Source organism: Sphingomonas sp. ACRSK (assembly GCF_022346685.1).
GTDB classification, from domain to species: Bacteria; Pseudomonadota; Alphaproteobacteria; order Sphingomonadales; family Sphingomonadaceae; genus Sphingomonas; species Sphingomonas molluscorum.
Map to the genome: position 1 here is coordinate 1 of NZ_JAKRNR010000010.1, position 57,671 is coordinate 57,671.

47 protein-coding genes and 1 tRNA gene (1 of these 48 running past the window's edge) are annotated in these 57,671 nt (G+C 68.0%); 25 read left to right on the top strand and 23 right to left on the bottom strand.

The window, feature by feature from the left end:
* On the top strand, positions 1–358 hold a 358-nt coding region (locus MHZ35_RS07185), incomplete at its 5' end, for an OmpA family protein (protein ID WP_239434992.1).
* Positions 359–635: 277 nt separating this feature from the next.
* On the opposite strand, the gene ygfZ is transcribed toward MHZ35_RS07185, so the two are convergent.
* The gene (gene ygfZ, locus MHZ35_RS07190; protein ID WP_239434993.1) at positions 636–1,385 is read right to left on the bottom strand and encodes a CAF17-like 4Fe-4S cluster assembly/insertion protein YgfZ; all 750 of its coding nucleotides are present in this window, start codon (positions 1,383–1,385) and stop codon (positions 636–638) included.
* 43 nt (positions 1,386–1,428) lie between these two features.
* Between ygfZ and MHZ35_RS07195 the strand changes: the two genes are divergently transcribed.
* On the top strand, positions 1,429–2,754 hold the full coding sequence (locus MHZ35_RS07195; RefSeq protein WP_239434994.1) for a dihydroorotase: 1,326 nt from the start codon (positions 1,429–1,431) through the stop codon (positions 2,752–2,754).
* A gap of 66 nt (positions 2,755–2,820) precedes the next feature.
* Here MHZ35_RS07195 and MHZ35_RS07200 read toward each other — a convergent pair whose 3' ends face one another.
* Entirely contained in the window at positions 2,821–3,561 is a 741-nt protein-coding gene (locus tag MHZ35_RS07200) for a DUF1134 domain-containing protein (protein WP_239434995.1), read from the bottom strand.
* Between the two features lie 165 nt (positions 3,562–3,726).
* On the opposite strand from MHZ35_RS07200, the gene MHZ35_RS07205 reads away from it, so the two are divergent.
* A tRNA-Ser gene (locus MHZ35_RS07205) sits at positions 3,727–3,819 on the top strand.
* A 252-nt stretch (positions 3,820–4,071) separates the two neighbouring features.
* Here the strand turns inward: MHZ35_RS07205 and MHZ35_RS07210 are convergent.
* The gene (locus MHZ35_RS07210) at positions 4,072–4,848 is read right to left on the bottom strand and encodes an SDR family NAD(P)-dependent oxidoreductase (RefSeq protein WP_239434996.1); all 777 of its coding nucleotides are present in this window, start codon (positions 4,846–4,848) and stop codon (positions 4,072–4,074) included.
* A gap of 91 nt (positions 4,849–4,939) precedes the next feature.
* On the opposite strand from MHZ35_RS07210, the gene MHZ35_RS07215 reads away from it, so the two are divergent.
* Complete coding sequence (locus tag MHZ35_RS07215; protein ID WP_239434997.1) at positions 4,940–5,836, top strand: LysR family transcriptional regulator; 897 nt, start codon at positions 4,940–4,942, stop codon at positions 5,834–5,836.
* A gap of 49 nt (positions 5,837–5,885) precedes the next feature.
* On the opposite strand, the gene MHZ35_RS07220 is transcribed toward MHZ35_RS07215, so the two are convergent.
* A complete protein-coding gene (locus tag MHZ35_RS07220; protein WP_239434998.1) occupies positions 5,886–6,800 on the bottom strand; it encodes a hydrogen peroxide-inducible genes activator in 915 nt (304 codons plus the stop codon).
* 150 nt (positions 6,801–6,950) lie between these two features.
* Between MHZ35_RS07220 and MHZ35_RS07225 the strand changes: the two genes are divergently transcribed.
* From MHZ35_RS07225 to MHZ35_RS07235, 3 genes are read left to right on the top strand one after another with little or no spacing between them, the layout of a single operon-like run.
* On the top strand, positions 6,951–8,648 hold the full coding sequence (locus tag MHZ35_RS07225; protein ID WP_239434999.1) for an ABC transporter ATP-binding protein: 1,698 nt from the start codon (positions 6,951–6,953) through the stop codon (positions 8,646–8,648).
* Positions 8,632–9,714, top strand: a complete 1,083-nt coding sequence (locus MHZ35_RS07230) for an efflux RND transporter periplasmic adaptor subunit (RefSeq protein ID WP_239435000.1) — start codon at positions 8,632–8,634, stop codon at positions 9,712–9,714. Before MHZ35_RS07225 ends, MHZ35_RS07230 begins: the two co-directional genes overlap by 17 nt.
* Positions 9,711–11,159: a TolC family protein gene (locus MHZ35_RS07235; RefSeq protein WP_239435001.1), complete on the top strand. Its 1,449-nt coding sequence runs from the start codon at positions 9,711–9,713 to the stop codon at positions 11,157–11,159. The genes MHZ35_RS07230 and MHZ35_RS07235 overlap by 4 nt, the downstream gene beginning before the upstream one ends.
* 96 nt (positions 11,160–11,255) lie before the next feature.
* On the opposite strand, the gene MHZ35_RS07240 is transcribed toward MHZ35_RS07235, so the two are convergent.
* The 5 genes from MHZ35_RS07240 to MHZ35_RS07260 all read right to left on the bottom strand — a co-directional run bounded on the left by MHZ35_RS07240 (position 11,256) and on the right by MHZ35_RS07260 (position 16,164).
* Complete coding sequence (locus tag MHZ35_RS07240) at positions 11,256–12,161, bottom strand: Csu type fimbrial protein (RefSeq protein WP_239435002.1); 906 nt, start codon at positions 12,159–12,161, stop codon at positions 11,256–11,258.
* Between the two features lie 47 nt (positions 12,162–12,208).
* Positions 12,209–14,488, bottom strand: coding sequence for a fimbria/pilus outer membrane usher protein (locus tag MHZ35_RS07245; protein WP_239435003.1), 2,280 nt, complete (start codon positions 14,486–14,488; stop codon positions 12,209–12,211).
* 124 nt (positions 14,489–14,612) lie between these two features.
* Complete coding sequence (locus tag MHZ35_RS07250) at positions 14,613–15,341, bottom strand: fimbrial biogenesis chaperone (RefSeq protein ID WP_239435004.1); 729 nt, start codon at positions 15,339–15,341, stop codon at positions 14,613–14,615.
* Positions 15,338–15,796, bottom strand: coding sequence for a Csu type fimbrial protein (locus MHZ35_RS07255; protein ID WP_239435005.1), 459 nt, complete (start codon positions 15,794–15,796; stop codon positions 15,338–15,340). Before MHZ35_RS07255 ends, MHZ35_RS07250 begins: the two co-directional genes overlap by 4 nt.
* A gap of 71 nt (positions 15,797–15,867) precedes the next feature.
* Complete coding sequence (locus MHZ35_RS07260; protein ID WP_239435006.1) at positions 15,868–16,164, bottom strand: hypothetical protein; 297 nt, start codon at positions 16,162–16,164, stop codon at positions 15,868–15,870.
* A gap of 279 nt (positions 16,165–16,443) precedes the next feature.
* On the opposite strand from MHZ35_RS07260, the gene MHZ35_RS07265 reads away from it, so the two are divergent.
* A complete protein-coding gene (locus MHZ35_RS07265; RefSeq protein WP_239435007.1) occupies positions 16,444–19,203 on the top strand; it encodes a PAS domain-containing hybrid sensor histidine kinase/response regulator in 2,760 nt (919 codons plus the stop codon).
* Positions 19,204–19,228: 25 nt separating this feature from the next.
* Here the strand turns inward: MHZ35_RS07265 and MHZ35_RS07270 are convergent, their stop codons facing one another.
* Positions 19,229–21,346 (bottom strand): TonB-dependent siderophore receptor, encoded by a 2,118-nt coding sequence (locus MHZ35_RS07270; RefSeq protein ID WP_239435008.1) that lies wholly within the window; start codon positions 21,344–21,346, stop codon positions 19,229–19,231.
* A 136-nt stretch (positions 21,347–21,482) separates the two neighbouring features.
* Between MHZ35_RS07270 and MHZ35_RS07275 the strand changes: the two genes are divergently transcribed.
* Genes MHZ35_RS07275 through MHZ35_RS07290 form a run of 4 tightly spaced genes read left to right on the top strand, consistent with a single transcriptional unit; the run spans position 21,483 to position 26,777 of the window.
* The gene (locus MHZ35_RS07275) at positions 21,483–22,205 is read left to right on the top strand and encodes an ABC transporter ATP-binding protein (RefSeq protein ID WP_239435079.1); all 723 of its coding nucleotides are present in this window, start codon (positions 21,483–21,485) and stop codon (positions 22,203–22,205) included.
* Entirely contained in the window at positions 22,202–23,623 is a 1,422-nt protein-coding gene (locus MHZ35_RS07280; protein WP_239435009.1) for an ABC transporter permease, read from the top strand. The genes MHZ35_RS07275 and MHZ35_RS07280 overlap by 4 nt, the downstream gene beginning before the upstream one ends.
* Positions 23,620–24,984: an ABC transporter permease gene (locus MHZ35_RS07285; RefSeq protein WP_239435010.1), complete on the top strand. Its 1,365-nt coding sequence runs from the start codon at positions 23,620–23,622 to the stop codon at positions 24,982–24,984. Before MHZ35_RS07280 ends, MHZ35_RS07285 begins: the two co-directional genes overlap by 4 nt.
* An 11-nt stretch (positions 24,985–24,995) precedes the next feature.
* A complete protein-coding gene (locus tag MHZ35_RS07290; protein WP_239435011.1) occupies positions 24,996–26,777 on the top strand; it encodes a M14 family metallopeptidase in 1,782 nt (593 codons plus the stop codon).
* Positions 26,778–26,845: 68 nt separating this feature from the next.
* Here MHZ35_RS07290 and MHZ35_RS07295 read toward each other — a convergent pair whose 3' ends face one another.
* Positions 26,846–27,802 (bottom strand): Tim44 domain-containing protein, encoded by a 957-nt coding sequence (locus MHZ35_RS07295; RefSeq protein ID WP_239435012.1) that lies wholly within the window; start codon positions 27,800–27,802, stop codon positions 26,846–26,848.
* A 398-nt stretch (positions 27,803–28,200) separates the two neighbouring features.
* Here MHZ35_RS07295 and MHZ35_RS07300 point away from each other — a divergent pair, with 398 nt between their 5' ends.
* Positions 28,201–29,523 carry a cystathionine gamma-synthase family protein gene (locus MHZ35_RS07300; protein ID WP_239435013.1) on the top strand — a complete coding sequence of 441 codons (1,323 nt, stop codon included), beginning with the start codon at positions 28,201–28,203 and terminating at the stop codon, positions 29,521–29,523.
* Between the two features lie 135 nt (positions 29,524–29,658).
* Here MHZ35_RS07300 and MHZ35_RS07305 read toward each other — a convergent pair whose 3' ends face one another.
* On the bottom strand, positions 29,659–29,865 hold the full coding sequence (locus tag MHZ35_RS07305) for a hypothetical protein (RefSeq protein WP_132882403.1): 207 nt from the start codon (positions 29,863–29,865) through the stop codon (positions 29,659–29,661).
* A 298-nt stretch (positions 29,866–30,163) separates the two neighbouring features.
* On the opposite strand from MHZ35_RS07305, the gene MHZ35_RS07310 reads away from it, so the two are divergent.
* Positions 30,164–32,581, top strand: a complete 2,418-nt coding sequence (locus MHZ35_RS07310) for a PAS domain S-box protein (RefSeq protein WP_239435014.1) — start codon at positions 30,164–30,166, stop codon at positions 32,579–32,581.
* A 95-nt stretch (positions 32,582–32,676) separates the two neighbouring features.
* Here MHZ35_RS07310 and MHZ35_RS07315 read toward each other — a convergent pair whose 3' ends face one another.
* The 5 genes from MHZ35_RS07315 to MHZ35_RS07335 form a co-directional block, all read right to left on the bottom strand.
* Positions 32,677–33,045: a reverse transcriptase-like protein gene (locus MHZ35_RS07315; protein WP_239435015.1), complete on the bottom strand. Its 369-nt coding sequence runs from the start codon at positions 33,043–33,045 to the stop codon at positions 32,677–32,679.
* On the bottom strand, positions 33,042–33,581 hold the full coding sequence (locus MHZ35_RS07320) for a pseudouridine synthase (RefSeq protein ID WP_239435016.1): 540 nt from the start codon (positions 33,579–33,581) through the stop codon (positions 33,042–33,044). The genes MHZ35_RS07315 and MHZ35_RS07320 overlap by 4 nt, the downstream gene beginning before the upstream one ends.
* The gene (locus MHZ35_RS07325; RefSeq protein ID WP_239435017.1) at positions 33,578–35,194 is read right to left on the bottom strand and encodes an NAD(P)/FAD-dependent oxidoreductase; all 1,617 of its coding nucleotides are present in this window, start codon (positions 35,192–35,194) and stop codon (positions 33,578–33,580) included. The genes MHZ35_RS07320 and MHZ35_RS07325 overlap by 4 nt, the downstream gene beginning before the upstream one ends.
* 32 nt (positions 35,195–35,226) lie before the next feature.
* Positions 35,227–35,727 carry a MarR family winged helix-turn-helix transcriptional regulator gene (locus tag MHZ35_RS07330; RefSeq protein WP_239435018.1) on the bottom strand — a complete coding sequence of 167 codons (501 nt, stop codon included), beginning with the start codon at positions 35,725–35,727 and terminating at the stop codon, positions 35,227–35,229.
* 141 nt (positions 35,728–35,868) lie between these two features.
* A complete protein-coding gene (locus tag MHZ35_RS07335; RefSeq protein WP_239435019.1) occupies positions 35,869–36,699 on the bottom strand; it encodes an alpha/beta fold hydrolase in 831 nt (276 codons plus the stop codon).
* Between the two features lie 14 nt (positions 36,700–36,713).
* On the opposite strand from MHZ35_RS07335, the gene MHZ35_RS07340 reads away from it, so the two are divergent.
* Complete coding sequence (locus MHZ35_RS07340; protein ID WP_239435020.1) at positions 36,714–37,832, top strand: GlxA family transcriptional regulator; 1,119 nt, start codon at positions 36,714–36,716, stop codon at positions 37,830–37,832.
* Positions 37,833–37,843: 11 nt separating this feature from the next.
* Positions 37,844–38,101, top strand: a complete 258-nt coding sequence (locus MHZ35_RS07345) for a hypothetical protein (protein ID WP_239435021.1) — start codon at positions 37,844–37,846, stop codon at positions 38,099–38,101.
* Between the two features lie 6 nt (positions 38,102–38,107).
* Here MHZ35_RS07345 and MHZ35_RS07350 read toward each other — a convergent pair whose 3' ends face one another.
* From MHZ35_RS07350 to MHZ35_RS07360, 3 genes are all read right to left on the bottom strand, one after another.
* Positions 38,108–39,916, bottom strand: coding sequence for a DUF885 domain-containing protein (locus MHZ35_RS07350; protein ID WP_446741023.1), 1,809 nt, complete (start codon positions 39,914–39,916; stop codon positions 38,108–38,110).
* Positions 39,917–39,997: 81 nt separating this feature from the next.
* The gene (locus tag MHZ35_RS07355; RefSeq protein ID WP_239435023.1) at positions 39,998–40,726 is read right to left on the bottom strand and encodes an energy transducer TonB; all 729 of its coding nucleotides are present in this window, start codon (positions 40,724–40,726) and stop codon (positions 39,998–40,000) included.
* Positions 40,727–40,768: 42 nt separating this feature from the next.
* Positions 40,769–41,041: a hypothetical protein gene (locus MHZ35_RS07360; protein WP_239435024.1), complete on the bottom strand. Its 273-nt coding sequence runs from the start codon at positions 41,039–41,041 to the stop codon at positions 40,769–40,771.
* A gap of 115 nt (positions 41,042–41,156) precedes the next feature.
* Between MHZ35_RS07360 and MHZ35_RS07365 the strand changes: the two genes are divergently transcribed.
* Both MHZ35_RS07365 and topA read left to right on the top strand, forming a co-directional pair.
* On the top strand, positions 41,157–41,795 hold the full coding sequence (locus MHZ35_RS07365) for a hypothetical protein (RefSeq protein ID WP_239435025.1): 639 nt from the start codon (positions 41,157–41,159) through the stop codon (positions 41,793–41,795).
* 86 nt (positions 41,796–41,881) lie between these two features.
* Positions 41,882–44,467 carry a type I DNA topoisomerase gene (gene topA / locus MHZ35_RS07370; protein ID WP_239435026.1) on the top strand — a complete coding sequence of 862 codons (2,586 nt, stop codon included), beginning with the start codon at positions 41,882–41,884 and terminating at the stop codon, positions 44,465–44,467.
* A gap of 366 nt (positions 44,468–44,833) precedes the next feature.
* Here the strand turns inward: topA and MHZ35_RS07375 are convergent, their stop codons facing one another.
* Positions 44,834–45,811, bottom strand: coding sequence for a Gfo/Idh/MocA family protein (locus tag MHZ35_RS07375; RefSeq protein WP_446741024.1), 978 nt, complete (start codon positions 45,809–45,811; stop codon positions 44,834–44,836).
* A 224-nt stretch (positions 45,812–46,035) separates the two neighbouring features.
* Between MHZ35_RS07375 and MHZ35_RS07380 the strand changes: the two genes are divergently transcribed.
* The 6 genes from MHZ35_RS07380 to MHZ35_RS07405 all read left to right on the top strand — a co-directional run bounded on the left by MHZ35_RS07380 (position 46,036) and on the right by MHZ35_RS07405 (position 54,277).
* Positions 46,036–47,562, top strand: a complete 1,527-nt coding sequence (locus tag MHZ35_RS07380; RefSeq protein WP_132882415.1) for an acyl-CoA carboxylase subunit beta — start codon at positions 46,036–46,038, stop codon at positions 47,560–47,562.
* Positions 47,543–48,367 (top strand): hypothetical protein, encoded by an 825-nt coding sequence (locus MHZ35_RS07385; RefSeq protein ID WP_239435027.1) that lies wholly within the window; start codon positions 47,543–47,545, stop codon positions 48,365–48,367. The genes MHZ35_RS07380 and MHZ35_RS07385 overlap by 20 nt, the downstream gene beginning before the upstream one ends.
* Positions 48,361–48,777 (top strand): methylmalonyl-CoA epimerase, encoded by a 417-nt coding sequence (mce, locus tag MHZ35_RS07390; protein WP_239435028.1) that lies wholly within the window; start codon positions 48,361–48,363, stop codon positions 48,775–48,777. Before MHZ35_RS07385 ends, mce begins: the two co-directional genes overlap by 7 nt.
* 55 nt (positions 48,778–48,832) lie before the next feature.
* The gene (gene scpA / locus MHZ35_RS07395) at positions 48,833–50,986 is read left to right on the top strand and encodes a methylmalonyl-CoA mutase (protein WP_239435081.1); all 2,154 of its coding nucleotides are present in this window, start codon (positions 48,833–48,835) and stop codon (positions 50,984–50,986) included.
* On the top strand, positions 50,983–52,011 hold the full coding sequence (gene bioB, locus MHZ35_RS07400; RefSeq protein ID WP_239435029.1) for a biotin synthase BioB: 1,029 nt from the start codon (positions 50,983–50,985) through the stop codon (positions 52,009–52,011). The genes scpA and bioB overlap by 4 nt, the downstream gene beginning before the upstream one ends.
* A gap of 268 nt (positions 52,012–52,279) precedes the next feature.
* Positions 52,280–54,277, top strand: coding sequence for an acetyl-CoA carboxylase biotin carboxylase subunit (locus tag MHZ35_RS07405; RefSeq protein ID WP_239435030.1), 1,998 nt, complete (start codon positions 52,280–52,282; stop codon positions 54,275–54,277).
* 1 nt (position 54,278) lies between these two features.
* Here the strand turns inward: MHZ35_RS07405 and MHZ35_RS07410 are convergent, their stop codons facing one another.
* Both MHZ35_RS07410 and MHZ35_RS07415 read right to left on the bottom strand, forming a co-directional pair.
* The gene (locus MHZ35_RS07410) at positions 54,279–54,674 is read right to left on the bottom strand and encodes an acyl-CoA thioesterase (RefSeq protein WP_239435031.1); all 396 of its coding nucleotides are present in this window, start codon (positions 54,672–54,674) and stop codon (positions 54,279–54,281) included.
* A 77-nt stretch (positions 54,675–54,751) separates the two neighbouring features.
* Positions 54,752–57,010 carry a beta-glucosidase family protein gene (locus tag MHZ35_RS07415; RefSeq protein ID WP_239435032.1) on the bottom strand — a complete coding sequence of 753 codons (2,259 nt, stop codon included), beginning with the start codon at positions 57,008–57,010 and terminating at the stop codon, positions 54,752–54,754.
* Between the two features lie 219 nt (positions 57,011–57,229).
* On the opposite strand from MHZ35_RS07415, the gene MHZ35_RS07420 reads away from it, so the two are divergent.
* A protein-coding gene (locus MHZ35_RS07420; RefSeq protein WP_446741025.1) for a TonB-dependent receptor crosses the window boundary here: on the top strand, positions 57,230–57,671 show its beginning. It continues 2,597 nt past the right edge of the window; only the first 442 of its 3,039 coding nucleotides appear in the window; it begins with the start codon at positions 57,230–57,232; the stop codon falls past the right edge of the window.

Below are 57,671 nucleotides of genomic sequence, written 5' to 3' on the forward strand. Positions count from 1 at the left end.
GACGGTGTGCACCCCGGGGCCGTACATCGTGTTCTTCGAGTGGGACAAGTCGGACATCACGCCGGAAGCGGCTGGCATCCTCGACAACGCCATCTCGAACTACCAGTCGTGCGGCAACGCGCAGGTCATGCTGGCCGGTCACGCCGACCGTTCGGGCGCAGCCTCGTACAACGTCGGCCTCTCGCAGCGCCGTGCGGACTCGGTCCGTGCGTACCTCGAGGGTCGCGGTATCCCGGGTGGCGTGATCTCCTCGGAAGCGTTCGGCGAGAGCCGCCCGCGCGTCGAGACCGCCGACGGCGTGCGCGAACTCCAGAACCGTCGCGTGGAAATCACCTACGGTCCGGGTTCGGGCATGTAAGTTCGACCCTCTGGTCGAATGGAAATTGGGGAGGTCGGGCAACCGGCCTCCCTTTTTCTTTGCGCAAACGCGAACGGCAGCGTCCAGGCAAACACGCGTGGGGCATGTCGCGACGTCCACGTCGCTGCGTCCAGGCACGGCTCAGCCCGACGCGGACACCTGAGCGCTGACGATCAGGCGCTGGCGCGCAGTCGCCGCCGTGCCACGACGCATCGCTTTTGAACTTGCCGTGGCGCTGAGCGCCAGCCAGCGCCCAGGATCGCCCGGCGGTCGCGTGCTACAGTGCGGCGCTCGCTTTGTCGTCGGCAGCAAGGGCGTTGGCGAGCCAAGCGGGCACGATCGCGTCGCCCAAGGCGTCAACGCGTCGATGCTCCACCATCAACGCCAGTTCCGGATAGATCGCCCGCGTGCGATCGCCCGCCTCGCCGATGGGGGCAACCACCAGGCGACGGTTGACCTTGGACCGGTGGTGCATCCGCGCCGTGTTCTCCTGCCCGACGTAGCAGCCTTTGGTGAAGCTGACGCCCCCGAGCTCTCGTGCGTTGCACTCGAGCCACAGCGTCTTGTCTTGCCCCAGTTCGGCGACGCCCTCCGTCACGCCCAGTGCGAGCCGGTGCGCAAGCCAGCCTCCGGCCGGCGCGGCTGCTGGCGCCAGCCAGCGGCGACCAAGCTCCGCAAGGCGCGGGTCCGCAACTCCCTGCTCCCCATCCGGGCTCCAATGAACGCCATCGGCGACCGGCTCGATCGTGACCGGGCGGCGCAACCGGTACAGCATCAGCCGCCGGGCCAGCGCCTCTGCCTGCGCCGCCTCGCAGTCGATCAGCACGGCATCGCCATCATCCCACAGGATGAAGTCGAAGAGCGCCTTGCCCTGCGGCGTCAGCAGCCCGGACCAGCGTGGCGTTTGAGGAGTTACGGTGCCGACGTCCTGCGTCACCAGCCCCTGGAGGAAGGGACGCGCTTCCGCCCCGCCGACGCGGAGCAACGCACGGTCGGCAAGCCAAGTGCCAGGTCTGGTTTCCGTCATACCGGCAAGGTAGGGAGGCGGTGCAGCAGACGAAAGGGCGACCGTGGCAAGCTTTGACCTCAAACTGGCAGGCGGCACCGTTCACCTGCCCGGCGGACCTGCCGCGCAGGACCTTTGGGTCCGCGAGGGCCGTGTGGCGCAGATCGGCGGGCAGGGTGATGCGGGGGCAGTGATCGACTGTACCGGCCTCGACGTCCTGCCGGGCGTGATCGACACCCAGGTGCATTTCCGCGAGCCCGGCCTCGTCCACAAGGAGGATCTGGAAAGCGGCAGCCGCGCGGCCGTGCTGGGCGGCGTGACCGCGGTGTTCGAGATGCCGAACACCAACCCCAACACCGACAGTGCCGAGGCGATCGCGGACAAGCTCGCGCGTGCCAAGGACCGCATGTGGTGCGACCACGCGTTCTACGTCGGGGCGACGGCAGCGAATGCCGAGCAGCTGGCGGAGCTGGAACGGCTCCCTGGCACGGCGGGGGTGAAGATCTTCATGGGATCTTCGACGGGCAACCTGCTGGTCGACGATGATTCGAACCTGCTCCGCGTCCTGCGCTCCGGCCACCGCCGCGTCGCAATCCATGCCGAGGACGAGGATCGCATGAACGCGCGCGCCGGCGAGCGGGTGGCAGGCGATCCGCGGTCTCATCCGGTGTGGCGGGACGACGAAAGCGCGATGATCGCGACGCGTCGCATCCTGCGGCTGGCGCGGGAGGCGGGCCGGCGGATCCATGTGCTGCACGTCACCACCCCTGCAGAGCTCGAGCTGCTGGGGCAGAACAAGGACGTCGCCTCTTGCGAGGTCACGCCGCAGCACCTGACGCTGGCGGGTGAGGAGGCCTATCCGCGGCTGGGCACCCATGCGCAGATGAACCCGCCGATCCGATCCGGCGCACACCGCGACGGCCTTTGGTATTGGCTGAACCAGGGCGTGCCCGACGTGATCGGTTCCGATCATGCGCCGCATACGCTGGAGGAAAAGGCCAAGCCCTATCCCGCGAGCCCCAGCGGCATGCCGGGCGTGCAGACCTTGCTGCCGCTGATGCTGGACCATGTGGCGGCCGGCAGGCTCGCGCTGCAACGCCTGATCGACATGACGAGCGCAGGTCCGCAGCGCCTCTTCGGCCTGGTCCGCAAGGGGCGCATCGCGGTCGGCTACGACGCCGACTTCACGATCGTGGACCTGAAGAAGCGCTGGACGGTGGAGGAGCCCTGGCTGGCGTCACGTGCGGGCTGGTCCCCGTTCACCGGCATGACGCTGACGGGCAAGCCCATCGGCACGATCATCCGGGGCCAGCAGGTGATGTGGGAGGGGCAACTCGCCTCACAGGCAATCGGCGCGCCGCTGCACTTCGAGGCGGTGGACTTCGGCTGAGCGAGCCGAGGCTGAACGGAGCGGCCGCGGGCGTGTCCCGCGGCCTTCAAGCCTCGACGGCTCCGATCAGAAGGGCATCCACTTCGATTTTTCGGTGAACTTCATATAGCCGATGTTGGCGCCGAGCCGCCAACCCACGCCGAGGCGCACCGGGATCAGCACCACGTCCCCGCGGCGCAGGTAGCTCGCCGAGAACCCGCCGACGAAATAGGCGCGTCCTTCCGCCTGCGGGAAGCGATTGTAGAGTTCCTGCGAATCATAGAGGTTGTAGACCAGCACGAACACCTTGGTCGCGTCGCCGCCCACGTCGAACCCGACCGACGGGCCCGTCCAATAGACCGGCCGCTGGCCCTCCACCCGGTGGCTCATCACGCCGGAGCCGTAGCGCAGGCCGACGACGAACGCGCCGGCCGCCTCGCGGCCCGCAATATAGGCGTTGGGCTCACCCTGATCCTTGAGGATGTTCTCGAGCAGGCCGGCCAGGCCCTCGGCGCCCTTGCCGAACACCCCCTCGGCGGCGTCGATCAGGTCGTCGCGCTTGTAGGTGTCCGCCGATGCCATGGTGGCGCCGGGGGCCGCCGGGGCGTGGGCGGCCGTGGACGCGGAGGGCGCCTGCTGGGCGGAATAGTCCGCCTGCGGCGCGACTGCGGGGTCCGGCTCGGCAGCCGGCGCGGCTTGTTGGGCCCGGGGTGCCGAATCGAGATCGCTATCGATTGCCTCATTGGGATCGACAGTGCGCATCTGCGCGGCCGCGGGCGTGGCCATCGCCACCGCAACGCTTCCCAGCATCAGCCAAAACCTACGCATGCCACTCCCCCGGAGAATTCAGTTCTATCCTCTATCCGCGCCTGCCGCTTACGCTGCAATGAATGACGCGACGACCCGAGTCCTACACGCGCTCGAAAAGCGATGCGACCCCAGTTGATCCCTGCTCGCATGCTGGCTATAGCCGCGCCCTCAAGGCCGGTTCCCGGAGACGTGGGTGAGTGGCTGAAACCAGCGGTTTGCTAAACCGCCGTACCGGGATTACTGGTACCGAGGGTTCGAATCCCTCCGTCTCCGCCAGAACTGATCGATCCTGAGGTATCCGCGAACCGGGTTTTGCCCACTTCGGCACCCACTTCGATATTGGCGTTCTGGCAAACGCCGTCACCGAGATTTCCCGCAGGCGCCGATCTCGGCAGCCGATTGGCTGGCGGTCGTTCGATCTGCCCCGGCAGTTCCCGGGAGGTTGAGGTGGAGGGCTGCGGCCAGCGTTTTCCAGGATGATCACGAAACCGGACGGCCTGACCGACCCCCGTTGTAGGGGATCATCGGCTAACGCAGACCTGGTATCGCGAACCCCCCATCGCTCAGGATCGTCTGGCCGGTGACGAAACCGGCTTCCGCGGTGCAGAGCCAGACGGCGACCGCCGCCACGTCCTCTGGTTCGCCGAGGCGCTTGAGGGCAGCCTGGTCTGCAAGCGCGCGATATGTTTCAGCGCTCAGGCCCGCCGACATGGGTGTGCGGATCACGCCCGGTGCGACGTTGTTTACCCGAATACCCTGCGGGCCCACCTCAAGCGCAAGCGCGCGTGCGAGTGCGTCCAGGCCGGCCTTGCTGGGGGCATAGGCTGACATGCCCGGCGTCGCCGCCTCGGCGACGAAGGACGATGTGTTCACGATGCTGCCCCGACGTCCGGACGCAATCATGGCCCTGATCTCTGTACGAGCCAACAGCCATACGCCGCGCAGGTTGGTGGCGATGACAGTGTCGAAATCCTCGACGGTCATCTCGACGATGGGTTTGTACGCGCCCAACGTGCCGGCGTTGTTGAAGGCCGCATCGAGCGGCCCCAGCCTGTTCTCCACGTCTGCAATCAGCCGCTCGACGGCCTGCTCATCCGAAACGTCGGTCGGCAGTGCCACCGCCCGACCCCCTGCATGCTCGATCGCCTCCGCCACTTCGACCAACGGAGCTTCGCGCCGCCCTGCCAAGGCGACCGCCGCGCCTTCCCGCGCGAACAGAATCGCGGCTGTCCTTCCGATGCCGCTGCCAGCGCCCGTCACCAGGGCAACCTTACCTGCCAGCCTGCCGATGTTGGGGTTCGTCATGCCGATCTCCTTTGTCCGCGCACAAGATCGTTGATGTCGTGACCGAAACAATTGACTCTTTCAGCAACACACTCCTGAACAGGGAACAGCAATGCGCGGGGTGGAATATGCAGAGTTGGCGGCGTTTCTCGCCGTCGCGCGCGAGCGCAGCTTCCGTCGCGCGGCCGATGCGCTGGCGGTGTCCCCTTCCGCAATCAGCCATACGGTAAGGGCGTTGGAAGCAAGGCTCGGCGCCAGGCTCGTCAACCGAACGACCCGCAGCGTCTCCCTGACGGAAGCCGGGCAGCGCCTGCACGATCGAGTGGCGCCCGCTTTCGCCGATATCAAGGGCGCCGTGCAGGAGATCGCCACCGGCGCTGCTGCACCGTCCGGACTGGTGCGCCTGACCGTACCGCGCGTCGCCGCGCAGATGGTTCTGGCTCCCATCCTGGGCTCTTTTCTGGCCAGCTTCCCCAAGATCCGCCTGGAGGTGACCGTCGACGACGCTCTGGTGGACAGCGTTGCGGATGGGTTCGACGCCGGCATCCGCCTGGCCGATCAGGTACGGCGGGACATGGATGCGGTTCCGGTGAGCGGATCGCTGCGCGGCGTCGTCGTGGGTTCGCCCGCGTATCTTGCGGCCCACGGCATACCCGGCTCGCCCGACGATCTTCACCGCTTTCGCTGGCTCAACTACCGCCAGCCGTTCAGCGGCCGACTGCTGCCGTGGGAGTTCGTTCGGGGCAGCGAAACGGTGGCACTGTCCCTCGACGGCCCTCTTGCCTCCAACGACCCGGACCTGTTGATCGCGGCGACGCTGGACGGCGCTGGCCTAGCCTATCTGACCGAAGCGACGGTCGCCGATCATCTCGCCACCGGACGGCTGCTGCGGGTGCTCGACGATTGGTGCCCGACGTTTCCGGGGTGGCAGCTGTACTTTCCCAAGGGTCGACACATCGCGCCCGCGTTGAAGGCGCTGATCGGCTTCCTGTCGCAACCATCGCGCTAAGAGGACGGGGGGGATACGGCAGGCCAAGCGCAGCTGTTTTCCAAGGCTCCTACGCCGATTGCGGCGTGGACCACATCCCTGCGGCACGCTGCACATGATCGGCGATGAGCCGGAAGGCCTGGTCCATGACCGACGACCTTCGCCACGCCAGCGCAATTGAGCGGTGGGCGTTCCAGCCGGCCACGTCCAGAACGGCGAGTCCCGCGGATCCGCCGACGTCGGACGACAGGTACAGCCCCGGCAGGACCGACAGTCCTAGGCCGCTCGCGACCATCTGGTGAAGGCTGTCGAGGCTGGTGCCTTCATAGTCACGGCTGAGCGCCAATCCGAATTCCTCCGCGATGCCGGCGACCTGACGGTGAAGATGGTGGCGCGTGTCGAGGGACAGCAGGGTCTGCCCAGACAGCACCGCCCGATCGACAGTGCCGGCCGCCGCAATGTCGGCGTCGACGGCGGACACGAGATGCAGGGGTTCGCGGAACAACGGCTCCACCACCAGATCCTCCCCCATGATCGGCAACGGCCCCAGCAAGGCGTCGAGATCCCCGCGGGAGAGTTCGAGCGCCTGCCGGTCGGGAATGCCTTCGCGCACGTACAGGCGCAGGCCCGGTGCCGCGCGGTGCAGGTCCGCGATGATCGGCGAGAGGAGGTACGGGCCTAGCGTCGGCGTGGTGCCCAGGCGAAGCGTGCCGGTTATGCCGCCCGCGGCCCCCGCCGCCAGCGTCTCGATATCGCGCACTTCGCCCAGCACCTGCCGCGCCCGGGCAACGATGCTTCGGCCGATCGGGGTGAGGATGGCGCCACCCGCCGCGCGATCGAACAGCGAGACGTTCAGGCGCGCTTCCAGCGCCTTGATCTGCTGGCTGAGGCTCGGCTGGCTGACCCGCACCGATCGGGCGGCCTGAACGAAGGACCCGGTATCGGCGATCGCCACCAGGTACTGAAGCTGACGAAGGGTGGGCATGGCGGTTTCCGCGATTGGCTGCCGACCGATGCCAGCATTTCCAGAATTTTGATAGGCAGGTCCTATGGGCTGCATAGACGGCTCCGCCTTGCCTCCCTGGGGGCTTTCCCGGAATGGGGCCGGCCCAGGCAGCAGCGGTGCGAGGCGTAAGTGGCGGCGGGCAAACGGATTGGCTTCAGGCAGGCGATCGCCTGGATCTCGGAGATTGTCGGACCCGACACCGCCTATGTGCGGCTGGGCATCGTGTACACGATCGCGATCAGCCTGCTGTCGCTGGCGACGCCGATCTCGGTCCAGTTGCTCATCAACAGTGTCGCCAACATCGCCATGCCCGCGCCCTTGTGGTCGCTGTCCGGCGTGCTGCTGCTGCTGCTGCTGATGGTCGCGACGCTGAGCGCGGCGCGCGTGTACCTGATGGCGGCGTTCGAACGACGCGTGTTCGCCCGGGTGGTGGCGGAGGTTACCGTGCGTGCCGTGCACGCGCAGAACCCGTTCTTCGGCGACGCTGGCCGCGGTGACCTGTTCAATCGCTACTTCGACCTCACCGTTGTTCAAAAGGCGGTGCCCGGCCTCGTGATCGGCGCGTTCACCATCCTGCTGCAGGCGGTCGTCGGGCTGGTGGTGACGAGCTTCTACCACCCCTTTTTTCTCGCCTTCAACGTCGTGTTGGTGATCGCAGTGCTGCTGGTCTGGCTGATCTGGCAGCGCGGGGCGATCACCGGGTCGGTCGCGCTGAGCCATGCCAAGCACGACACGGCGCGCTGGCTGGAAAGCGTGGGCAGCTCCAACGGATTCTACAAGTCAAGCCGGCACCTCGGCTTCGCCATGGACCGGTCCGAGGCGATGACCGCCGCCTATGTCGGCGCGCACCGCCGCCTGTTCCGGTACACGTTCGCGCAGACGCTGAGCTTCCTGCTGATCTACGCATTCGCCAGCGCCGCGTTGCTGGCGCTGGGCGGCAACCTGATCCTCAGGAACGAGCTGTCGGTCGGCCAGCTGGTCGCGGCCGAGCTGATCCTATCGGGCGTGTTCTACGGCATCTCGCAGCTCGGCTACTACCTCGACATCTTCTACGATCTGGTGGCCGGTTCGGAGGAGCTGTCGCTGCTGTTCGCGCTTCCTCAGGAGCGTCCGCCGGTAGGGGAGGCAGGCGCTCCCGGCGACGGTGCGCTCAGGCTCATGGACGTGGCGTTCGAGAATGTACGCTTCGACTTTGCGGTCGATGCCGGCGAACAGCTCGTGGTGGTGGCCGAGCCGGAGGCGGAACGCAGGCTCGCGATGCTGCTGAAACGCTATGTCCAGCCCGAACAGGGGCTGGTGCTGATCGGGGGCGCCGATCTGGAAGCCCTCGACATGTATCTGCTGCGCTCGCAGGTGCTGGTGCTCGACCGGCCCACCATCGCGGAGGTGACGATCCGCCAGTATCTGTCGCTCGCCGCGAGCGACGTGTCTGCCGTCCGGATGCAGGAGGCACTGGCGGCGGTGGGGCTCCAGCAACGGATCGCGCGGCTTCCGGAGGGATTGGACACGCCGCTCGCCTCGACCGGCTATCCGCTCGGGCTGGGCGCGATGATGGCGCTCAAGCTCGCCAATGCCTTGTTGGTCGCGCCCCGGCTGCTGATGCTCGGGCAGCTCTACGACCTGCTACCGCCCGGTCGGCTGGCGAGCGTGCTGCGGATGCTGAAGGCGCGCGGCACCACCACGCTGCTGTTCAGCGGCCGTCCGGAGGACCTGGCGCTGGATGGCTGGTTCCATCTCGGCTCCAAGCATCAGCAGCGCTTCGCCACGCTTCGCGATCTCCAGGACCACCTTGCCCATGGGGAGGAGGCCGATGCCCTATCGTCCTGAACATCTTTCGCACTTCGGAACGCTCGCACGGCAGCGCCCACCGCGCATGCTGGTTGCGCTCGCCTGGATGGTGACCATCGGGATCTGCGTATCGGTGTTCATCCTGTTCGCCGTGCCTTGGGTGCAAACCGCGCAGGGCCAAGGCCAGGTTGCCGCGCTCGATCCCGGCGATCGCGCGCAGGAAGTGTCCGCCCTCGTGGGCGGGCGGGTCGAGCGCTGGTACGTCCATGACGGCCAGCATGTCGCCGCTGGCGATCCGATCGCGCGGGTGGTCGACCTCGATCCCAACCTTCTTTCCCGCCTTGCCGCCGAACGCGCCCAGGTGGAGGCGGAGATCGCGGCAGTGCGTCAGGCGCAATCCGTTGCCGCCATCGACGTGGGCCGCAGCGGTCAGCTGCTGGCCGAAGGACTGGGATCGCGACGCGACTACGAACAGGCGCAGATCAAGGTCGCCGATGGTGCGGCCAAGCTTGCGGAATCGCGCGCCAAGCTCAACCGCATCGACGTCCAGCTCAACCGGCAGTCGGCGCAGCTGGTTCGCGCACCGCGCGACGGACGCATCCAGAGCATCAATGCCGCCGCCGGCGGGGCGCTGGTCTCGGCCGGAACCGTGCTGGCGGTCGTCGCGCCGGAGCGGGTGGAGCGGGCGGTGGAGCTGTTCGTCGACGGGCGCGACGTTCCGCTGATCCAGCCCGGCCGGCCGGTGCGGCTCGAGTTCGAAGGCTGGCCGGCCATCCAGTTCAGCGGCTGGCCCGCGGTCGCGCACGGACTGTTCGACGGCAGGGTACGCTCGCTCGACCCGACGGCTTCGGCGTCCGGCATGTTCCGCATCCTGGTCGAGCCGGTGCCCGGCAAGCCGGCATGGCCCGATCGCCGGTTCGTGCGGCTCGGCGGCAAGGTCCAGGGCTGGATCCAGGGGGAAACCGTGTCGGTAGGGTATGAGCTTTGGCGTCAGCTCAACGACTTCCCGCTCGATTTCGGACAATCGCAAGAGGCCGTAGCGAAGGGCGGCGCGCCCAAGGAAGACGAAGCCAAGGCGGCATTGAAGGCGGGCAAGGCAAAATGATCGTGCGCGTCGGACTGGCCGTACTGCTGTGCCTGGCGCCGTGCACCGCGAGCGCGCAGACCCCGCCTACTACGGCCGATGTCGCAGCCGCGCCGCTGACACTTGCCGAGGTGCTGCGCATATCCGCGCGCGCCGCACCGCAGATCGTGGAGCAGCTCGCCCGCATCCGCCAGGCGGAAGGCCGGGCGCTCGCCGCCGAAGGTGCGTTCGACACGGTGTTCGACGTGGACGGCCGGTCGCGCGCGCTCGGCTATTACGACGGAAGCGTGGTTGAGGGCCGTGCAACCCGCCCGTTCACCGACAACGGCGGCTATGCCTATGGCAACTACCGCGTGTCGCGCGGCAGCTTCCCCGTCTACGAGGACCAATATTACACCAACCGAGCCGGCGAGCTAAAGGTCGGTGTGCTGTATGCCTTGTTGCGCGACCGTCTGGTGGACGAACGCCGTACTCGCCGCACGCTGGCCGCAGGCGATCTGGGCCTTGCCCGCTTCGAGGCGAATGCCGTCGCCATCGGCGTGCAGCGAAGGACGATCGACGCCTATCAGAACTGGGTGGCCACCGGCCTCCGGCTGCGTGCGTATCGCGATCTTCTCGCCCTGACGGAAAGCCGGCGGGGAGCGATCGCGCGACAGGTCGAACTGGGTGCCCGGCCACAGATCCTGCTCACGGAAAACGAGCAGAATCTGGTGCGACGCCGGGCGCTGGTGGTGCGGGCCGAAGGCGATTTCCAGACGGCGGCAAACGCGCTGTCGCTCTATCTGCGTGACGAGAACGGCGAGCCTCTGGTGGTCGGGGCCGAGCGGCTTCCGGCCGATGCCGACGCACTGGGGGGCGTAGCATCGGTGGCGTCCGTCGAGGCGGACGCGCTCGCCGCGCGCCGCCCCGACATTCAGACGGTGCTGGCGCGCATCGACCAGTCGCTGTTGCGGCTGGCGCAGGCCGAGAACGAGCTCAAGCCCCGCCTCGACCTGCGCGGCGAGCTGGGCAAGGATGTGGGACCGGAAGGGCTCGGGGGCTCCAGCCGCACCCCGCTGGAGGCGATCGTCGGCTTCCGCTTCTCCGTCCCGCTTCAGAACCGCGCCGCCAAGGGGCGCGTCGCCGAAGCCCGGGCGGAAATGGACGCCCTTAACGCGCGCGGCAGGTTCCTGCGCGACCAGGTCGCGGTGGAGGTGGAGGGGATCACCATTGCGCTGGGCGCAGCCGAACGACTGGCGGAAGCCGCCGAACAGGAACGGGTCCTGGCCGAGCGCCTGGCGGAAGGCGAGCGACGGCGGTTCGCGCTCGGATCGAGCGACTTCTTCCTGGTGAACCAGCGTGAGGACACCGCCAACGACGCCCGCGTACGCCTGATCGACGCGCAGGCGCGGATCGCTGCAGCCCGCGCTGAACTCGCCGCGGCAACAGCAGATCGGGTCGCCTTGGGGTTGCAACCCCAGGATTGACCCGGCGTGCGAACGCGCGGGTCAAGTGAGGGAGGACGGAGGCGAAGGCGCCCACGCGGCGTCGGCGACCCCGAGAAGCCGTTTCGGTTCCGGCGACTAGAAGTGCAGGACCACGGTCACCGCATCGGCATAGCTTCCTACCGGCGGGGGCATCGGCATGGTCACGCGGCCGTAGACGGGGTTGGACTGCACGGCGCCGATTCCCGTCCCGGCAATCGTCCCGTCGATCGGGATGAGCTGCGATCGGGCACTGTCACGATAGAGTCGGTAGGGTACATGATCGCCGCCCGCGCTTCGCATGCGACGTTCGCTTCCATCGGGAGACTGCCCGCCATCGAAACTCAGCGCCCAGCTGGTCCCGGCTGGACATGTCACCTGTACGGAGCCGACCGCGTCCACTTCCGTCCAGAAGCCCGCGGGCGCGCCGAAATCCACGGCTTCGATGATGCCCAGGTTGCACGCCTCGACAAGGTTGGCCGTGATGTTGATGCTGAAGTCCAGTCCGTTGAGGTCATTCAGCTGAGAGACGCAGGTCTGCGATCCTGCGGCCAGAAACCCCAAAACGGTGTTGAAGAAAAAGCCCTGGTACGTTCCGACGGGGGACGGCTGCCCGGCCGGTATTCGGCCGTAGAACGTCAGCACACCGCTGATCGTGCCCCCCGCTGCGACCGTGACGGATTGCGCGATCGGCAGCGTCTTGGACCAGACTATGGTAGCGGCAGGATCGACATACACGTTGAAATCGAGCGTGTTCGCACCGTTCAGGAGCTTGGGCTGGTCGGCTGTTCCCGGGTAGCTTGGATTGCCGATGCCGATGCAGATGGTGAAGGTCCTGGGCGTCGGGTCGAAACTCCGGCAGGTGTAGCGGACATCCCCGCTGGCGGTGAGCGAACTGCCGAAATCGAGCGTCGCCGGCTGGGTGGTGAGCGAACAGACGGTATTCGCCTTCGCCGGCTGCGGCGCCAGCAAAGCAAGCAGCGCCACCAAGGCAGCCAGCAGCATCAGGATGGCAGGGGCATGGCGTCCGGAACGGCCAGGAAGCGAACGGATCATTGGCATACCAGTGGCCCGACTTGCGGCAAGTTCCCCGCGATCGGCAGGAAGTCGAAGCTTGCGCGGCATTCGCCCCCGTCCGCCCGCTGGATGAGGAGACGATTGTGTTCGGCCAGCCCGGTGAGGAATACACGGCCATCGTGCCCGACCACGATCGGGTCGCCCACGCCCTCCACCGTCAGCACCGAACCCAGCGCCAGCGGCCGACCCGCGCCGTCGATCAGAATGACCACGGCCGATGCCTCGCGACGAACGGCGAAGTCGACGATGACCCCGGCCCGATCGTCGGGGACGACCTCGATTTCGGTTCGGGCGGCGCTCAGATCGAGCGGGAGGTTGGTCGGGTCTATCTCGATGCGGTTGACCGCCAGCGAGCGCAGCGACGGCAACAGCGCACGGCCGCGCGCATCGGTATGTCCGACCTTCCGCGAATCGACCAGCAGCGGCGTGTTGGGACCGGCGCCACGGACCACGGCGAAGCTCCGGTCGACCGTCGGCGCCAGGAACACGCCGCCCATCGCGACGATCGATCCTTCGATGAAGCCGTTGACCTGCGTCCTGTTGCCGAAGTTGTCGATCCCCCCGCCGACGATGGCGTGATGTCCTCGATACCGGACGTCGGCGGCGCGGTAGTCGGTTCCGACGCCGGAGACGACCTCCTGGCTGGATAGATTGACGTTCCAGGAACCTTCGCCGTAGCCGGTGTTGTAGGAGAGACGCGACGAAATCCGCGTCGCATCGTCCGAGTGCGCGACGTTCGCCGATGCCGTGCTGCGCCGGCCAAGGGCCACGCTCAGCCCCAGGGCAACGCCATATCTCCTGTCGTCCCCGAAGTCCTTGTACCCATTGACCCACAGCGACACGTTCGACCCGAACCCGCGTTGCGCGGAGAAGTTCGCGACGCGCAGATCCTGCTTCACGAGTTTCACCCGGGTGTAGGCCAGGTTCACCCCCGTGCCGGCGATCGAGAAACTCGCGCCCGCGCGTTCGATCCTGCGCGCGAAGGCCACGAGCAACGGATCGTCGTCTGGTGTCGGCAGCAGATCTGGTGGCAGGCTCGGGTCGGGATCGCCCAGCGGGCCCGCCCGTCGTGCGGCATGGAGGGCGGTTGCCCCCACGAGCGTCTGGTAGTGGGCGTCCGAACGTTCGATCCCACCGAACAGGTCGATGCCCAGCAGGCGGGCCTGCGCTTCCAGCAACAAGCGCGTGCCGGTGTGCTTCCGGAAGCGGCTTGCCGAGGCGCCCGCAGAAATCGCCCCGAAGCCGCCCACTCGTACCGTGCCGCCCACGCCCGCGAGGACGTGCCCGCCCATGCCCTCAAGATGGCTCCGCACGGTGAATGCGTCGGAAACGCCATATCGGACGCTTCCGGAGCCCGCGATGCGGGACGCGTAATCGAAGGATTTGGCGCCGTAGTTCAGCCGGGGAAGGCCGGCCTCGACCGAGAAATCCAGCTTCCCCTTCGGCAACAGGCGGGGAACGAAGAACAATTGCTTGCTGATGGTCGTTTCGCGTCCCATCGCATCCGTCAGCACCACCGTCGCGGTCGCGCCGCCGCCCATGCTGGGCAACGAACGAAACTGGAAGGGGCCGCGGCCCACCGAGCCCGAATAGTAGCGCAACCCGTTCAGATACAGGTCGATCGTGGACGGGACCGCCGCCGATCCGCTCAGCATCGGGAGCGCGGTGGTGATCAGATCGGGCCGGGATTCGAAATCGCGCTGGATCTGGATGCCGGCAAGCCGATAGGCGGTCGTCATCTCGCCCACGCCCCCGATCGTGTCGCCGAGCGTCAGCGCGATCGCTGTTCTCACATCGACCATGCGCCAGTAGGTGTCGAGGCGCGTGTGATCGATCTTGTCCCTGCCGTCTGCGGCGAGAGTGGCATATCCGGTCGTCGTCGCGACCCCCAGGCGGGTGAGGATGCGCAGGTCATATTGCGCCGATGCCTGGCTGTCGTCACCAAGATCGGCATAGACGCCATAGTTGAGCAGGGCGCCGGTGTTGCGGCTAAGCTTGTCCAGATCGATGTTCCGGGGGGCGATCCCCACATCCAGCACCATCGGAATGACCGCGGCGTCGGTCGCGTCGATCTCTACCGATTGCGCGCCTTCGACATAGCGGTAGGTGACGCCCGGCAGGTCATCCAGGCGAACGAGATCTGCCGGAGAGGGCGCAGCCGGAACTTTCAGCCCGAGGCTCCGCAGGCGTTCGGCCGTTGCCGCGAGCGTTCCGTCGGGAAGCTGGACGAACTCCCACAGCAAGCGAGACCGCACGCCGTTCACCCGAGCCTCAAGAATGAGTGCAATGCCCGCCTGAGGATTCGACTGCGCGCGTGCTGGTACGGGAGTCCAGCTCACGCCAGCAGTCGCCACCATCAGCGCGGGCAAGAGGCACAGGTCAGTTGCTCGCGACCGCGATCGGCGTGCGGACTTCACGGTCGCCAACTTCGGCCACAAGTGTCAGGTTGGCGTTGGCCGGGGGAAGCGAGGCATTGGCCCCCGACGTCCACCGCCGCATCGTTCCGGGTAGAACATACCCGTTGAGACCGCTTCCAAACGACACGTTCCCCACGCTCAGCGCTTCGACGCGCGCGTGACCCGTGCCAGTGTTCGTCGCTTCCACGATCAGGCGGCCGCCCGAGCGATAGGCCTTCCAGGAAAGTTTGGGGGAGGCGTTCGCTGCGCCGAAGAAGACCGGCAGGTCGTATCGGATGCGAATGTCGACCGTGCGCGCCGCGGGACCTTCCCGCCCCGTGGCGGGCAGTTCATCCACCCAGAGCCGATAGCTTTTCTCGCCGCTTGCCACCGCGCCCGCCGTGCGCGCGATCCGGACGGTATAGGAAGCGCCGCTGGGGATCGTCGTCGCCGGCGGGCTCACGACCACATCCGTGGTGGGCTTGAGCGTATCGGTCCCGTTCGTCTGCGACCATTCGAACACGCGCATCTGGACGCCGATCTTGTCGGCGCTGGTATTCTGGAGCGTGATCGCGGATGCCTGTGATGGCGCGCTTACCGCGACACGCAGCGGTTCCACCCGAAGGGATGCTTGCGGCGCGGCGGTGCTCGGGACGGTGAGAAGAGCCGCAAGGGCGACGGACAAACGCACGTACATCGCGATCTCCTTCAAAAGCTGACTGTTACGATGACGTTGTCGGTATAGCGGTCGGCGGGTGGCGCCGGAGTCAAAGGGGGCACCCGACCGTAGATGGGAAGCGGCTGGTAGGCGCCGTTGGCGGTTACGGAGATCGTCGAAAGAACGTTGGTTCGCGCGGCGTCGCTGTAGATCTGGTAGGGGATCAACTGAGCGGTGTTCACCGCACCCCGCATCGCCCGGTTATCGACGTTGGCGGAGTTCTCGCCCGTGCCGAACGCGACGTCGTACGTCGTGCCTGCATTGCAGCGTATTTCGATGCCGCCGACCGTTCCGGTACCAATCTCCCGGTCGATTGCCGCGTCGATCCGGGATGTGGTTCCGAAATCCAGTTCCGCGTCACCCCCGCCGATCGTACTGCCGGGCCAGGAGATTTCACATGCTTCCTCGACGATCAGGCGAACATCGAGGGATCCGGTGTCCTGGTTCACCTGAGCATAGGCCGGTGTGGCCGACGCAAAGGCAAGAACATAGGCGATGGCTGACGATCGTCGCATGATGATCAAACTCCTTTGGCCGACGTATGAAGGGTTGAGTTTGCCAAAAGCGCGCCTAACCCGTTGAGCATGACGGAGGTCTGTCGCGGAATCTGGTTCGACTGCTGCCGTCCTGAAGTTGGCGAGGCGGAAAGTCCCTTCAAAATACTGAAGATGAGCGTCGAACCTGAGTCGTGTCCGTGACTTGATTGTTTGGTGTCTGGATTGGCATAGTCGACAGAAGCATCGGCGCCGGTGTCGATCTCTCTGGTGCTTACACTCTTTGGCAAAGCAACCAGAATATCGAGCCTGCTGCCGCGCATGACCGCTCCGTTGGGATCTTAGAACTACGGAAAAGAAAATCGCCTCGTGCGCGGTTCGGAACCATCAGGATAAGCCCAAGCTGGTCCTGAGATTTCCCCTGACTGGAGGCTGCCGCTCCGTCTTCGAAGCGGTGAGCCGGCCGCGCCAAGGCTGCCTACTCCGCAGCCATCACCGGCGCCGAAGGCATGCGCGTGCCGGGCGGGTCGGAAGGATCCGCGGCGGTTTAGACAAACGCGTGGCAGGACGGCAACTTACGTCGCCACGCGCGTTTCCTGATCATGGACGCGCGCGACACTCCTCCCGACCCGGGACCCACGCAGGGGGACGAGCGCGAGCGCCTGGCGCAGATGTTCGAACAGGCGCCCAGCATGATGGCGCTGCTGCGGGAACCGAACCACCGCATCGTCCTCGCCAACCCGGCGTTCCAGCGGCTTTTCGGCGACGCGCCGATCGTCGGACGCATCGCGGCAGAGGTCCTTCCGCAAGCCTTTTCCGCGACGGGAGTGAACCGGCTGGACGAAGCCTTTCGAACGGGCGAGCCGATCCGGATCACGGATGCGCGGCTGCCGATCCAGTCCGGCGTTCCCGGGGCGTCGGACGAGCGGATCCTGGACCTGCTGCTTCAGCCGGTCCGGGACCCCGGCGGCGACGTGATCGGCATCTTCGTGCAGGGATCCGACGTCACCGATCGGGTTCTTGCCGAGCGTCGGCTGAAGAGCAGCTTCGAGATCAAAACCGTAGGCATCATCTATTGGGGGCCGGACTTCGGGCTCACCCGGGTGAACGATGCGTTCCTGCGCATGACGGGCTTCACGCGCGAGGAAGCGCTGGGGCTGACATGGCAGGAGCTTACGCCACCGGAGTTCTGGCCCGCGTCCGAATGGGCCGTTCACCAGGTGAACACGGTCGGTGAGGCGATCCCGTACGAGAAGCAGTATTTTCGCAAGGACGGTACCCGCTGGTGGGGCTTGTTCGCGCCGCGCCGGGTCAGCGCGGAGGAGGTGGTCGAATTCGTCCTCGACGTGACCGAACGCCGGGAAGCGGAAGAAGCGGTCCGCGATCGCGAGCAGAGGCTGCGGCTGATCGTCGATTCGGCCACCGACTATGCCATCATGACGCTGAGCCCCGACCGGCGGATCACCAGCTGGTCGCCGGGAGCCGCAAAGACCTTTGGCTATGACGCCGCCGAGGTCCTCGGCGAACTGGTCGACATCCTCTTCACCCCCGAAGACCGCGAGGCAGGCATTCCTGCCCAGGAGGCGGAGACGGCAAGACGCGCCCGATCCGCTGCAAACGTTCGCTGGCACCTACGCAAGGACGGCAGCCGGGTGTTCATCAACGGCTCGTCGAACCTACTGCGGAGCGCCGCTGGCGAGGAGATCGGCTTCCTGAAGATCGGCCGGGACGAATCCGATCGTCGCATGGCCGAAGACGTGCTCCGGGAAACCGAACAGCGCTATCGGCTCGCCGCCCAGGCGACGAACGACGTCATCTGGGACTGGAACCTCCAGACCGATCACCTCCGCTGGTCCGAGGCGATGGGCACGATGTTCGCCTATGGGCCCGGCGACCTCGAAGAAACCGGGCGCTGGTGGAAGAGCAAGATCCACCCTGAGGATCGCGACCGGGTCGTCAGCAGCATCGAGCGCGCGATCGCCGGCCGGGACAAGGGCTGGGCGGCGCAATATCGGTTCGAACGCAAGGACGGCAGCCATGCCGAGGTACTCGACCGGGGCACGGTGCTTCGCGACGAGACAGGGCAGGCGCGCCGGATGGTCGGCGCCATGCACGACCTAACGCCGCACAAGCAGGCGGAAGCGGTCCTGCGCCAGCTCAACGAGACGCTGGAGCACCGGGTGCTGGAGGAAGTCGCCGCCCGCATGAAGATCGAGGATACGCTGCGCCAGAGCCAGAAGCTGGAGGCGATCGGCCAGCTCACCGGCGGGGTTGCGCACGACTTCAACAACCTCCTGACCGTGATCCGTGGCGCGGCCGAGATGCTGCGTCGTCCCACGCTCCCGGAGGAGAAGAAGGCGCGGTACATCCAGGCCATCGCCGATACCGCCGATCGCGCGGCGAAACTCACCAGCCAGCTGCTGGCATTCTCCCGGCGCCAGGCGCTCAAGCCGGAAGTGTTCAACGTCGGGCACCGCATCGAAGGCATCCGGGACATGCTCGCGACGGTGGTCGGGGCCGGGGTGACCCTCGCGGTCAACACGGATTGCGACGTCTGCTATGTCGAGGCGGATCCCAGCCAGTTCGAGACCGCGCTCGTCAACATGGCGGTGAATGCGCGCGATGCCATGAAAGACGTCGGCGAACTGAGGATCGAGATCGAGCCGACGAGCAGCATTCCTCCGGTACGGGGCCACCGTGCCAGCACCGGTGACTTCGTCGCCGTGCGGGTGTCCGACAGCGGCAGCGGCATCGACGCCGAGAAGCTGGCCCAGATCTTCGAACCGTTCTTCACGACCAAGGAGGTCGGCAAGGGCACCGGGCTGGGGCTCAGCCAGGTCTATGGTTTCGCCAAACAATCGGGAGGCGAAGTGGCGGTGGAGAGCGTGGTCGGGGAGGGAAGCACCTTCACCATGTTCCTCCCGCGCGTTCCCGCGGAGGTGGGTGAGGCAACGGTGGCCCAGTTGCGCGAAGAGGCGCAGGGGAGGGGGCACATCCTGGTCGTCGAGGACAATGAGCAGGTCGGGGCGTTCTCGACCGATCTCCTGGCCGAACTCGGTTTCACGACGACCTGGGCGCCCAATGCCGACGCCGCCCTGCGGCACTTGGCCGAAAACCCGCGGCACTATGCCGCGGTGTTCTCGGACGTGGTGATGCCGGGGATGAACGGCGTCGAACTCGGGCTGGAGATCCGACGCCGCGAGCCGGGCCTCCCCGTGATCCTGACCAGCGGGTACAGCCATGTGCTGGCACAGGAGGGGAGCCACGGCTTCGAGCTGTTGCACAAGCCCTATTCGATCGAGGATCTGACGCGGGTGTTGCGCCGCGCCATCCTGGACCGATCCACGGCGCGGGCTCGGTAAGCCGGCGCTTCGCGCGCGCCGTGCTTCAAAACCGCATCGTGACCGATCCCAGCACCGAGCGGGGAGCTCCCGGGTAGATCCACAGCGCACTGTAGCTGCTCTGCGCGTAGGTCTGGTCGAACAGGTTGTCGACTTCGATGCGCGCGGTGATCCGGTCGGTGAGCGGGTAGGCCGCGCTCGCCTTTGCCTTGAGATAGCCGTCGAGCCGCAGGTCGCCGCCGTCGAGCGCTGCCGCGCGCGGGCCGACATAGGTGCCGCCAGCGCTGAGATCGAGGTCGCGGCCCGCCACCGGCAGTGTCGCGAACAGCTGCAGCGTGCCCGAATGGCGCGGCACGTTGAGCACGTCGGCGCTGGCGAAGGCGGGGTCGCGCGCCTCCGCATCGGTGAAGGCATAGTTGCCGATCAGCCGCACGCCCGGCGCCAGGTCGATCTCGCCGTCCAGCTCAATGCCGCGCGAACGGATGCGCCCGACGGGGGCTAGGAAGTTCACGTCGACCGGATCGGTGGCCAGGATGTTGCGCTTGGACACGCTGAACCAGCTCAGGCCCGCGCGGAAGGCGGGCAGCACCAGCTTGGCGCCCACTTCATATCCTTTGCCTGTTTCGGGTGCGAAGGCGTTGCCATCGCGTCCGACGCTGGAATTGGGGCGGAAACCTTCACCCCAATTGGCGTGGAAGGCGAAGCGGGGATCGGGGCGGTAGCGGATGCCGGCGCGGAACTCGACGGGATCCCGCTTCAGCCGGCTGAGCTGTCCGGTACGCAGATTGTCGATGCGCTGATCGAGATGCTCGTAGCGGATGCCGCCGACGACGCTCAGCGTGTCCGTCGCCTCCCACATGTCCTGTGCGTAGAGCGCCACCGCCCGCCGCCGCTCGTTGGTGACGGTGAAGGGCACCAGCGGGCCGGCAGTGCCGCCGTAGACCGGATCGAACACGTTGATCGGGTAGGGATCGGCCGCGGTGGGGCGAAAACGCTCCTGATAGGTGTCGAAGTCGAGGTCGTAGAAGGTTGCGCCGACACTCGGCCGGTGGGTGCCGAACGCCTCGACGGTGCCGCGAATCTCCACGCGCGCCGACCAGTCGGTGAGGTTCCAGTCGCGCAGGCGGCGCTGGCGACGGACCGTCCCGTCCGGGAGCAGCGTCGAGGCCTCGCTCGAATAGCCGTAGATGCTGGCGTCGCGGTAGGCGCCACCGCCGACCAGAGACCAGCCGCCCCCCAGTGCCTGCTCCAGCGTCAGTTCATGCCGCCAGTTGGTGGAGGCGACGCGCCCATCGCCGGGTTCGCCCACGAAGCGATCGCGTGGCACTGCCTCGGCATCGTCGCCGATCGCCGGGATGCCGCGGTCGAACGGCGAGCGGAACTCGATATACTCGCCTTGGTAGGTGAGGGTCGTGCCCTCGGCCGGACGCCAGCTGACGGACGGTGCGAACAGCCGGCGGCGCAGGTCGACATAGTCGCGGAAGCCGTCGCTGTTCTCGATCGCGCCGACCAGCCGGATCGCGAGGCTGGGGTCGAGCAGCGATTCTACGTCGCCTTCCAGCCGATAGGTGTCGAACGATCCGGCGCTGGCGGTGAAGCTGCCGCCAGTGCGGAACTGCGGTTTCTTGGTCACGACGTTGACCACGCCGGCGGGATCGACCGAGCCGAACACGGCGCCGACCGGTCCCTTCAGCACCTCGATGCGCTCGACGTTGGCGGGATCGCGCGGCGGGCCGAAGCCGCGGTTGGCGAGGAAGCCGTCGACGAAATATTCCGCGCCGGTGTCCGGCGTGCCGAGGAAGCCGCGGATCGCGTAATTGTCGCGCAGGCCGCCCAGGTTGTTCTGCTGCGAGATGCCGCTGACGAGTTCGAGGGCGTCGGCCAGCCGGCGCACGCCATAGTCGTCCAGGATCGCGCGATCGAGTGCGATGCTCGCCTGCGACATGCGCTCCGTCACCACATCGGAGCCGTTGACCCGATCGATCCGGCGGCGGCCGAGCACGACGATGTCGTCGACGCTGCTGTGTTCGTGCTCGCGCGCTTCCGCCGGTTCTTCGGCGGGCAGCTCCTGCGCGGCAGCCGGCACAAACGTGGCGGACAACGCCATCGCCGATGCCGAGCCGCAGAAGGCGCCCAACCGCTTCACCGTCCGAAAGATGCGCATGCTATCCCCAATGTTGCTGATGCCGCCCGCCGCAGCGGGTTGCGTAATGTTACACCGTCTCATAGAGGCGGGATGCTGCAACGCAAGATCGAAAAGGCGAGGCCGAGAGTTGACCGACACGACCCCTGCATCCGACATGGCGATCACGCTTCGTGGCGTGCGCCACAGCTATGGCGACCGGCTGGTGCTGCGTGACCTGGACCTCATGGTCGCGCGCGGCGAGATCTACGCGCTGCTGGGCGGCAATGGTGCGGGCAAGTCGACCACGCTCAATGCGCTGTTGGGCTTTCTCGCGCCCTCGGCGGGGACGGTGCGGATCTGCGGCGTCGATCCGGTGGCGCAGCCGGCCGAGGCACGGGCGTTGCTAGCCTATGTGCCCGAGAGCGTCGCGCTCTACGAGCATCTGACCGCGCGCGAGAACGTCGACTATTTCCTTGCGCTGGCCGATGCGGAGCGGGGTCGCGAGGCGGTGATCGATCCCGCGCTGGATGCCGTCGGGCTGCCGCGCCACGCCTGGGACAAGCGCGTCAGCGGTTTTTCGAAAGGCATGCGGCAGAAGGTGGCGATCGCGCTGGCGCTCGCGCGTCATGTGCCGGTGCTGCTGCTCGACGAGCCGACCTCGGGGCTCGACCCGCAGGCGACGCTGGAGTTCAACCGGCTGCTCGCCACCGCGCGGGCGCGGGACGTCGCGATCCTGATGGTGACGCACGATCTGCTGAGCGCGGTCGACATCGCCGACCGCATCGGCTTCCTGAGCAACGGCCGGATCGAGGAGGAGCGGGTCGCCGCCGCTGGTGAGACCCGCTTCGATCTCAACGCGCTGCACGCCCGCTACGCGCATCCGCAGGTGCCGGCATGAGTGCGACGCTGCGGATCGCGCGCGAAGAGTGGCGCGCGCTGCTGCGCAACCGCGCCGGCGTGATCGCGACCGCGCTGCTGGTCGCCCTCGTGCTGGTGGCGAGCGTCGTCAGCCTGGAGCGTCGCGCGCGGATGGCGGCCGATCGGACGCGCTACCAGGCGAGCGCCGATGCGGAGTTCGACCGCCAGCCGGACCGCCATCCGCACCGCATGGTGCATTACGGGCAATTCGTGTTCCGCCCGATCGCCCCGCTCGCCTTCTTCGACGCCGGCGTCGACAGCTATACCGGCAACACGCTCTTCTTGGAGGGGCATCGCCAGAACAGCGCCAATTTCGCGGAGGCGCGCCAATCGTCGCTGCTGCTGCGCTTCGGGCAGCTCACCCCGGCGTTCGTGCTCCAGACGCTGGCACCGCTGCTGCTGATCTTTCTCGCCTTCACCAGCGTCGCGCGCGAGCGCGAGCGCGGCACGCTGCGGCTGCTGCTGGCGCAGGGGACCGACGGGCGCACCCTGCTTGCGGGCAAGCTGCTCGGCCATGCCGCGGTGGCGCTGGCAGTGGGCGCGCCGGCGTTTGCGGTGCTGATCGGCTTTGCGCTCACCGGCTCGGCAGGCTGGGGCACGACCCTGCTGCTGGTGCTGGGCTATGCCAGCTGGCTGTTGCTGTGGGCGCTGCTCGCGGTAGTGGTTTCCGCATTGGCGTCGCGATCGCGCGATGCGCTGGCCGTGCTGATCGGGCTGTGGATGGTGGGCGTGATCCTGTTGCCGCGGGCCTTGCCCGAGGTGGCGGCGGGCCGCGCCACGCTGCCGACGCGGATCGAGACCGAAGTGGCGCTGCACCGCGACCTCGCCGAGATCGGCGACAGCCACGACCCCGACGATCCCTATTTCGCCGAGTTCAAGGCGCGCACGCTCGCACGCTACGGCGTGTCGCGGGTCGAGGACCTGCCCGTGCAATACGCCGGGCTGGTGGGGATGGAGGGCGAGCGGCTGAGCACCGCCCTCTACGCGCGCGCCGCAGCCGACACCGCCGCGCGCGAGGCGACGCAGAACCGCTTCGTCCACGCCTTTGCCGCCGTCAGCCCGCTGATCGCGATCCGGCAGCTGTCGATGGCACTGACGGCCAGCGACCTCGCCGCGCATCTCGATTTCCTCGAGCAGGCGGAGGGGTTTCGCTATCGCTTCGTCCAGACGCTCAACCGGATGCAGGCGGAGCTGATCCCGCACATCGGCGGCGAAGACCCGCGCGTCTCGGCCGAGAACTGGAAGCGCGTGCCGCGCTTCGCTTACCAACCCTATGAACCGCTCACCGCCGAGCGTGGCACCATCGGCTGGAGCCTGGCGGTGCTGTTCGGCTGGCTGGCAGGGCTGGGGCTGCTCGCCGCCTTTGCCGCGCGCCGCATCGGGGGGATCGCACGATGAGCCGCCTTCACGCTGAACTCCGCCTGATCCTGCGCTCGCGACTGGGCGTGGTCTCGCTGGCGTTGCTGGCGCTGCTCGCCGCGCTCGCCGTCTGGTCCGGCATCGCGCAGGTGGCGCGGCAGGAAGCGACGATCGCCCGTGTTGCCGCCGAGCAGCAGCGCGATTTCGCCGCGGTCGCCGCCACCCACGGCAAGCCCGATGGGGACGCGGGCTACGCCGCCTATTACAGCTTCCTCCTCACCCACGACGCGCCGCCGCCGCTCGCCTTCGCCGCGATCGGCCAGCGCGACATCCAGCCGTTCGTGCTGCGGGTCCGCGCGCTCGGGCTGCAGCAGCAGCTCTATGATGCGGAGGCGGTGAATGCGGAGTTGGCGCTGCCGGGCGTGTTCGATTGGGCATTCGTGCTGGTCTATCTCGCGCCGCTGATCGTGATCGCGCTGACCCACGACCTCGTCACCGGCGAGCGGGAGGGCGGGCGGTTGCGACTGCTGCTGTCGATGCCTGGCCGCGGGCTGTGGCGGCGGCGCGTGGGCCTGCGCTACGCACTGGTGCTCGCCGCGGTTGCGCTGCCGTTCGTCGTCGGCGCGGCGCTCACCGCGGCACCGGTTGGGCCCGCGGCGGCGATGTTGCTGGTCGCGGCGCTCTATCTCGCCTTCTGGTTCGGCGTCGCGCTGCTGGTCGGCAGCCTCGTGCGCGCCTCCGCCACCGCAGCGGCATCGCTGATCGGCTGCTGGATCCTGCTGACCCTGGTCCTGCCAACGCTCGCCAATGCGGTGATCGCGCGGGCGATCCCGACCGCCAAGGGCATCGACCTGACGCTGGCGCAACGCGAGATCGTTCATCACGGCTGGGATGTGCCCAAGGCAGAGACGTTCGAGCGCTTCTTCGCGCGCCACCCCGAATGGCGCGGCCGCGAGGGGTTCGAAGGCCGCTTCCACTGGAAATGGTACTTCGCCATGCACCAGGTCGGCGACGAGGCGGTGGCCGGGGACGTTGCCGCCTACCGCGCCAGCCTCATCGCGCGCGAGCGCTGGAGCGCGCGCGCCGGCTATCTGCTGCCCGGGGTCGCCGCCCAGGGGGTGCTGCATCGGATCGCCGACACCGACCAATTCGGCCAGTTCGCGTACCAGGACAGCATCGCCGCCTTTCACCGGGAGCTGCGGCAGTTCTTCTATCCGTACCTGTTCGCCGACCGGCCGTTCACGCGCGCCGACTTCGACTGGATGCCGGCCTATGTGCCGCGTGCCCCTTCGGGCTCGATCCCGATCGCACCGCTGCTGGCGCTGCTCGCCGCGGCCGGGTTGCTGCTTGGCATCGGTGGCCGCCGGATTGCACAGATCAGCGGCGCCAGCCGCGCCTGAAAGGACCTTTCGTGACACTTCGTATCGCCGCCGGCCTGCTGGCCACCCTTGCCGCACCTTCCGTCCTGGCCCAGGAGCGCGCGCCCTTACCACCGGCGCTCGCCTGGTCGGGGCCAAGCGAGCGTTGGATCGCCAAGCCAGGCGACCCGTGGATCACCCCGGCCGAACGTGCCGGCTTTGCCGAGACGCCGAGCTATGCCGAAACCCGCGCCTGGCTGGACCGGCTGGTCGCCGCCTCGCCGCTGCTGACGCTGGAGAGCTTCGGCACCACGCCGGAGGGGCGCGACCTCTACTACGTCCGCGCCAGCAAGGGGGGAGGAAACAAACCGGTGGTGCTGATCCAGGCCGGCATCCACTCGGGCGAGATCGACGGCAAGGACGCCGGGTTGATGCTGCTGCGGGACATCGGCCTGCGCGGGAAGGCGGATCTGCTCGACGCGGTCGACCTGGTGTTCGTGCCGATCTACAACGCCGACGGGCACGAGCAGACCAGCCCCTATAATCGCCCTAACCAGCGCGGGCCGAACAATCCGGGGCTCCGGTCGACCGTGCAGAACATCAATCTCAACCGCGACTATGCCAAGGCCGACGCGCCGGAAACGCAGGCGATGCTGCGGTTGTTGAACCGGCTCGACCCGATCCTGTACATCGACATGCACGTGTCGGACGGCTTCGATCACGGCTATGACGTGACCTACACCTTCGCGGGCTGGGGACGGCACGTCCAGTCGCAGGCGATCACCCGCTGGCTGAACGGATCCTTCACGCAAGGCGTCGATGCGTTCGTGAAGCGCATGGGGCACAAGCCGCATTTCTATCCCAGCGCGATCGACGAGCGGGACCTGAGCAAGGGCCTGCGCGTCGCCGCCGAGGGACCGCGCTACTCGACCGGCTACGGCGACTTCGCCCGCATCCCGACGGTGCTGGTCGAGATGCACTGCCTCAAGCCCTATCGCCAGCGCGTGCTCGGCGCCTATGCGCTGATGGAGGGAGCGCTGCGTCATGCGGGCCGCGACGCCGCCGCGCTACGCGCCGCGATCGATGCCGACCGCGCCGCCCGTCCGAAGACGCTCGCGGTGCGCTGGGAGCGCGACGAGACTCCCCAGGCATGGGTGAAGTTCACCGGCATGGCGCTGGAACGCTATCGCTCGCCCGCCTCGGGCGAGGAGGAGGTGCGCTATGTCGCACGCACCCAGCCGCTCACGCTCCCGATCATCGGCCAGAAGCCGGTGGCGAGCGTCACCCTGCCGCAGGCGTGGTGGGTGCCGGCAAGCGCCAGCGCGGTGATCGCCCGGCTCGACCTCCACGGCATCCGCTACGACCGCATCGACGCACCGCGCACGCTCGACCTCGACATGGTGCGGCTGGCCGAGCCGAAGCTTGGGCCGGCGAGCGAGCAGCGGGTGATGGTCGCCGGCAGCTTCACGCACGAGCGGCGGCGCGAAACGCTGGCTGCCGGATCGGTCCGCGTGCCCTATGACCAGCCCAAGGGGTTGCTCGCGGCCGCGCTGCTGGAGGCGGAGGCGCCAGACTCGTTCCTCGCCTGGGGGTTCTTCCCCGGCATGCTCCAGAAATCGGGCGGCATGGAGCGCTATGCCAGCGCGCCGATGGCGGAGGCGATGCTGGCGCGCGACCCCGCACTGCGCACTGCGTTCGAGACCCGGCTGGCGGCCGATCCGGACTTCGCCGCGGACGGCGCCGCGCGGCTGGCCTGGTTCATCGAGCGGTCGCCCTACCGCGACGACCGCTACCTCCTCTATCCGATCGGACGGGAACTCCGCCCACTGCCCTAGCCACAAGACTGGGAGGGGCGGGCGAGCACGGCGAGCCGAGGCTCGCCGTGCATCGCGTCAGAAGCCCATCAGGCTTCCTGGATCGCCGAGAGGCGCCACTGGCCTTCGGCCCCGCGCTTGAAGGTCCACAGCTCGACCGCCTGGCTCGGCCGCTCCGGATCCCCCTCCACGACGGCGCCGCTGCTCCGGTCGAGCATCACGTCGATGCTCTCATACCGCATCGCAATGGTGGCGTAGTCGGCGTCCTCCTCGCGCCAGGCCTCCGACACCTCCGCGTCGATCAGTGCGGTCCCGGAGACGCTGTTGCGCCGGCCGGCGGTGGCGTTCTGGCTGAGTTCCTCGGCGAAATAGGACATCACCTCCGGCGTCGTGCGCGCACGCAGGCTCGCGAAATCCTCCTTGGAGAAGGCGTCCTGCACCTCGATCAGCAGCCGTTCGAAGTCGCGCCGGTCCGCGTCGACGATGTCGATGTCCTGACTGCGCGGTGCCACGGCGGCGCTGCGGAAGCCCTGGGAGAACGGCTGCTGCGGCGCCGGCTGCGGCTGGAAGCCGGCAAACGGGGACGCCATCGCGCCGCCATGCGCCCCGGCAAGCGCGGGCTTGCGACGGAACATGCGGAAGAGGAACCAGACGAGGCCGCCGATCAGGGCGACCTGGAGCAGCGCCATGAGCATCCCTGCGCCGGCAAGCGAACCCAGGCCGCCGCCGAGCAGCGCCCCGATCAGTCCGCCCGCGATGAGGCCGCCAAGCAGGCCTCTTCCCATGCCGCCGCGCCTGGCAGGAGCGGCCCTGCCAGCCTGCGTCGCCGGGCTCGAAGCAGCCGGCTTCTCCGTCATCGAACGCTGCACGGGAGCCGTGGACTTGGGAGCCACCGTGGTGGTGGCCGGTGCATCATAGGTGCGCGCGCCGCGGCTGCCGAAGCTTCCTCTCCGGCGCGCGTCCGCATCATCGGGAACGACAAGCATCGCTGCCACGGCGAGACCGGCCGCGATGGCGCCCAGGTTGCCGATCTTGAAGGAATTCATTGCTTTTCCTCGCATTGGGATTGGGTCGATTGCGCGATGGGGCTGCTGGCTCAAGCCGCGCCATTCCTGGCTGACGACGCGCCGCTGCGCCGGGTGCCCAGCGAAGCGGCACGCGGCGCATGGGGCAGGTCCTTCCAATCAGCGGCAGTCATCGCGAACTCCATGTTCGGGACTGGCCGGGGAATTGTGAAATCAGCCAGGCCCCTCATGCTCTGCGGTCCGACATCACACCACGTCGTGGGGTGTCAGAGGGGCCCGGCCCGCTCCCGCAAGCTAGGCGAGGGCGGCCGGCGCTTCAAGTGCGTCCAGCTCCAACCGGCGCCGGTGGCGACCGGAAACGGATGGCGAGCGGTCCAGGAACGGCTAGGGTGATCGACAAACAAGCAGAGAGGACTGCCATGAGCGGATCATCGAACCCCGAAACCGAAGCCGAAATCACCGGGGCCACGACCCGCCGCCGGCCACGGCCGGAGATACTGGAGGTGGGCGGCCGCCGCCTTTCCCCCTCCACGCTGATGATGGGTCACGCCTATGATCCGGCGCTGTCCGAAGGCTCGCTGAAGCCGCCGATCTTCCTGACCTCGACCTTCGTGTTCGAGAATGCCGCCGCCGGCAAGCGCCACTTCGAAGGGGTGACCGGTAAGCGGCCGGGCGGGGTCGACGGCCTCGTCTACTCGCGCTTCAACGGGCCGAACCAGGAGATCCTCGAGGATCGGCTGGGCATCTGGGAAGATGCGGAGGACGCGCTGGTCTTTTCCTCCGGCATGTCGGCGATCGCGACGCTGATGCTGGCGCTGGTGAAGCCCGGCGACGTGATCGTGCATTCCGCCCCGCTCTATGCCGCGACCGAAACCCTGATCGGCCGCATTCTCGGCCGCTTCGGCGTGACCTTCCTCGATTTTCCGGCGGGCGCCACCGAGGAAGAGATCGCAGCGGTGATTGAGCGGGCGAAGGCGCAGGGCAACGTCTCGCTGATCTATCTCGAGAGTCCCGCCAACCCCACCAACGCACTGGTCGACATCGAGGCGGTGGCGCGCGTGCGCGACCGCCTGCTCGGCGACACCGTGCCGCCGATCGCGATCGACAACACCTTTCTCGGTCCGCTCTGGCAGCAGCCGCTGCGGCATGGCGCGGACCTGGTGGTCTACAGCCTGACCAAATATGCGGGCGGCCATTCGGACCTGGTCGCGGGCGGCATTTCGGGCGCCAAGAAGTGGATCGACCCGGTCCGCATGATGCGCAACACCATCGGCACGATCTGCGATCCGAACACGGCCTGGATGCTGCTGCGCAGCCTGGAGACGCTGGAGTTGCGGATGAGCCGTGCCGGCGAGAATGCGGCCAAGGTCTGCGCGTTTCTGCGCGATCATCCCAAGGTGGAGAGCGTGGGCTACCTGGGGTTCCTAAAGGAAGGGAGCCGCCAGGCGGATATCTACCAGCGGCATTGCAGCGGGGCGGGATCGACCTTCTCGCTGTACCTGAAGGGCGGGGAGCGCGAGAGCTTCGCCTTCCTCGACAACCTCAAGATCGCGAAGCTCGCGGTGAGCCTGGGCGGTACGGAGACGCTCGCTTCCTGTCCGGCGGCGATGACGCATCTGTCGGTTCCGGACCAGCGCAAGCAGGACCTGGGCATCACGGACAACCTCGTGCGCATCTCCATCGGCGTCGAGAATGCCGAGGACCTCATCGCCGACTTCGACCAGGCCCTGAAGGCGGTGTGACGGCCACGCGTCCCGCCCCATGCACGTGGGGCGGGATGATTAAACCAACGCGCTTTCTCCAGCGCCGCCGACCCGGCGTCGTTGGAGGATCCCGCGGCCAGCCCGCGTGCTACTTCCGCCGCAGCGAACGCGGGTTCAGGCGCTGCGCCCGAGCGCCGCATCTTCCCGCGGCTCGGTACGCGGAAGCAGGGAGAGCTGTGAAAGAAGGAACGGCAGATCGCCGGTGATCAGCGTATCGTGCGGAAGCGCGAAGGCGTCCTGCAGCAGAGTGCCCAGCACCGGCGCCCCTTTCCCGGCGGCGGGGGCCTTGGGCGCGTGGGACGGTTCGGTCTCGTGCATCATTCTCTCCTGAGCGGACGCTAGCTCGAACGTCGGCGGCCGCAACGCCTTATGTCGTGCGCCGCTTCCAATCGGCGCTCGTACGCCTCGCTTGGGCTTTCCGTCACCGTCAGCGCCGGTAACCCGGCGTTTCGGGCAGGGGCTGCAACGCCCGGGGGTGGCACCAACACCCTTCAGGTACGTTCAGTGGCTTCCCGTTCCGTTGCGTTCCGCTACACGCCAGAGAGGGCGCCCGGTTGATGAGGAAGGGTGGAGCGGTGCTGCGGCGCCGTCGAAGAAGAAGGTGGGCGATCAAGGGCTGATGACTGGCACGAACGAAGAACTGCAGAGCCGTCTGGAAGCGCTGGAAGCCGAAGCCACGCACCTGCGAGCACAACTCGGCCGCGCGCGTACGATCCTCGACAGCAGCGCCGACTTCGCCGTGGTCGCAGGGCGGGAGAAAGCGGACGTCGCCGCAGCACTGGAGGCCAGCGAACTCCAGTTCCGCACCTTCGCTCAAGCCATGCCCAACCAGATCTGGGCTGCGCGGCCGGACGGCGCGATCTATTGGTTCAACGACCAGGTCTACGCCTATTCGGGCTGGTCCGCGGACGAACTCCTCGGCGCGGATGGCTGGCAGCGCTTCGTCCACCCGGAGGATGTTCCCCCGACCGTCGAAGCCTGGCGCCAGGCGCGCGCGCGCGGTGATGTGTACGAGCACGAATATCGCCTGCGAAATCGCGAGGGGGAGTACCGCTGGTTCCTGACCCGCGGCGAGCCGGTCCGCGACGAAGAGGGCAACGTCACCGGCTGGGTCGGCACCAACACCGACATCGAGGATCAGAAGCAGAGCGAGGCCACCAGCGTCGCCGATCGCGATCGGCTGTGGTCGATGTCGCAGGAGCTGATGCTGGTCTGCACCTTCGAAGGGGTGATCACCGCGGTGAACCCCTCGGCAAAGCGTCTGCTGGGGTGGGATGAGGCCGAGATGGTCGGCGCGCGTCTCGCAGACTTCCTCCACCCCGACGATCTCGTCGCGACCGCCGCAGAGGTCGAGAAGCTCGGCGACGGCGTCACCACGCTGGCGTTCGAGAACCGCTATCGCACCCGGTCGGGCGACTATCGCCTGCTTGCCTGGACTGCGGTTCCGGAAGCCGGGCGCATCCATGCGGTCGCGCGGGACATCACCAACGAGCGGCAGTTGGCCCTGGAGCGCGAGCGCATCTGGAAGCTGTCGCCCGTGTTGAAGGTGGTGACCAACTCCGAAGGCTTTATCACCGACGTCAACCCGTCGTGGACGACGCTGCTGGGGTGGAGCCGGGAGGAATCGGTGGGCCAGCGCAGCACGGAGTTCGTGCTGGAGGAAGAGGCCAGCTGGCAGGCGCGGGTGGAGACGCTGGCATCCGGCAAGCCGCTGCGGAACTACCGCATGTCCCTGCGGACGAAGCATGGCGAAAGCCGGCTGGTGGAATGGACCACCGTCCCGGAGAACGGCATGTTCTATGGCTTCGGCCGCGACATCACCGCAGAGGCGGCAGCGGCCGTCGCGCTGGAGCAAGCCGAGGCGGCGCTGCGCCAGTCGCAGAAGATGGAGGCGGTCGGCCAGCTGACCGGCGGCATCGCGCACGATTTCAACAATCTGCTGACCGGCATCACCGGCAGCCTGGAGATATTGGAGGTGCGGATCGCACAAGGGCGGTTCGGCGAGGTGGAGCGCTATGTGGCTGCCGCGCGCGGCGCCGCCAAGCGTGCGGCCTCCCTGACCCACCGGCTGCTCGCCTTCTCCCGGCGCCAGACGCTCGATCCGAAGCCCACGGCCGTGAACCGGCTGATCGACGGCATGGAAGAGCTGATCCGTCGCACCGTGGGACCGGAAATCGAGGTGGAGGTGGTCGGTGCCGCCGGCCTTTGGGCGACGCTGGTCGATCCCAACCAGCTCGAGAACGCGCTGCTGAACCTCTGCATCAACGCGCGCGACGCGATGCCGGAGGGCGGGCGCCTGACGATCGAGACGTGCAACCGCTGGATCGATCGCCGTGCGGCACGGGAACGAGACCTGGAGCCTGGGCAATATGTCTCGCTGTGCGTGTCCGATACGGGTGTCGGCATGTCCCGGGAGGTGATCGACAAGGCGTTCGATCCCTTCTTCACGACGAAGCCGATCGGAGCGGGTACGGGGCTCGGCCTTTCGATGGTCTACGGCTTTGCGCGGCAGTCCGGCGGCCTCGCGCGCATCTATTCCGAAGTCGGCGAAGGCTCGATGGTCTGCCTCTACCTGCCGCGGCACCATGGCGAGGCGGAACCGGAGCCTGAGCTCGGCACGCTTGCCGATGCGGAGCAGGCCGGTCAGGGCGAGACGGTGCTGGTGGTGGACGACGAACCGACCGTCCGGATGCTGGTGATCGAGGTGCTCGACGAACTCGGTTATTCGGCACTGGAGGCAGGCGACGGGGCAGCCGGGCTCAAGATCCTTCAGTCGGATGCGCGGATCGACCTGCTGGTGACCGACATCGGCCTGCCGGGCGGCATGAACGGGCGCCAGATGGTGGATGCCGCGCGCCAGAGCCGGGCGGATCTCGAGGTGCTCTTCATCACGGGCTATGCCGAAAACGCGCTGATCGGGAACGGCCAGCTGGAACCGGGCATGCACGTCATGACCAAGCCCTTCGCCATGGAGACGCTTGCCTCCCGCATCCGGGAACTCATCGCCAGGGGCGTGGAGCGGCGTCTGCAAGCCTAGGCGATGCGGGCAGGCACCGAGGGCCAGTAGCGGCGCTGCCCGTCGTGCTCGGCGGTGGTGAGGCCTTGCCTCGCCGAAGCGCGGACCGGGCTGCGTCAGCGTGCGTGCAGCGCCGCCAATGCGATGCCGGCGAGGTTCTGGCTCCGCTTGACGTACCGGATGCGGGTCCGGCCCTCCGGCCTCGGTATCTGCTGGAAGCGCTCGAAGTGTTGCAGGCAGGAAGGCGGGCATCGCACCAGGCCGTTCGCCTGCGCGATCACCGCTGCCGCGTCCCCCAGCAGAACGGCGTCCTTCACACCGAGCGCATGGGCGCGGTGCATCGCCTCGATCAGCGCGAGCCACTCGGCATCCATGCTGGTGCCGGGGCCGAGCCCGCGCTGGACATGGCTCCGTCCGCCCACGACGACCGCCAGCTCCATGCCGATCGGCAAAGGCCGGCAGCCGCCGTCGAAGAACAGCTTCACGCCTCGCGCCATTCGCCCGGCGAAAGATCGCCGAGCGTCCAATCGCCGATCCGCCAGCGGACCAGCCGCAAGGTCGGGTGGCCGACCGCCGCGGTCATCCGGCGTACCTGCCGGTTGCGGCCCTCTCGGATCGTGAGCTTCAGCCAGCAGTCGGGGATGCTTGCGCGAACGCGGATCGGCGGGTCCCGCGGCCAAAGCGCCGGATCCTCGATCCACTCCACCTCCGCGGGCCGCGTCGGCCCATCGTTCAACAGCACCCCGGTTCGCAGCCGATCGAGCGTTCGCTCCTCGGGAGTCCCCTCTACCTGGACGAGATAGGTCTTCGGCAGCTTGAAGCGCGGGTCGGCGATGCGTGCCTGCAGCCGCCCGTCGTCCGTCAGGAGCAAGAGTCCCTCGCTGTCCCGGTCGAGCCGCCCGGCCGGGTAGACGCCGGGGATCTTCACGAAGTCCGACAGCGTGGCACGGGTCCTCGGGCTGCCGCGGTCGGTGAACTGGCTCAGCACCCCATAGGGCTTGTTGAAGAGGACCAGCGTCATTGCGCGCCGAGGCTCTGCGCCACGGCTTCGGCGACCTTGATGCCGTCCACGGCCGCGGACAGGATCCCACCGGCATAGCCCGCGCCCTCGCCGGCCGGGAACAGGCCCGCGGTGTTGAGGCTCTGGAAATCGTCGCCGCGCGTGAAGCGCACGGGCGAGGAGGTGCGCGTCTCGACGCCGGTCATCACCACGTCGGGATGGTCATAGCCCTGGATCTGGCGCCCGAAGACCGGCAGCGCCTCGCGCATCGCCGCGATCACGAAGTCGGGAAGGCATTCGGCGAGGTCGGTGGGGTGCACGCCGGGGCGGTACGACGGAACCACTGAGCCGAGCGAGGTGGAGGGGCGGCCCGCCAGAAAATCCCCGAGCCGCTGGGCGGGGGCCTTGTAGTTGGAGCCGCCGGCGACGAAAGCGCGCTCTTCCCAATGGCGCTGGAGGGCGATGCCCGCGAGCGGGTCGCCCGGATAGTCGCGGGCAGGATCGATCGCCACGACGAAGCCGGAGTTGGCGTTGCGCTCGTTGCGCGAATATTGACTCATGCCGTTGGTGGCGACCCGGCCTTCTTCCGACGTCGCGGCGACCACCGTGCCGCCGGGACACATGCAGAAGCTGTAGACCGTCCGCCCATTCGAGCAGTGGTGCGAGATGTGGTACTCTGCCGCACCCAGGATGCGGTTGCCGGCGTCCTGCCCGAAGCGGGCGCGGTCGATCCAGGATTGCGGATGCTCGATGCGGACGCCGATCGAGAACGGCTTGGCCTCCGCATAGACCCCAGCCTCGTGAAGCATCGCAAAGGTGTCGCGGGCACTGTGCCCGATGGCCAGGACGACCCGCTCGGCCGGCAGATATTCGCCGCCGTTCAGGTGCAGTCCGCGCAGGCGCCGTTCGCCCGAGCCGTCGGTCGCGATGTCCAATCCGTCGACCCGGGTGGAAAAGCGGTACTCACCGCCCAGCGCCTCGATCGTCTCGCGCATGCTCTCCACCATCGTCACGAGGCGGAAGGTGCCGATATGCGGATGCGCTTCCGTCAGGATCTCCGGGGGGGCACCCGCCTTGACGAACTCGGTCAGGACCTTGCGGTTGAGATGGCGCGGGTCCTTGATGCGGCTGTAGAGCTTGCCGTCCGAGAAGGTGCCGGCGCCGCCCTCGCCATATTGCACGTTGGACTCCGGGTTGAGCACGCTGCGGCGCCACAGCCCCCAGGTGTCCTTGGTACGTTCGCGCACCACCTTGCCGCGCTCCAGCACGATCGGGCGGAAGCCCATCTGCGCGAGGATCAGGGCGGCGAAGAGCCCGCACGGGCCGGCGCCGATGACGACGGGACGCGGGGCGTCGGCCGGCGCCGTGCCGATCGGGCGATAGCGCGTGTCGGGCGTCGGCTGCACATGCGGGTCGCGCCGGAACTTTGCGAGGACGGTGGATTCGTTCTTCAGCGAAACGTCGACCGAGTAGACGAGCTGGATGTCGGTCCGGTCGCGCGCATCATGGCCGCGCCGCGCGACCGAAAAGCGGACGAGCTCGCGAGGGGTGATGCGCAGCCGCTTGGTAATCGCTGCCGACAGCGCCTCGTCGGCATGGTGGAGCGGCAATTTCAACTCGGTGATGCGGATCATGGCCGCGCCTTACATCGAGATCCGCGCGCTTGCTAACCTTGCTCGTTCGCCGGAGCCTTCGGGGCTTCCGGCTTGAAGTTCCAGCCGCCGATCTGCGCGTACAGCGCATCGCGCAGTTCCCGCACCCGGGCGTTGAGCGCCTTGAGTTCCTCCGCCGGCTGGCCGGAGGACGACAGCAACGCCTCGGCGAGGCAGCCGGTCTTGGTACGAAGCTCGCGGCCGTCCGGGGTCAGCGCGACCAGTACCTGTCGTTCGTCCTCGGGATTGCGGGTGCGCTGCACCAGGCCGGCGGCCTCCAGGCGCTTGAGGAGCGGGGTCAGCGTACTCGATTCCAGCGCCAGTCGCTCCGCGATCCGGCCGACCGTCTGGCCGTCCTCCCGCCACAGGATGTTGAGCACCAGATACTGCGGATAGGTGAGCCCAAGCTGGTCCAGCAACGGCTTGTACACGCGCTGGATCGCCATGCTCGCGGAGTAGAGGCCGTAGCAGAGCTGGTCATCCAGCGGCAGCAGCGTCCCTGCGACGTCCGTCATTCCTCACTCCTGGTGCAACCGCGCCGCGGCACACCGCACATATCGCGATAATCTTTCGACGAACAAGCCCGTGCGCGAGGAGGACGGAAGGCGCAAAAGGACGAGGCTCCCCGGAGCGCTGCTCCGGGGAGCCTTTTGGGATCAGCCGCGGAAGAAGGCGAGCAGATCGGGATTGATGACCTCCGGGTGGGTCTGCGCCATGCCGTGGGGCAGGCCGTCATAGGCCTTGAACGTGGCGTTCCTCAGCAGGCCCGCCGCCTTGGGGCCATGATTGGCGAAGGGGACGACCTGATCGTCGGTGCCGTGCATCACCAGCACCGGAACGTCGATCGCCTTCAGGTCCTCGGTGAAGTCCGTCTCGGAGAATGCCTTGATGCAGTCGTACTGCGCCTTGGCGCCGCCGGCGAGGCCTTGGCGTGACCAGTTGTCGATCAGGCCCTGGCTGACCTTCGCGCCCTCGCGATTGAAGCCGTAGAAGGGCCCGGACGCGACCTCGCGGTAGAATTCGGGGCGGTTGGCGACGAGCGCGGCACGGAAGCTGTCGAACAGCTCGATCGGCACGCCGTCGGGATTGGTGTCGGACTTGACCATGACCGGCGGCACGGCACCGATCAGCACGGCCTTGGCGACGCGTCCCGGCTCGGCGCGGGCGACATAGTGCGCCACTTCGCCGCCACCGGTGGAGTGGCCGACGTGGATCGCGTCCTTCAGATCCAGTGCCGTCACCAGTTCCGCCACGTCGGCGGCATAGGTGTCCATCTCGTTTCCGGTATCCGTCTGCGTCGAGCGACCATGGCCGCGGCGGTCGTGGGCGATCACGCGATAGCCCTCGCCCAGGAAGAACAGCATCTGATTGTCCCAATCGTCCGCCGACAGCGGCCAACCATGATGGAACACGACGGGCTGGGCATCCTTGCTGCCCAGATCCTTGTAGAAGATTTCCGTGCCGTCCTTCGTGGTGATCGTCGCCATCGCTTGTCTCCTCGGTGAAGGCGGCAGGAGCGCCGCTGTCGAAGATGATGTACAAGGACCAGGGTGGCGGCACGCGTGGGGGAAGTGACACAGTGCAGGGCGAAACTGACAGGGTGCACATCGTCGCGGAGATCGGGCTGGTGCTCTATCCCGATTGCCAGCTGTCCGCGATCTATGGCCTGACCGACCTGTTCCGTATCGCGAGCGATATCGCGGCAAGCTCGGGCGCCTCGATCCCGCCGGCGATCCGCGTCAGCCACTGGCGACAGGAAGGCGACGCGATCGTCTGCACCCATGACAGCGCACCCCGGCCACGGCACGCGCTCAGCCACGTCATCACGCCCCCTAGTATCGTCCTGCCCGATCGGATGCAGCCGATGCCGCACCTTGCGGACTGGATGGCCACGCTGCACCGCGGTGGCGCTACCCTGTGTTCGGTGTGCGCGGGGGCGTTCGTGCTGGCGGAGACGGGCCTGCTGCAAGGGCGGGAGGCGACCACCCATTGGGCGTTTGCCGAAACGCTCGCGTCGCGTTTTCCCGCGGTCCGCGTCGATGTGGATCGCATGCTGATCGACGACGGCGACATCATCACCGCCGGGGGCATCCTCGCCTGGACGGATCTTGGCCTCACGCTGGTCGAGCGCCTGCTGGGGCCCAGCGTCATGCTCGACACCGCGCGCTTCCTGCTGGTCGATCCGCCGGGTCGTGCGCAGCGCCCCTATGGCCAGTTCGTCCCGCGGCTCGATCATGGGGATGCGGCGATCCTGGCCGTGCAGCATTGGCTGCAGGCGACGGGGGCGAAGGAGCATGGCGTGCCAATGCTCGCCGCCAGGGCAAGGCTTGAGGAGCGTACATTTCTCCGGCGCTTCAAGAACGCAACGGGCTTGCGCCCGACCGAATATGCCCAGCAGATCCGCGTGGCCAAGGCGCGCGAGGCGCTCGAACGGACGCGCAAGCCCGTGGAGCAGATCGCCTGGCAGGTCGGCTATGGCGACCCTTCGACCTTCCGCAAGCTGTTCCAGCGCGTGACGGGCCTCGCCCCCAACGAATATCGGCGACGGTTCGGCGTCGTGGGCGGGGCGGAAGGCTCCGGTCCGGCACAGCGGCTGGACAGCGCCCTGCTGCCCGCCTAGGCGCCGGCACCGTGGCCAAGAAACACTATCTGACCGCGACCCTGCCCGATGGCTATGTGAAGACGATCGGGCCGACCACGATCCCCTTCACCCATTATTGGCGCATCGTCGCCGAACTCGCCAACGGCAAGACCGAGGTGTTCTGGGGCCATGCCAAGTCGCTGGCCGAGGCGAAGGGCAAGCAGGCCGCCGCCGCCGATGCGGCCGCGACCCGCGGCTGGCGCTCCTACGCGTTCGAAGTCGTGGAGCTGGTCAAGACGCGCGGCTGACCCGCCTCACGCCGCCGCCCAGCGCTCCCGCACGACGCGTTCCAGCACTGCGAGCGGCATCGCGCCATCCAGCAGCACGGCGTGGAACTGCTTGAGGTCGAACTTCGCGTTCCTCTGCGCTTCGGCGCGCAGGCGCGTCCACACGGTGTGGCCGATCTTGTAGCTGCACGCCTGGCCCGGCCAGACGGTGTAGCGGTCGATCTCGCCCTGGCTGCGGCCGCGCGCGATGCCGGTGGTCGCAATCAGATAGTCGGTCGCCTTTTCGCGGCTCCAGCGCTTGGCGTGCATGCCGCTGTCGACCACCAGCCGCGTGGCCCGGAACAACAGCGACTGGAGATAGCCGACCTGGCCGAGCGGATCGCCCTCGTACATCCCCATTTCGTCCGCCAGCTGCTCGGAATAGAGCGCCCAGCCTTCGGAATAGCCGCTGAAGAAGCCGCGCCTGCGGATCAGCGGGATCTGCGTGCTCTCCAGCGCGAGGCTGACCTGGAGGTGATGGCCCGGCACCGCCTCGTGATGTGTCAGGGTGGCGAGCCCGAACTTCGGCCGGTCGAAGGTGTCGCGCAGATTGATGTAGTAGATCGCCGGGCGCGAGCCATCGAGCGAGGCGTTCTGGTAATAGCCGCCGGGTGCGCCCGCCTGGATCGTCGGGGGGACACGCCGCACTTCGACTGGTGCCTTGGGCAGGGTCGCGAACGCCTCGGGCAAGCGCGCGTGCATCGCCTGGATCTGCGTGTTCAACTGGGCGAGCAGCGCCTCGCGGCCGGGATCGGTGTTGGGGAAGAGCTGGTCGGGGCGCTTGTTGAGCGCCACCAGCCGCTCGCCCACGCTTCCTTGCGCCATGCCCTGCGTCTTCAGGATCGCGTCGATGCGCCCGCTGATCTCCGCCACCTGCTCCAGGCCGAGCCGGTGGATCTCGTCGCCCGTCATCGCAACCGTGGTCGCCGCCTCGGCCGCCGCGGCATAATAGGCATCGCCGTCGGGCAGACGCCAGCAGCCGGCGTCGTGGACCGCCTTGGCGCGCAGCTCGGTCACCAGTGCGCGCTGGCGATCGAGCGCCGGGAACACCTTCTGCTCGACGATCGCCGTCGCACGGGCGACGCGGTCTGCCGGCAATCCTGCGGCCTTCAGCTTGGCGGCGAAGCTGGCCACCATCACCGTCTGGTCGGCGGGCTTTTCCCGCGCGCTCGCCAGCTGCTTGAGCGTGGTGTCGAGGATGTAGTCGGGTGCGAACACGCCGCGCGCGGCATCCCGGCGCTGCCGCTCGCTGCTGTCGTCGATCGCTTTGGGAAAGGCCTCCAGCCGGGCGAGATAGGCGTCTGCTTCTGCCGCGTCGCGCACGCGCGCCTGGGACTCCAGGAAGTCGGGCACGTCGCGATAGGGGCCGCTCAGCTGGCTCAGCACATAGGGGGCGAACCGGCCCAGGCTGCTGCCATAGGTGAAGCGCTCCGCACCCGCGATCGCACGGGTCAGCTGATATTCCACGATCTCGTGGTCGAGCTTGGAAGCGGGGGACAGGTGGGCATTGTCGACCCGCTGGAGCTCGGCGAGTTCCCGCCGGGTGCGGGCGAGCGCACGCGCCTGCCCCGCGGCGGATTCGTCGTCGAGCTGCGACTTCAGCCGCGCGCGCTCACCGGTGTCGAGGCCCAGCCGCGTCGCTTGCTCCGGCGATTCATCCAGCCGCGTGTAGAAAAAGCGGTCAAGCATCGCGCGGAAGTCCGCGTCGGCGTTCCCCGCAACAAAGGCTGCGCGTGCCGGAACGGCACTGGCGAGTGCGACGGCAGCTCCACCCACCATGAAATCACGACGCTGCACGGCAGTTTCCCCCCTGTTGCCTCCCGGTTCAGAGCACAGGTGTAAGCGAGCCCTGGGCGCACGTCACCCATCGAGTGGCGCTCAGCGACGCGGCTCCAGCCACCAGTCCTGACGCCAGCCGCGGAACTCCTCGACGGGCTGGCCGGCGCCATCGCGGGCAGGGGCATAGCGGTAGCGGGCCTCGATCAGCCGACAGGTGGTGGCGTCCAGCTCCGCCGAGCCGCTCGAACGGGTCACGGCACAGCCGGTGGCGCGGCCAGCGTTGTCGACCGTGAAGCCCACCGTGACGCTGCCCTCCACCCGCGCCCGCCGGGCAGCGCGCGGATAATCGGAATCGCGGATCGCCCCGCGCAGCAGCCGGGCAGGCGTACCGCCACCGCTTCCCGAGCCGTTGCCGGAGGTGCCGCTGCCGGTGCCCTGGCCCACGCCGCCTGCGCCGGTCCCCGGGCCAGGCAGCGGTGCCGCGCCCGCCGCAGCGTCCGGGCCCGGGCCGGCGATCGGCGCGGCGACAATCGGCGGCGGCGACAGGACGGGCACGGGTGGTGCCACCAGTTCGACAGGGCGTGCCTGCCGGTTCGCAGGGGCCGCGGCACCGCTTTTCCGCTCCGGCCGGGGCGCCGGCTGGACGTTGGGCGGCAGTGGCGGGGCTGGCGCGGGCAGCTCGAACGTCAGCAGCGCGTCGTCGGTTTTCGCTACGGGCGTGAAGCCGAGCGCCGTCACCAGCGCGATGCCCAGTCCCGCGTGCAGCAGCAGGACGGCAAGCGCGGAGGCGATCCGATGCCGCCTACCCTGATGATAGCCCTGCCGCATGCCTTCCTAGATCGGCAGGCCAGCAAGCCTATTTCAAGTGCGTCAGCGGCCTCCGCCGAGCGGCACCCGCAAGGTCACCTTCTTCCAGCCCCAGCGGATCATCGAATCCTCCTCGTCCTCGGCAGGCTCGGCAAGTTCGCCGAGCCGCCAGCGGCTGTCTTCGGCAGTGGTGGCGGATCCGACCAGTCCCAGATCGAAGGAGCCGCTTTCGGAGAGCTTTGCCCGTGGCGTCTGGTTTTCACGTGTTGCCGGCGTCGCGGTCGCAGCGTTGCCGCTGATGGCCAGCGCGAGGATGGCTGCGGCAAGGCTGTTCATGGCGTGAGCGAGATCCTTGGAAGTAGCGATGCTCCTAGAAAGCCTGGCGCTCGTCCGTGTTCCGCGCTTGCCGCGATGATGCGCTTCGCACATGCTCGCAGGCGGGGGGACGATCATGCACGACGTGGGACAGAAGGTAGCGGAGCTTTGGGCGGAGGCGTTCGCCCTTGTCGTGCGAGAGCTGTGGGTCGCCGGCGGAGCGATCCTGCTTCTGTGGAGCGCGAGTTCTGCCGGAGATATCGTCGGCGAAGCGGGAATACTGGTCGGCGCCGTCGTGCAGCTCGGCCTCCAATGGATCTTTCTGCGCTACGTTGCCCGCCGCGAGCGCTGGATTTCCGTCGGTGATGCGGTCGGCGGCGTGCTCCGCCTCGTGGGCGTCGGTATTCTCTACACAGCGGGGGTCGTTCTCGCGTGCTTCCTGTTCCTGCTGCCGGGGCTGTACCTCGCTGGCCGCTGGTCGGCAGCGGGCGTGATCCTTGTTGCGGAGCATAAAGGGGAGGTCGCGGCACTTGGGCACAGCTGGGCTCGGACACGGGAATGGGGCGTGGCGATCGCAATCCTGCTCTGCGGCGCCTATCTTCCTCTCATCGCGCTCGCGATCTTGACCGAGCCCGGCGCGACCCAGACCACAGGCGAACTGCTGGCGATGAACGCTGTTGTCGCCGTTTGTTCCGTCGCCGGCTGGTACCTTGGCCTGGCTGTCTATGCAAAGACACGTGTGCCTCGCCAAGAGCTGGAACAGGTCTTCGCCTGACGCCTCCGGCAGGATAGGGGGCGCTTGACGCGGGCTACCGGCGATCCCCACTCTCGCGCGTACACGTAAGGACCCCGCACACCTCCATGCAGCTTGTCATCGTAGAATCGCCGGCCAAGGCGAAGACCATCGAGAAGTATCTCGGCAAGGACTATCGCGTCCTCGCCTCCTACGGCCATGTCCGCGATCTGCCGGCCAAGGACGGATCGGTCGATCCGGACGAGGGCTTCGCGATGGAGTGGGAGACCTATGCCGACAAGTCGCGGCAGCTGAAGGCGATCGCGGACGAGGCCAAGAAGGCCGAGCGCCTGATCCTCGCCACCGACCCTGATCGCGAGGGCGAGGCGATCTCGTGGCACGTGCAGGAGGTGCTGGCCAAGAAGAAGGCGCTGCCCAAGGAGGTCGAGCGGGTCACCTTCAACGCCATCACCAAGCCGGCGATCCTGGCGGCGATGAAGGCGCCGCGCGGGCTCGATACCGACCTGATCGACGCCTATCGCGCCCGCCGCGCGCTCGACTATCTGGTCGGCTTCACCCTGTCGCCGGTGCTGTGGCGCAAGCTGCCCGGTGCCAAGTCGGCCGGCCGCGTCCAGTCGGTGGCGCTGCGCCTGATCGTCGAGCGCGAGCGCGAGATCGAGGGCTTCACCGCCCAGGAATATTGGTCGGTGGTGGCCCAAATGGAGCAGGACGGGCAGCCGTTCGAGGCGCGGCTCGTCAAGTTCGACGGCAAGAAGCTCGACCGCTTGTCGCTGGGCGACCAGGGCTCGGCGTTTGCGGCCAAGGAAGCGGTCGAAGCGGCGCGCCTGTCGGTCGTCTCGGTCGAGACCAAGCCGGCGACGCGCAACCCGCCGCCACCGTTCACCACCTCCACGCTGCAGCAGGAGGCGGCGCGCAAGCTCGGCTTCTCCGCCAGCCACACGATGCGCATCGCCCAGTCGCTCTACGAGGACGGCGCGATCACCTACATGCGTACCGACGGCGTGCAGATGGACGGCTCCGCCATCGATGCCGCCCGCGGCGCGATCGCCAACCGCTACGACGGCAGCTACGTGCCCGACAAGCCGCGCCAATATCAGACCAAGGCGAAGAACGCGCAGGAAGCGCACGAGGCGATCCGCCCGACCGACTTCTCCAAGGATCGCGCCGGCTCGGGCGACCATGCCCGCCTCTACGACCTGATCTGGAAGCGTGCACTCGCGAGCCAGATGGCTTCGGCGCGGCTGGAGCGCACTGCAGTCGAACTGGAGGACGGCACCGGCCGCCTCGGTCTGCGCGCCACCGGCCAGGTCGTGCTCTTCCCCGGCTATCTCGCGCTCTATGAGGAAGGCCGCGACGACGCGGGCGACGAGGATTCGCGCCGCCTGCCGCTGCTGCGCGACGGCGATGCGCCGGCCAAGAAGGGCGTGACTGCCGAGCAGCACTTCACCCAGCCGCCGCCGCGCTTCTCCGAAGCCTCGCTGGTCAAGCGCCTGGAGGAACTCGGCATCGGGCGCCCGTCGACCTATGCGTCGATCATCCAGGTGCTCAAGGACCGCGCGTATGTGCGGGTGGAGAAGAACCGCTTTTTCGCTGAAGAAAGCGGGCGGCTGCTGACCGCGTTCCTGGAGCGCTTCTTCGAGAAATACGTCGGCTACGACTTCACCGCGGGCCTTGAGGAAGAACTCGACGACGTCTCCGGCGGTCGTGCCGAGTGGCAGGCGGTGCTCGAAGCCTTCTGGCGCGACTTCAAGCCGCGTACCGCCGAGGTGATGGAGCAGCAGCCCTCCGCCATCACCGCCGAGCTCGACAAGTTCCTGGAAGCCTATCTCTTCCCGGCCAAGGCCGACGGCAGCGATCCGCGCCTGTGCCCGAACTGCGGCGAGGGCCGGCTGGCGCTGCGCGGCGGCAAGTTCGGCGCCTTCGTCGCCTGCTCCAACTATCCCGAGTGCAAATACACCCGCCGCTTCGGCCAGCCGGGCGGCGAGGGCGCGGAGGAGACGGGTCCGGAAGGACTGGGCAAGGACCCGGAGACGGGCCTGGAGGTCGAGCGCAAGTCCGGCCGCTTTGGGCCGTACATCCAGCTGGGCGAGGGCAAGGACGCCAGGCGCGCCTCCATCCCCAAGGACCTTCCAGGCGGCGAGCTGACGCTGGAATGGGCGCTCAAGCTGCTGAGCCTGCCGCGCGTCATCGGCAATCATCCGGAGACGGGCGAGCCGATCGAGGCCGCGATCGGGCGCTATGGGCCGTATCTCAAGCACGCGGGCAAGTACGCGCGGCTGCAGACCACGGCGGACGTGTTCGAGACGGGCATGAACGCGGCCGTGGTGAAGCTTGCGGAAGCCGCTGCGGGTCGTCCGGCGCGCGGCGCTGCGCGCGAGCCGCTGCGCGTGCTCGGCGCCCATCCGCGCACCGAGGCGGAGATCAAGCTGATGGAGGGGCGCTACGGGCCCTATGTCACCGACGGCACCACCAACGCGACGCTTCCCAAGACCATCGCACCTGAGGCGCTGACGCTGGAGGAAGCCGCCCAACTGATCGACGCCCGCGCCGCCGCGGCGCCGGCCAAGAAGGGTCGCAAGGCACCCGCGAAGAAGGCGGCGGCGAAGAAGCCCGCGGCCGAGAAGAAGCCGGCCGTCAAGAAGGCACCGGCAAAAAAGGCGCCCGCCAAGAAGGCGGCGAAGACCGAAGACTGACGCTCCCTTCGCCCGCCATGCTGACCTTTGTCAGGATGGCGAACGTGGGATAGGTCTCAGCCTGAACCACACCCATACCCCGGCGAAGGCCGGGGCCCAGTTGCGGCGCCATTGAGGGGAGGCACCGCACCTCGCCAAAGTCCCTTAGCTGGACCCCGGCCTCCGCCGCGGTACGGCACACGGCAAGTCATCCGTATCCCCGCGCAGGCGGGGATCCAGGGCCCAGCAGGGCGATGGTTGCGCCCGGTACCCTGGGCTCCTGCCTACGCAGGAGCACGAAGCAGTTGAACGGGTGCGCACCCGAAACAGAAACGGCGCGCGTACCGCGGGGTACGCGCGCCGTTTCGGTTTCGCTCAAGAAAACGCTTATTCCTCGAACACACCCACTTCGCTGCGGCGGCCGATCAGGAACGCGTCGGCCACGTGGCGGAACGGCGACAGGTCGACGTCGCTCTCGCGGCGATCGAGCAGGTCGGCGAAGCGGCGATAGAGGCGGGCATATTCCGGCTCGTCGCCCACGTCCTGCTCGACACCGTCGACGAACATCTTGGACGCGCCCATCGAGAGCTTCAGGTGACCGCGGTCGGTCTCCACGTCCACGTCCCAGGTCTGCGGCCCGCGCTGGTCGAAGTCGAAGAACACGTCGACGGGAACGCCCGCGGTGTCGGTGAACGACAGGTCGGCCGCGATCGGCGCCGGGCGGTTGGAGGGGAAGCGCAGCGCCGCATCCTGCAGCAGCAGCGGGCGCGGCAGGATCTGCGTGATCACCGACAGGGCGTTGATGCCCGGATCGAACACGCCGATGCCCGGCTCCCAGATCCACGCCTGGCCCGGATGCCAGACGCGCACGTCCTCCTTCCAATTCACCTCGACGCGGCGGATCTCGCGCTCGGCGAGCCAGGCCTGCGCCGGCTCGACGCCCGCGGCCTCGCGCGAGTGCCAAGTCGTGAAGAGCACGCGACCGGCCTCACGTGCCAGGCGCACGAAGTCCTCGGCCTCCGACAGGGTGGCGGCCGGCGGCTTCTCGATCATCACGTCCAGCCCGTGCTCGAGCGCTTCCTCGATCAGCGCAAGGCGGCCGCGCGGGGGCGTGCAGATCGAGATCGCCTGCACGTCGGGCACCGCCTGCATCATCTCGGTGATGGTGCGGAAGCCCGGCACGCCTTCGGGCGGGGTGTGGCCGGTCACGGCTGCGACCACCGAGAAGCGCTTGTTGGCGGCCAGGTGCGGGATGTGCTGGTCACGGGCGATCTTGCCGATGCCCGCCAGTGCGATGCGGATCGTGCCCGCGCCAGCCTCGGCAGCTTCACCGGTGATGTCGTGGGATTCCAAAGCCGTAGTCAATCCGCGTTCCTCTCCGCTCCGGGGGACGGCAGCGCACCGCCGGTCCTGGTCGATAACTCCGACATATCGGCGCAGCGGCGGCCGATCAATCGGCCGTGTTCCACCAACCCTGCTTTTCGGGCGGTGCATGCCCCTTGTTCCCGCCCCCTCCGGCCCGCTAGGTTGCACCCGGGATTGTGCCCAGCCGCAGCGGCAAAGGGGCACACCCGGGTAAGGAGAAGGGCTTGCGCGAACAGGTGCAGGAGCTGGAACGGCGGCGTGCGGCCGCGCGTGCCGGCGGCGGCGAGAAGCGGGTGGCCGCGCAGCATGCCAAGGGCAAGCTGACCGCGCGGGAGCGGCTCGACGTGCTGCTCGACCCCGGCAGCTTCGAAGAGCTCGACATGTTCGTCGAGCACAATTGCGTCGATTTCGGCATGGCGGATCAGGTGATCCCCGGCGACGGCGTGGTGACCGGATCGGGCACGATCAACGGCCGGCTGGTGTTCGTCTTCAGCCAAGATTTCACGGTGTTCGGCGGCTCATTATCCGAGCGCCATGCCGCCAAGATCTGCAAGGTCATGGACATGGCGATGAAGGTCGGTGCGCCCGTCATCGGCCTGAACGACTCCGGCGGCGCGCGCATCCAGGAGGGGGTGGCCTCGCTCGGCGGCTATGCCGAGGTGTTCCAGAGGAACGTGCTCGCGTCGGGCGTGGTGCCGCAGTTGAGCCTCATCATGGGGCCGTGCGCGGGCGGGGCGGTCTATTCGCCGGCGATGACCGACTTCATCTTCATGGTGAAGGATTCGAGCTACATGTTCGTGACGGGTCCCGACGTGGTGAAGACCGTCACCAACGAGGTGGTTACCCAGGAGGAACTGGGCGGCGCCGTCACCCACACGACGCGGTCGTCGGTGGCGGACGTGGCGTTCGAGAACGACATCGAGGCGCTGCTGGCGGCGCGCGACTTCATCGACCTCTTGCCCGCGTCCAACCGCGTCGAGGCGCCCGAGCGGCCCACGGAAGACCCGTGGGATCGCATCGAGGACAGCCTCGACACGCTGGTGCCGCCGTCCGCCAACCAGCCCTACGACATGCACGAGCTGATCCGGAAGGTGGTCGACGAGGGCGACTTCTTCGAGGTGCAGCCCGCGCACGCCGCCAACATCCTGACCGGCTTCGGCCGGATCGAGGGGCGGACGGTGGGCTTCGTCGCCAACCAGCCGACCGTGCTCGCCGGCGTGCTCGACATCAACGCGTCCAAGAAGGCGGCGCGCTTCGTGCGATTCTGCGACGCGTTCGAGATCCCGATCGTCACCTTCGTCGACGTGCCGGGCTTCCTCCCCGGCGTGGCGCAGGAGCACAACGGCATCATCAAGCACGGCGCCAAGCTCTTGTTCGCCTATGCCGAGGCGACCGTGCCCAAGATCACCGTCATCACGCGCAAGGCCTATGGCGGCGCCTATGACGTGATGGCGTCCAAGCACCTGCGCGGCGACTTGAACTATGCCTGGCCGACTGCCGAAATCGCGGTGATGGGCGCCAAGGGCGCCGTGGAGATCATCTTCCGCGGCCGCACGCCGGAGGAGATCGCCGAGCGCACCGCCGAATATGAGGCGCGCTTCGCCAACCCGTTCGTGGCGGCGTCCAAGGGGTTCATCGACGAGGTGATCCAGCCGCACGCCACCCGCCGGCGCATTGCGCTCGGCCTGCGCAAGCTGCGGGGCAAGCAGCTGGAGAACCCCTGGAAGAAGCATGACAACATCCCGCTCTAGGCGTGCGGCACCGGCCAAGTCAGGCGGCGGCGGACGGTTCCTCGCCACGGCGATGGTGGCGGGGGTGACGCTCGGCATGGGGGCGCTGCTGCTGTGGCCGCGCGATGGCGAACGCAGCGAACCGATGCCCTCCGCGGCGGCGCCCGAGCCTGCACCTCCTGCCGCCGTTGCGCCACCCACCGGCGTGCGGGCGCTGCCGGCTGCCGAGCAGCTCGCGCGCGCTGCCCGGACGGTGTTCGGGCCCACGGGCAAGGCAAGCAGCGCCGGGGAAGGCGGCCAGGTCGTCACCACGCCGGCGCGGCTGGTGTGGCGCGGCGATACTGCCGTTCTGATCAGCACGGCCGAGATGGTGGACGGTTGCCACGGATGCACGGGCGGGCTCGACATCGCCTATCTCAAGCCGGCGGGGGACGGCTTCACCCTCGTCCAGCGCTGGCCGGATGCGGTCTCGGGATCGAGCTGGGGGGCGCCGCCTGGCGAATGGTCGGTCTCCGACAAGTTCGGCGCCAATCCGGTGATCTATGCGAGCGGCGGCGGCACCTGGCAGGGCTATACGTGCAGCGTGTTCACCCTGACCGAGCTCGGCGCAGGCGGCCCCATCGGCCTGGTCTCCGTGCCCGAAGGCTATGACGACAGCGGTGCCGGCACCACGCCTGCCACCACCTTGGAGGGCAAGATCGCCAACATCGTGCCGGGCCGCGGGTTCGACGTGCACTACACGGGCACCCAGAGCTTCACCGATCATTATGTCCGCCAGGGCGACAAATATGCCGTGCGCGGCGAGACGCGGATGCCGACATGCTAGGACGGCTGAACCATGTCGGCGTCGCCACCCCCTCGATCGCACAATCGGCGGAGCGCTATCGCCTGCTGTTCGGCGATGCCGCGGTCGGGGAACCCTTCGACCTTCCCGCACAAGGCGTGCGCGTCTGCTTCGTGGATGCACCCAACACCCAGATCGAGCTGATCGAGCCGCTGGGTGCGGACTCGCCGATCCACGGCTTCCTCGCGAAGACCCCGGCCGGCGGGCAGCATCACCTCTGCTATGAGGTGCCCGATATCCATGCCGCCAAGGCGTGGTTCGAGGCGCGGGGCATGCGGGTGCTGGGCGAGCCGCGCATCGGCGCGCATGGGACGCCGATTTTCTTCGTCCACCCCAAGGACATGGGTGGCGTGCTGACCGAAATCATGGAGAGCCCGCGTGGCGAACATTGAGCCACCCCAGCCGGGCGAGGCCTCCGGCGCCGCACCTGCGCCGCGCGACCTGCCCGTGAGCGACGGCACCGGCAGCCCTAGTCTTGCGGACTGGCAGGCGCTTGCCGCCAAGGAAGTGAAGGGCCGTGACCTCAACTGGCACACGCCTGAGGGGATTACCGTCAAGCCCCTCTACACCGCCGACGACGTCACCTCCGACTCAGGCCTGCCCGGCTTCGCCCCCTTCACCCGCGGCGTGCGCGCGTCGATGTATGCCGGCCGGCCCTGGACGATCCGCCAGTACGCGGGCTTCTCGACCGCCGAGGAATCCAACGCCTTCTACCGCCGCAATCTGGCAGCGGGGCAGAAGGGGCTGTCGGTCGCCTTCGATCTCGCCACCCACCGCGGCTATGACAGTGACCATCCGCGCGTCGTCGGCGACGTCGGCAAGGCGGGCGTCGCGATCGACACCATCGACGACATGAAGATCCTGTTCGACGGCATCCCGCTCGATCAGATGTCGGTCAGCATGACCATGAACGGCGCGGTGATCCCGGTGCTCGCCTTCTTCATCGTGGCGGCAGAAGAACAGGGGGTCGCTCAGGAAAAGCTGGAAGGCACGATCCAGAACGACATCCTCAAGGAGTTCATGGTCCGCAACACCTATATCTACCCGCCCGAGCCGAGCATGCGGATCATCTCGGATATCTTTGCCTACACCTCGGCGCACATGCCCAAGTTCAACAGCATCTCCATCTCCGGCTATCACATGCAGGAGGCGGGGGCGACGCAGGTGCAGGAGCTCGCCTTCACCATCGCCGATGGCATGGAATATGTCCGCTATGGTGTCGCCTCCGGGCTCGACATCGACAAGTTCGCCGGACGGCTGAGCTTTTTTTTCGCGATCGGCATGAACTTCTTCATGGAGGTGGCGAAGCTGCGCGCCGCGCGGGTGCTGTGGCACCGGGTGATGACGCAAGCGGGCGCCAAGGACGAGCGCTCCAAGATGCTGCGCACCCATTGCCAGACCTCGGGCGTGTCGCTGACCGAGCAGGACCCGTACAACAACGTCATCCGCACCACGATTGAGGCGATGGCGGCGATGCTGGGCGGCACCCAGAGCCTGCACACCAACGCGCTCGACGAAGCGATCGCGCTTCCCACCGACTTCTCCGCCCGCATCGCCCGCAACACCCAGATCGTGCTGCAGGAAGAGACGGGGATGACCAAGGTCGTCGATCCGCTCGGCGGCTCCTACTACGTCGAGAGCCTCACCCAGCAGCTGGTCGACCAAGCCTGGGCGATCATCGAGCGGGTCGAGGCCGAAGGCGGCATGGCCAAGGCGGTCGCCGCCGGCTGGCCCAAGGCGATGATCGAGGAGGCCGCCGCCGCCCGCCAGGCACGCGTCGACCGCGGCGAGGACGTGATCGTCGGCGTCAACAAATACCGCCTCGCCAGCGAAGACCCGCTCGAGACGCTGGAAGTCGACAACACCAAGGTGCGCGAGGCGCAGATCGCCCGCATCGCCTGTGTCCGCGCCGGCCGCGACGAGGATGCGTGCCAGGTGGCGCTCGACGCGCTTCGCCGGAGCGCGACCGGGGACGGCAACCTGCTGGCGCTCGCAGTCGAAGCGGCACGCGCCCGCGCGACGCTCGGCGAGATCTCGGCCGCGATGGAGGCGGGCTTCGGCCGTCACGGCACCACGCCGGTACCGGTGAAGGGCGTGTATGGCGCGCCTTATGCCGGGGACGACCGCTGGGCGCAGGTGGTGGCCGGCGTCGCCGCGGTCGAGCGCCGGCTGGGGCGCAAGCCGCGGCTGCTGGTCGCCAAGATGGGGCAGGACGGGCACGATCGCGGTGCCAACGTCATCGCCTCCGCGTTCGGCGACATGGGCTTCGACGTGGTCTCCGGGCCGCTGTTCCAGACGCCGGAAGAGACGGTGGTGCTGGCGATCGAGAGCGGCGTAGACGTGGTCGGCGCCTCCAGCCTGGCTGCCGGGCACAAGACGCTGATCCCGGAGCTGATCCGCGGCCTGCGCGAGGCAGGGCGGCACGACATCAAGGTGGTGGCCGGCGGCGTCATCCCGCCGCAGGACTATGACTATCTGCGCGACGCGGGCGTGCAGGGCATCTATGGACCCGGCACCAACGTGGTCGAATGCGCGGCGGACGTGCTGCGCCTGCTCGGCCACAACATGCCACCTGCCGGACTCGAGGACGCCGCCGAATGATCGACACCCTTCCCCAGCACGCCGCGGACGTGCGCAACGACTGGACGCGCGACGAGATCGCGGCGCTGTTCGACCTGCCGTTTCCCGAACTGCTGTTCCGCGCTGCCGAAGTGCATCGCACCAGCCATCGCGCCGACGAGGTCCAGCTCTCCACGCTGCTGTCGATCAAGACCGGCGGCTGCCCGGAGGACTGCGGCTATTGCAACCAGTCGGTGCATGCCGAGACGGGGCTGAAGGCAACCAAGCTGATGGACGTGCGCGCCGTGCTCCAGTCGGCCGCGCAGGCCAAGGACAATGGCTCGTCGCGCTTCTGCATGGGCGCTGCCTGGCGCAATCCCAAGGACCGCGACATGCCCGCCATCATCGAGATGGTGAAGGGCGTGCGGCAGATGGGCATGGAAACCTGCATGACGCTGGGCATGCTGACGCCCGACCAGGCAGCGCAGCTCGCCGATGCCGGCCTCGATTACTACAACCACAACATCGACACCTCGCCCGAACGCTATGGCGAGGTCATCACCACCCGCAGCTTCCAGGAGCGGCTCGACACGCTCGACCATGTGCGCGGTGCGGGCATCAACGTGTGCTCGGGTGGCATTATCGGCATGGGCGAGACGCGCGAGGATCGCGTCGGCTTCATCCATGCGCTGGCGACCCTGCCGCAGCATCCCGAAAGCGTGCCGGTGAACGCGCTGGTGCCGGTCAAGGGCACGGTGCTGGGCGACATGCTGGCGGACACCCCGCTCGCCAAGATCGACGACATCGAGTTCGTGCGTACCGTCGCGGTCGCGCGCATCACCATGCCGGCGAGCATGGTGCGGCTGTCGGCGGGCCGCGAGAGCATGAGCGACGCCACCCAGGCGCTGTGCTTCCTGGCCGGCGCCAATTCGATCTTCACCGGCGACAAGCTGCTCACCACCGGCAACGCGGGCGACGACAAGGACGCGGCGCTGTTCGCGCGCCTGGGCCTGCGTCCGATGCAGGCGGAGGCACCGCGGGTGAAGGAGGCGTGCGGATGCTGCTGATCGTGCTGGCACGAAGATAAAACGCGTGCGGAAGGTCCTTCAAGCAGCGGGCCTTCCGCAGCGGCGCTGCTCTGGGATCGTTGAGGACGCGACACCGTTGGCCAGATCGGGAGTGAGCCCGGCGACGGCGGTGCGCGTGAAGGAGAGTGAATGCTGGTGACCCTGTTGGCCGCGGCGAATGCCGCGCGATGTGCAACCCCCCGGACGCAGGCGGCGGAACTCCGGTCCGCTGCCGCACCCACGTCGCTCGTCGGGCAGGAATAGGCCCATGTTCACCAAGATCCTGGTCGCCAATCGCGGCGAGATCGCCTGCCGCGTGATGCGCACCGCCAAACGGATGGGGGTCGCCACGGTGGCGGTCTATTCCGACGCCGATGCCGACGCGCCGCACGTGCGCATGGCGGACGAGTCGGTGCGGCTTGGGCCGGCGCCGGCGGCGGAGAGCTATCTGCGCGCCGACCTGATCCTGCTGGCGGCCAAGGAGACCGGCGCCGACTGCATCCACCCGGGCTACGGCTTCCTGTCCGAGCGCGCCGAGTTCGCGCGCGCCTGTGCCGAGGCCGGCATCGCCTTCGTCGGCCCGCCGCCGGAAGCGATCGCGGCGATGGGCGACAAGATCGAGTCCAAGAAGCTCGCCAAGGAAGCGGGCGTCAACGTCGTGCCCGGCTTCCTGGGCGAGATCGCGTCGACGGAGGACGCGGTGCGGATCGCCGGGGAGATCGGCTATCCGGTGATGATGAAGGCCTCAGCCGGCGGCGGCGGCAAGGGGATGCGGCTCGCTTGGAGCGAGGCCGATGTGCGCGAGGGGTTCGAGGCGACCAAGCGCGAGGGGCTGGCGAGCTTCGGCGACGACCGCGTCTTCATCGAGAAGTTCATCCAGAGCCCGCGCCACATCGAGATCCAGGTGCTGGGCGACCAGCACGGCAACCTCGTTTACCTGGGTGAGCGCGAATGCTCGATCCAGCGCCGCCACCAGAAGGTGGTGGAGGAGGCGCCATCGCCGTTCGTGACGCCCGAGATGCGCCGCCGCATGGGCGAGCAGGCAGTGGCACTGGCGCGTGCGGTCGGCTATTTCTCGGCCGGCACGGTCGAGCTGATCGTCTCGGGTGCCGATCCGACCGGCGAAAGCTTCTACTTCCTGGAGATGAACACGCGCCTTCAGGTGGAGCATCCCGTCACGGAGGCGATCACCGGGCTGGATCTGGTGGAGCAGATGATCCGTGTCGCCGCCGGCGAGCCGCTCGCCTTCACGCAGGACGATGTCACGCTGACCGGCTGGGCAATCGAGAACCGGGTCTATGCAGAGGACCCGTATCGCGGCTTCCTGCCCTCGACCGGTCGCTTGGTCCGCTACCGGCCGCCGCCCGCCCGGGACGGCGTGCGCGTCGATGACGGCGTGCGCGAGGGCGGCGGAGTCAGCATCTATTACGACCCGATGATCGCGAAGCTGGTAACCCATGCCGTTACGCGGTTGGCCGCGATCGACGCGCAGGTGCATGCGCTCGATCGGTTCGAGATCGACGGCCTGGGCACCAACATCGATTTCCTCTCGGCGCTGATGCAGCACCCGCGCTTCCGCGAAGGCGCGCTGACCACCGGCTTCATCGCCGAGGAGTTCCCCGAGGGCTTCACCGGCGCCGCACCCTCACCGGAGCTCCAGCGCCGGCTCGCCGCCATCGCGAGCGTGCTCGACGCGACCTATGCCGCGCGCGCCGCGCGCATCGAGGGACAGTTGGGCAGCCCCATCTCCCCCGCCACCGATCGGGTCGTGACGCTCGGCGACGCGCGCTTCGAAACGCGGGTGGAGCCGTTCGAAGGCGGGCAGTTGGTGCGGTTCGCCGACGGCGGCACGATCGAGCTGGTGGGCCATTGGCGGCCGGGCGAGCCGCTATTTGCGGCGACGCTGGATGACGAGCCGCTGGTGGTGCGGGTCGCCCGCATCCGGGGCGGGTGGCGCCTGATCGCGCGCGGCGCGGCGCATCGCGTCGGCGTGCTGCCGCCGCACGTCGCGGCGCTCACCCGGCACATGATCGAGAAGGTCCCGCCGGACTTGTCGCGGCTGCTGCTCTGCCCGATGCCCGGCTTGCTCACGCGCCTGCACGTGGCGCCCGGCGACCGTGTGGAGGCTGGCCAGCCGCTCGCGGTCGTGGAGGCGATGAAGATGGAGAACATCTTGCGCAGCCAGAAGGCCGGCACGGTGAAGTCGGTCACCGCCGCCGAGGGCGAGAGCCTGATGGTCGACGCCGTGATCCTGGAACTGGAGTAGCTCAGCCCTCCAGGAAGGGTGCGGCGACTTCCGGCGGCACCCGCAGGATGCGGCCCGTCTCGCGGTCGACGATCGCCCAGGTGGTCTTCGCCTCCACCCGCACGCGGCCATCCTCGCCCACGAAGCGCATGTGTCGATCGAACCGGGCCCCGCGCGGGGGTTCTGCGATCCAGGTTTCGGCGACGACGCTCTCGCCCTCGCGGACGTTGCCGCGATAGTCGATCTCGTGCCGGGTCACGACCCAGAAATAGCGTTGCTGGTGTTCGGCCGGGGCCACCGCCTCCCAGTGCGCCGTGGCCACGTCCTGGATCCAGCGCACCCAGACGGCATTGTTGACGTGCCCGAGCTCGTCGATGTCGGCCGGGCCGGCGGTGATGCAGGTCTTAAAGGGCGCCATGCGGCGTTCCTACCAGCAGCCCGCCGGCGAAGTCGATCCATGGGTAGGCGGCTGCCCTCCCGGGCAGCCGCCAGGGCTCAAGGCTTCATGGTGCTGGCCGCCAGCGTGGTGACTGCAGTCAGCTTGCGATCGGTCGCGTCGTGGCCGATCGCCACGCGATAGCGGCCGCCCGCGATCCGCCATCCCGGGAGCGCCGTGTCATAGTCTGCGACGATGCGCGGCTCGGCCGTGAGCGTGACGCGCCGGGTCTCGCCGGGCTTGAGCTCGATCCGCTGGAACGCGGCGAGCCGCATCGGCTCCTTCCCCCCTTCGCGAACGACGTAGAGCTGCGGCACGTCCGCGCCCGCACGCTTGCCGGTGTTGGTGACCTCGACGGTGACGCTCAGCGTGCGGCCGCCGGTGACCTTGGGCTTGCGATAGGCGAAGCTGGTGTAGCTGAGACCGTGGCCGAACGGGAACAGCGGCTTCAGCGCCTTCTTCTCGTACCAGCGATAGCCGACGTCCGCGCCCTCGGTGTAGTCCACGGGGAAGCTCTGGAACTGGAAGTTGCCGGCATTGGCGGGGTTCGCCGCTGCCTGCGCTTCCAGCGAGTTCATCGTCTCCAGGCCGACGGGGTTGGGACGCGGCGGCTGGCCGGCGCTGGCCGGGAAGGTGATCGGCAGGCGTCCCGAAGGATTGACCTTGCCGGTGAGGATGTTGGCGATCGCCTCGCCGCCGCGCTGACCGGGGTACCAGGCCTGTACCACCGCCGGCACCTTCTGGATCCACGGCATCAGCACCGGGCCGCCGGTCTCCATCACCGCGACCGTCTTCGGCTGGGCGGTGGCGATCGCGTCGATCAGCGCGTCCTGGTGATCGGGCAGGCGCAGGTCGGGAACGTCCTGGGCCTCGGTCGTCCATTGCGTCGCGAACACGATGGCGAGGTCGGCGGCGCGTGCAGCCTCCACGGTCGCGTTGAAGTTGCGTCCGTCGACATAGTCGACCTGCACGCCCGGCAATGCCTTGCGGAGTGCCTCGAGCGGGGAGGAGGCATGATAGGTGATGCGCGCAAACGAGGATGCCGCGCCATAGGCGAGCGGCACTTCGACGGGAGCGCCGCCGACCGAGCGCACCTGGCTCGATCCGCCGCCCGAAAGCACGCCCACGTCCGCGTTGCCGCCGATCACCACGATGCGCTTCGCGCTGGCGGCGAGCGGCAGCAGGTTGCGCTCGTTCTTCAGCAGAACGATGCCGGCCTCGGCCGCGCGCTGCGCCACTTCGGCATGCTGGTCATAGGAGATGGCCTCTGCCGTCGCCGGCATCGGCGCGTCATAGGCGCCGGTCTCGATCAGGCCGGTCAGGTAGCGGATGACCATGTCGTCCAGCCGCGCCACCGGTACTTCACCGTTCTCCACCGCCTGCTTGAGCGGCTTGGCGAAGAACAGCGCCTTGTCGAGTTCCTGCCCCGACTGCTGGTCGAGCCCGGCATTGGCGGCCTTGGCGGTCGAATGCACCGCGCCCCAGTCGCTCATCACCCAGCCGCGATAGCCCCAGTCGCGCTTCAGCACGTCCGTCAGCAGCCGCGGGTTCTCGCACGCCCAGTCGCCGTTCACCTTGTTGTAGGCGCACATCACCGAGCCGGGACGGCCCTTCTCGATCGCGATCTGGAAGGCGAGCAGGTCGCTCATCCGCAGCGCCTTTTCGTCGATGCGCGCGTCGACGACCATGCGGCCGGTCTCCTGCGCGTTCAGTGCGAAGTGCTTGACGGTGGAGACGATGCGGTTCGATTGCACGCCGGCGATGTGCGCGCCGCCCAGCAGGCCGGCAAGCAGCGGATCCTCGCCCAGATATTCGAAGTTGCGGCCGTTCCAGGGATCGCGGGTCAGGTTGACGCCGCCCGCCAGCAGCACGTTGAACCGCTTGGCGCGTGCTTCGGCGCCGATCATCGCGCCGCCTGCGCGCGCGATCTCGGGATCGAAGCTGGCGGCGGTAGCGAGCCCGGAGGGGAGTGCGGTGGCGACATCGCCCTTGCGCTGCTCGACCTGGTTGGCGACCCCGAGCGACGCGTCGCTCTCGCGCACCAGCGGCACGCCCAGTCGCGGGATGCCGTCGATGTGGCCGGCGGAGGGAATCAGCTCGTTCTTGGTCTTGCCGTTGGCCATGGGCGGGAACAGCCCGTGCACCAGCGCGATCTTCTCGTCCGTGGTCATGCGCGCGACGACCGCCTCGGCCCGCGCACGCGCATCTCCTGCCGGAGCGGGCGAAGACGCCGCCTGCGGCTCCCGCGCGAGCACCGCCGGCGCGGCCAGGCCTGCCAGGAGCGATCCTCCGAGCAGCAGGCCATGAAACTTCAACATCCTCTTCCCCTTCTCGTGGTGTGGCGCGCTTCGGAGCAAATTCATCGTCCGCGCGCAATGGTTGTGCTTTTCAGAGCACAGGTTGGGAACGTTCTCAACAACGGTATCGCTCACACTTTCGGCGACACGGCATTGCTGCTTGACAACCGTTCGCCTGCTCAGTGAACGTTCTCAATAACGATGCGGGATCACAGCCCGCCGGCAAAAGGGGAGGTTCGGATGCGCGGCTTTACCGCTCGCTCACACACGCAGTTGGTCCTTGGCGTTTCTGCTTTGGCGTTGATGGCAACACCGGGGACGGCGCTGGCGCAGGATGCCGCAGCTACTCTCGGCAACCCGGGGCCATCCGAGATCGCGGATACGTCGCGTGCCGAGCCGGGTGAGGCTGGCGACGACATCGTCGTCACCGGCATCCGCGCCTCGCTGCGCGAAGCGGTCGACATCAAGCGCGATGCCCAGGGCGTCGTCGATGCCATCTCGGCCGAGGATATCGGCAAGTTTCCTGACACCAACCTCGCCGAGTCGCTTCAGCGCATCACCGGCGTGTCGATCGACCGCTCTAACGGCGAGGGGCAGTTCGTCACCGTTCGCGGCTTTGGTCCCGAATACAACCTGGTGACGCTGAACGGCCGGCAGATGCCGACCTCGACGCTCGGTGACG

Excerpts from the sequence above, each read along its gene's own strand:
- MHZ35_RS07405 (WP_239435030.1), top strand. The coding sequence starts at position 52,280 with ATGTTCACCAAGATCCTGGTCGCCAATCGCGGCGAGATCGCCTGCCGC.
- mce (WP_239435028.1), top strand. The coding sequence starts at position 48,361 with ATGCTAGGACGGCTGAACCATGTCGGCGTCGCCACCCCCTCGATCGCA.
- bioB (WP_239435029.1), top strand. The coding sequence starts at position 50,983 with ATGATCGACACCCTTCCCCAGCACGCCGCGGACGTGCGCAACGACTGG.
- MHZ35_RS07210 (WP_239434996.1), bottom strand. The coding sequence starts at position 4,848 with ATGACGAACCCCAACATCGGCAGGCTGGCAGGTAAGGTTGCCCTGGTG.
- MHZ35_RS07265 (WP_239435007.1), top strand. The coding sequence starts at position 16,444 with ATGGACGCGCGCGACACTCCTCCCGACCCGGGACCCACGCAGGGGGAC.
- MHZ35_RS07410 (WP_239435031.1), bottom strand. The coding sequence starts at position 54,674 with ATGGCGCCCTTTAAGACCTGCATCACCGCCGGCCCGGCCGACATCGAC.
- MHZ35_RS07295 (WP_239435012.1), bottom strand. The coding sequence starts at position 27,802 with ATGAATTCCTTCAAGATCGGCAACCTGGGCGCCATCGCGGCCGGTCTC.
- MHZ35_RS07385 (WP_239435027.1), top strand. The coding sequence starts at position 47,543 with ATGACAACATCCCGCTCTAGGCGTGCGGCACCGGCCAAGTCAGGCGGC.
- MHZ35_RS07310 (WP_239435014.1), top strand. The coding sequence starts at position 30,164 with ATGACTGGCACGAACGAAGAACTGCAGAGCCGTCTGGAAGCGCTGGAA.
- MHZ35_RS07360 (WP_239435024.1), bottom strand. The coding sequence starts at position 41,041 with ATGAACAGCCTTGCCGCAGCCATCCTCGCGCTGGCCATCAGCGGCAAC.
- MHZ35_RS07415 (WP_239435032.1), bottom strand. The coding sequence starts at position 57,010 with ATGTTGAAGTTTCATGGCCTGCTGCTCGGAGGATCGCTCCTGGCAGGC.
- MHZ35_RS07260 (WP_239435006.1), bottom strand. The coding sequence starts at position 16,164 with ATGCGCGGCAGCAGGCTCGATATTCTGGTTGCTTTGCCAAAGAGTGTA.
- MHZ35_RS07285 (WP_239435010.1), top strand. The coding sequence starts at position 23,620 with ATGAGCCGCCTTCACGCTGAACTCCGCCTGATCCTGCGCTCGCGACTG.
- MHZ35_RS07215 (WP_239434997.1), top strand. The coding sequence starts at position 4,940 with ATGCGCGGGGTGGAATATGCAGAGTTGGCGGCGTTTCTCGCCGTCGCG.
- topA (WP_239435026.1), top strand. The coding sequence starts at position 41,882 with ATGCAGCTTGTCATCGTAGAATCGCCGGCCAAGGCGAAGACCATCGAG.
- MHZ35_RS07235 (WP_239435001.1), top strand. The coding sequence starts at position 9,711 with ATGATCGTGCGCGTCGGACTGGCCGTACTGCTGTGCCTGGCGCCGTGC.
- MHZ35_RS07335 (WP_239435019.1), bottom strand. The coding sequence starts at position 36,699 with ATGGCGACGATCACCACGAAGGACGGCACGGAAATCTTCTACAAGGAT.
- ygfZ (WP_239434993.1), bottom strand. The coding sequence starts at position 1,385 with ATGACGGAAACCAGACCTGGCACTTGGCTTGCCGACCGTGCGTTGCTC.
- MHZ35_RS07270 (WP_239435008.1), bottom strand. The coding sequence starts at position 21,346 with ATGCGCATCTTTCGGACGGTGAAGCGGTTGGGCGCCTTCTGCGGCTCG.
- MHZ35_RS07275 (WP_239435079.1), top strand. The coding sequence starts at position 21,483 with ATGGCGATCACGCTTCGTGGCGTGCGCCACAGCTATGGCGACCGGCTG.
- MHZ35_RS07365 (WP_239435025.1), top strand. The coding sequence starts at position 41,157 with ATGCACGACGTGGGACAGAAGGTAGCGGAGCTTTGGGCGGAGGCGTTC.
- MHZ35_RS07280 (WP_239435009.1), top strand. The coding sequence starts at position 22,202 with ATGAGTGCGACGCTGCGGATCGCGCGCGAAGAGTGGCGCGCGCTGCTG.
- MHZ35_RS07355 (WP_239435023.1), bottom strand. The coding sequence starts at position 40,726 with ATGCGGCAGGGCTATCATCAGGGTAGGCGGCATCGGATCGCCTCCGCG.
- MHZ35_RS07240 (WP_239435002.1), bottom strand. The coding sequence starts at position 12,161 with ATGCTGCTGGCTGCCTTGGTGGCGCTGCTTGCTTTGCTGGCGCCGCAG.
- MHZ35_RS07220 (WP_239434998.1), bottom strand. The coding sequence starts at position 6,800 with ATGCCCACCCTTCGTCAGCTTCAGTACCTGGTGGCGATCGCCGATACC.
- MHZ35_RS07300 (WP_239435013.1), top strand. The coding sequence starts at position 28,201 with ATGAGCGGATCATCGAACCCCGAAACCGAAGCCGAAATCACCGGGGCC.
- MHZ35_RS07320 (WP_239435016.1), bottom strand. The coding sequence starts at position 33,581 with ATGACGCTGGTCCTCTTCAACAAGCCCTATGGGGTGCTGAGCCAGTTC.
- MHZ35_RS07200 (WP_239434995.1), bottom strand. The coding sequence starts at position 3,561 with ATGCGTAGGTTTTGGCTGATGCTGGGAAGCGTTGCGGTGGCGATGGCC.
- MHZ35_RS07330 (WP_239435018.1), bottom strand. The coding sequence starts at position 35,727 with ATGACGGACGTCGCAGGGACGCTGCTGCCGCTGGATGACCAGCTCTGC.
- MHZ35_RS07305 (WP_132882403.1), bottom strand. The coding sequence starts at position 29,865 with ATGATGCACGAGACCGAACCGTCCCACGCGCCCAAGGCCCCCGCCGCC.
- MHZ35_RS07325 (WP_239435017.1), bottom strand. The coding sequence starts at position 35,194 with ATGATCCGCATCACCGAGTTGAAATTGCCGCTCCACCATGCCGACGAG.
- MHZ35_RS07230 (WP_239435000.1), top strand. The coding sequence starts at position 8,632 with ATGCCCTATCGTCCTGAACATCTTTCGCACTTCGGAACGCTCGCACGG.